Here is a 57,003-nt window from a genome sequence, read left to right on the forward strand (position 1 = left end):
CGTCGAAGGCCCACGGTTCCCCGACGGGCTCCGACCGCAGCCTCCACGACGGCACGGTCTTGACCAGGGAGATGATCCGAGATCGTTCCTCCTCGGTGATCCGCCGCTTGCGGCCCTGCCCGCCCAGATCGTCGAGTCCCTGCAAGCCGGATCGTTGGGAGCGGCGCAGCCGGCATCGATCGGACCGTTCTCTGACAGCAGTCCAGCTCCACTCGATCATCCGGGCCCGCATCGCCACGTCCCAAGGCGCCTTCCGCGCCCGCCCCAGCTGGCAAACGACGGCCCGCTCGTCGTCGTCACACTCCGGCCGTGCCCAGAGCCCAACGCCCAGGACCCGCCCTCGAGCACCCGCAACTACCCCGCCACCAGGACGTATGCCCAGCCAAAGAGGAATCCGGCATTGATACCGCAACGGTGTCTACCGTGGCTGCTGGCCAGGTCGGTCGTTGGTGTGGTTATGGGTGGGGACCTTGTTGACGTGCGGGTGTGGGCGAGTGAACTGAATGCGGGGCATGGGCGGTTCGTGCACCGGTTCGGCCGGTCGGAGCCTCGGGAGTCGGCACTGGCCTATGTGCGGGGCCCGATCGCTGCGTTGCTGCGGAAGAACGGCTGGACTCTGGCGGAGAAGGCCGGCCATGCCGGGCCGGACCGTATCCAGCGGACGCTGAACCTGATCGAGCCGCAGCGCGTGAGCGGGATCGAACCGACGCGAATCCACTCCCATGAGGTCGCGACAGGACACCCGTAGCACCTTCATGAAGCGGGGCTACGACTCGGGCGTCAGCAGCTTGCCGATCTGGTCCTGAAGGCGGAGGCCGTCGGTCTGTTGAGAGAACTCGCGGCGGGGTCGCGGCGGCGGGTCCGCTTACCCATGGGCGGCGACCACTCGGTGGATGCCGTGGAGATCGTTGCCCCACTGTCCGAGCATGGTCAGAGGCGTGCGGATGGCGGACAGAACCTCGCCGGACAAGTCCAGACGGAGGGACTTGCGGTTGAGCAGCAGGATCTGACAGATGGCGGAGGTCAGCCGGTCGGCTCCACGGCGGTAGCCCAGACGCGGTGGGCCCAGGCCGTACTTCCAGGGCTTGCCCGCAGAAGGGCGGTCGGCGGAAATAGGGTCGCTCGGTAACAGTGTTCCTTCAGCGGCACTAACGCTTGCGTCGATGCCTTACGGACCGCTTCTTTGAGTGTCAGTACCAGGGCAGACAGACATCTGTCCTTGACGACCCGACGACCGTGCGGAATGCGGTTACTCAGCCGATGGACCCCTGATTGCGCGCCGCCGTGGAAGAGTGTGATGCGAGTGCAAGCGGCGGGGTCTGACCGATTCTTCGCGCTGGCCACCGATGACGTGACGGTTGAGGAAGCGCAACGCATGAGGGCTCCGAGCCGTTGATCGAGATGTCTGACGTCTCGACCACCCTGCTCGGGGGTGTCGTCGGTCACCAGCCTGCGCTCGCCCGCCGGGTAGGCGACGGACTGGCCGACTGCTCACGGGGGCGAGCGTGCGAGAGGTCGCCGATCGGTGTGGGGCCTACCCCGAGCCGGTTCGATTGACGGGGGAGTCTCTGAGCAGTCGGTGATCTTGCGCTGCCCAGGACCAGTCCTCAGTCCCGTATACAAAAGCGCAGGTCAGTCAGCCCGTATGGGCTGCCAAGGGCGGGACTGACGGGACTCAATGTTGCAGTTATCACTTGCCTATGTCGTCTCCGCTGTCGCACGCGCGGAAAGAATCCTGCCGTCCACGCAGTAGGCAACTTGGGTTCTTGGTCCCGTCAGTCCCGTGGTTCACTGATTCACCTCCCTGACCTGGGCATACAACCTGTGGGACCGAAGAGACCGAAGTCCGGGCGGTAGTTCTGAAGGGTGGAGCAGCGCTCCAGCGGCACCGGCAGGATTCAGAAGTATTTCCACCAGGGTGGGGTGAGCAAGGCTGACGGATGCCGCGTGCAGAGGAGCTCGGGCGGATCCGCCCCACTGACCTTTCGAACCGGTTGGCGCGGGTCCGAGGCTCCGGCTGGGCGGGCACGGCTCCTCCGGCACTGAGCAATCCGGGTTGTTGCCCCGAAAGCAGGTACTCCCCTCGTGCCGCCTCTTGAGCAGCGCCAGCGCCAGCGCGAACTTCCGCTGGTCCTGGACTCCTGTCCGTGCCAGACCCACGACATCACAGCTGCCCGCCACGACCACTGACCCAAACGCCTGGTCGGCCCCACGGCATGCGGCCGGGTCGGGCGGCTGATATCCAGATCAGGTGGCCTTTCTCGTCGGTGAGAACGAGGAAGTGCAGGCCGTGATGGTGGTGTTTGCCGGAGTGGTTCCGCCGGTTGGCTTTTCCAGTGCGGCGCTGGGTGGGGATGAGTGCCGTCGATCAGGACCACCTCCCCGCGCTGCCTGGCGACCTTTTTCAGGGCGCGGTCCAGGCGCGGGGCCTGTGCTGCGAGCGGTTGATCAGCTCGTCGCGCCAACTGCGGACAGTGGTCTCCCCCACGTCCGGCTCGCGGTGCGGGATCGGCATCACGGCCCGTCCGCCCACTTGCCCGGGCATCGGCGCGGCCGAGGCGCGCTCGTCGGCGAGTTGCTCGCTCACCCGCTCAAGGACCCTTTCGGCGACAGCGAGTTCGTCCCGCTCGGCCCGAACCTCCGGCGTCATGGCCCGCTCGCGCATTCCCCGACCGCGTGGGCGCCCCCGCATCGGGCTGGACATGGTCCTTGCCGGCAAGGCCTGTTCCGCCCGGGATCCGCGGACATCTGCGCAGGCGCGGCATCCGGGCGGTGATACCGGTCCCGGCGGACCAGCGGGGCTATCGGCTGCGACGGGGCAATGGATGCCGCAGGCCCGCCGCTGGCCATCGACCGCGAGACCCACAAGCAGCGCAATACGGTCGAGTGGTACATCAACCGGCTGAAGCAGCGGCCCGGCATCGCCGACGGCACGGGCTGATCTTTGGACTGTCCTACGTCGTCCAGTGACTTCGTCAATGCTCCACGTCAAGCAGCAGGATGGTAGGCCTCCGCTTCAACCGCCGCCGCCCAGCCTCTTCCAGCTTGTTCTCCTGGTCAAAGCGGCAGGGTTATGCCGAGTTCCTGCATGGCTGTGGAGGGTGGGCCGCCTTCGGAGCGTTCGGTCTTGTAGCCCTTGACACGAGGTTCGAGGGTGAGCGGGTCCACGGCTTCAGCGGGTGCGCTCCGCGCATACAGACCGTCGGGCTTGGTGTCGCGGTCGTGAGGCAGCAGCCAGAAGACGCGGCGGCGGAAGGTACCGGAAGCTCGAGACGGTTTTGCCGTGGGTGCCAGCAGGGCGTAGGCGACCATGCGCCCGTCGCGGTGGTATGCCGGGCGTCCCTTGCGGGTGGGTAGCCGGTCCAGGCTCTGGCGGACGTAATCAAGGCCATCGACGTTCTCGAGCCAAACCAGCTCAGCTTCGTGGCTGATTTCGGCTTCTTCGATCAGGGAGCTCATGTGCTGGGGTCCCTCTCCTGGTCGGCGAGCAGTCCGATGCCGGGGTAGTGCTTGCGCTGGTTGGACAGGATCATCTGCTTGGGCGAGGCCAGGCCGACGACTTCGCGGGTGCGGGCGGCGAATGCCCGCGAGGACATGACGGGTGCCCCTTCATTCTGGCACCAGGTCCGGTAGACGGCGTAGAGCGCTGTCTGCTCGGCGCGAAGCTCGAGGCCAAGTGTGCAGCATTCTTCGTAGAAGCGGCCGGTGTGGTCTTCGGTCTCTGCATACGCGGTGGTCGCGATCCGGACGCGCTCGGGCCCTGTGAGGTCGCGGTCTCCGGCGAGGTAGCGGCGGGCGTCCTACATTGACGTGCACCTGCCTACCGACACTTGACACCTTGGGATGGCTTCGACGACTCAAGGACTAGTGAGCGGACCCGCGCTCCCCCAGGACTGCGTGTGCGGCACGCGCGAGTGCATCCGAGACGGCTGGCCCATCGAGGTAACCACCGACCATGGCGCCGTCGCGCAGGAGGACCAGCGTCGCAGCGGCCCCGCGCGGGTCAGGATGCCCGCAGGCGGCTGCCAGAGAGGTGAGGGCCTGGCGGAACCAGGTCCGGTGTTCGCCGATCGCCCGGCGGACGGTGTGGTCTGGGTCGGGGTATTCGGCGGCGGCGTTGATGAACGGACAGCCCCTGAAGCCTTCGTAGCAGGCATCGTCGGAGATCCCGGCGATGAGCAGGTCGAGCATCTGCTCGGGGGACCCGGCGATCGCGGTGCCGGCGGCGAACTGGGCACGGATGGCACCGTCGCGGCCGCGGAGGTAGGCCAGCACCAGATCGTCCTTGCTGGGGAAGTGACGGTAGAACGTTGCCTTGGTCACTCCCCCCTCGGCGATCAGCCGATCTACCCCGACAGCCTGGATGCCCTCGGCATAGAAGAGCCGCGAGGCGGTTTCAAGCAGCCGCTCCCGCGGCCGGGACGTTGAAGCGGCGATGCCGGGCACGGCGTTCATGCCTTCAAAAGTAACAGACAGGTCTGTCTTGACAGGCGCGTCGTTCAGGTGCTCATCTACTAAGAGACAGAACTGTCTGTCTCTTAGGGAGAGCAGTGGTGACCATGTCCACCAAACCCATCGTCCTGATCCACGGCCTGTGGCTCACCCCGCACAGCTGGCAGCCCTGGATCGACCGATACAGCGCCCAGGGCCACACCGTCCATGCCCCGGCATGGCCCGGCATCTCCGAACTGCACGAGCCAGTCGACCGTGACCGGGTTCCTGCTGGCTTGGGCGTTCGGGAGATCGCCGACCACTACGAGCGCTTCGTGCGCACGTTGGGCGAGGAGCCCATCATCATCGGCCACTCTTTCGGCGGCCTGGTCACACAGATTCTCCTCGATCGCGGTCTTGCGGCCGCAGGCGTTGCCGTGCACCCCGCTCCGGCCAGGGGTGTCCTGCGTCTTCCGCTGTCCACCCTGCGCGCCAGCTGGCCGGTCCTTGGCAATCCCGCCAACCTCCGCCGCACCGTCGAGCTGACCGACCGCCAATTCCACTATGCCTTCGCCAACACCGTCACCCCGGAGCAGGCCGTCGCCGAGCGCGCCCGCTGGGCTGTGCCCGGCGTGGGCAGGCCCCTGTTCCAAGCCGGATTCGCCAACTTCACCCCCGCCGACCGTGCGGCCACCGCCGTCCGATTCGACAACTGTGAGCGTGCACCACTCTTGCTGGTGGGTGGGACAGCCGACCACATCGTGCCGGCAGCGGTCGTCCGTGAGACCCACCGCCGCTATCGACGCTCCAAGGCGCTCACTGACTACAAGGAGTATGCAGGCCGCGACCACGGCACTGGCCTCCACGCAGGCTGGGAGACTGTTGCGGACGATGTCTTGGACTGGGCCCTGCAGATGCGACGCCCCGCCCACACTTCCTGAACCGCGCGTTGCGGCCCACCAGCGCCTGACCGACGACCACATGAACTGCCGCGACCTCCAGGGTCAGTCGATCAGCGAGAACACGGTGGCCTTGCCCGCCGTATTCAGTACAGGTCCCACTCCTCCTCGCCTCCGCGGGCGGGGGCCAAGGTGTGCCAGGCCTTCCTCGGGGCGGCCCTCGTCGAGACACAGCTTGGACGGCCTATGGAGGACCCAGTCGTCTGCGGCCTGAACGCGTACGAGGTGCGCCGCTATGTCAGCTGGTGTCGGCACATCACTCTGGGCATGACCGCCCAGGCCGTCCTGACCCCAATCGCAGGGCAACTCCAGGACAACTCCGGGACAACGGCGGTGCTGTCACGCTGCGTGCCTGCCGATGCCGGTCGCAGCACTTCCTTGTCTCCGTCGGAGCGCTGCGGGCCGGGCGAGCCGTCACTCGAAGGTAACTGACACCGCGGGTCAGTGCTCAGCTCAGGCGGTCTGGCACAGGCAGGCCCCAGCGTCCTGATGTCGTTTCCTTTGAATTCATTTCTTGATCAGCCGGTCACCGTCCGCTTCTGTGCGTTTCCGCCACAGCATACGGGTGATTCGCATAGGAAGCTTCGATTGCCGAGGTTGACGCATGCCTGCAGTCTTGGCTGTCGTAGTTCGTGATACGCATAGCTGCTACGCCAGCCAGCTCAGCACGTTCGGGGACAGGGATCAGGATTTCTGCGACTGACTGATCATACCGTTCAGCAGGTCCGCTCGACGGAAGCGATATCTGCGGGTGCACGGTGCCTGGTGCTTCCTCCTGTCGTTGATAGACAGGGAGAGAGGGGTAGTGGGTCCCTGCGTCTTGGGGGAGAAGTTTTGTTGCGTAGTAGGACAAGCCTTGCACTATTGCGCCCGCGCCACCTGCGACTGGGCCGAGTATGCCGACACCGGAGGCGCCGTATATGGCTGCTCCGGCAATATTAGCCATCCCGCCGCCAGCCTTGTAATAGTTGGGCTTTGGGTGCACATGGTCCGGATCCCAGTATATTCGAAGATAGCGGTGCGCTTCGTCGACAACTTGCTTAAGGCCCACCATTCCGCCTAACGCGACCCCGGTTCCATAGACTTTGAGGTTCTTTGTGATGGTGCCAGCACCCTGAAGAACGTAAGGAAGACCTTCTAGGCTCGCTTCAAAAATCCTTTGGCCGTAGGAGTTATTGCCCATACCAATCTCCGTTCCGTGCGGTAAGTCGATATCTGCGTCAAGTTTCCCATGGGGATATGAAGAGTGCGCTGATCAAGGGTGATTCCTTAACGAACCTCATACGCCCAAGAGGCAGTTTTGATGCTTTTAATACTATTGGATCATGTTTGGGGCTGCTGTGGCTGGAGTGGCGGCCTCTCACATGCCGCGGTCTGGACCGTACCAAGGTCGGGTGCGGTCGTCAGCGGACATCGGAAGGCGTCGAAGCCGACGAGGACGGTGATCTCGGTGGCGATCTCGTCGGTGAGTTCCAGCGAGCGCGGGGTGTGCGGCATGGTAAGGGCCGTGTCGGCGATCACAACCGCGTCGCGGGCGTCGGTCTTCGCCTCGCCCGGGTACAGGTCGGCGATCCGCCGCATCGACAGCCGGGCAGACTGGCAGTCAGACAGGCGACCTTGCAGCCGGCCTCCCGGGCCACCGCCAGCGGCAAGGCGCCGATCGAGCGCACCTGGACCAGTCCAACTCCCCGCATGCGCCGAGTTTGATTGATCCGGAGGTGGTGTCACCGGTCCCGGAGGCATCGACGGACCGCTGATGAGGGGCTTGAGCACCGGGGTGAGTCGTTTTCATCCTGAATGGCTGCAGTTCGGTGACTGTGCCCACCCGCCCACCGGTCGGACAGCGACACAGCCGGGCTCCATAGGACCTGGTGCCTGTCCTCGCCCCAGGAGTGGTCCGCATAATTTTTCTGCCCCGGACAGAACCGTCCGAGCCTCCAAGCCGTAGTACGAGGTGGATGCCGAGTGATCCATTGGGGACTGCGCGTACGCCGCACCCATGAATTCTCCATCTCAGTCAGCCTCTCTCCAGAAAGAGATTACATAGTTGAAGCGCAGTAACCGCTTTGGTATGGCCGTCGCAAGCACCGTTGCTGCTGTCGGGATCATCGGGTTCGGCACAGGATCCGTCTCAGCGGTAATGCACACGGACCCTTACCTCGTGGAACACTAGATGTCACCTACGTGGTGTGCTGCGATGGCGGTTTATTGTCACGCATGCCGTTTGATCTGGCCCATGTGAACTGCGGCTCTGTAGTTATTGCCGCAACAATGGAAGCGGCCGTTCTCCATGCTTCGAAGTGGCGAGTATCGAAGGGTGAGGGAGTGGCCGCTGCGCGCTCGCGCAGGGGTCTTCTTGGTGGAAAACCCATCCCCCAGAAGCTTCACCACACTGTCGGCACAATTGCCCCATCGCCCAGCCGGGCCCTTCAAGTAAACCTTTCCGCGAACGCTGCCGTAGTGTTATTTATGGGAGTTCCCCCTCCAGCTCTGCTCGTTATCGAATTCACAAAAACCTGAACAAGGATGACATGTAAATGGGCACGACTGTCACGCTCGGAAATGGCGCCACAGCGAATGAAGACAACGTAAAGGCAATCATGTCGGCCTTCAGGCAGGTTCACCCACCCTCCCTGATGTACCTCGCAGAAGCCGCCCAGGGAAACATAAATGTCACTAATATCCCCCTAGTGGATAGGCAGAATCTCCAGAGGGTCAACCTGCTGGGCGCTGACGGGCGAATGCACCAAATAGTTCGCGACGTCGCAGAATCGGCGTTGACATTCGACGACAACGCCAATTTAAGGCTTCGTGACCCACGAGCTCCGCAGTTGACAATCGCGGCGGTTGCCGGCGCAGCTACCGCTCACCCGGTGCCCTCGAATCCGGGCCGAGCTGGAGAATCATCCACTACTACCGCACAGCTGGATCATTCGACATCCCAGGGTCACCGCCGATCCAGGCCATGATCTCGCTCACTGAGCTCTGTCAGTGTGGCCACTGATCGGGTGGGTGGCTGGTGTTCCGCAGCGCATGAAGCTCCTGTGCCGTTGAGGGAGGTGTTTCGACGTCTCAACTCATCAGCGCAGGAGCCTTGTTGGTTTCCTGGGTCCTGCTCGACGGAACGCCTGCCGCGTGCGACGGCGACGGCGACAGCCGGGCCGGCTTCGCCCACCAGCACCGCCGCCACGGCGTGACCGTGCAGGTCACCGCCGATCCCGCGGGCAGCCTGCCGTGGACCTCGCCCGCCTTGCCCGGCCGCACCCGCGACCCGACCACAGCCCGCGCCCACCGCATCATCCGGATCTGTGAACGCCAGAGCATGCCCGCCCCGCCGACCGCGTCCCCATCGGCGCCGGCTCCCGGGTCAGCACACCCACCAGACGCTCAGACGCCTTCCGTACCAGGACCTCACCGCGACCCAGCCGACGATCAACCGGGGGCCCTGCCAGCGCCACGAGCACCCTCGAACGAAGCGTCGCGCGACGGAAGCCCTGCGACGGCTTCCGCAGCGCCCACCGCAGCCCCACCACATGAACGTCACCGCCCCCGCCGCCCTCACCCCGGAGAGACAACGCTCGAAGAGAGCCACTGAACTCCGGCCAGCGCGTGCCGCTGTCCAGACGTCACCGTGTTCGTCGCCGTGTGCGTCCTCGTGCTGCTCGGCATCATCAGTGTCGCCGCAGAGGAGCAGCTCGGCCAGGGGCCGTCTGCCTCCGGTCCGGCCTCAGCGGCGCCGCACCCGAGCACCGACGCCTCGCCGCCCGTCACCCCGTCGGCCTCGGCTTCGCCGTTTCGTGCTGTCACCCCTCCCCCACCGACACAGCGCCCGGGACGCCCGCCTCGGCATCGGAGGACAGGCCGCTGATGATGCTGCGTTCGGTGTTGGGCGCCGGTGCGCTGCTCGCTGCCGCCATCACAGGTGCGCTCGCCCTGCGCCGGACGCTGCAGCTGCGCCGCCGCCAGCCGGGCGAGACGATCGCCGTCGCCCCGAGAACCTCTCCCGCGGAGGCAAAGTCGGCTGCGGCCGCCGAGCCGGCCAGTACCACTTGCCTGGACACGCGATCCGGTACCTCGTGGACAACGGCGCCAAGTGGTAACCGATGCTGGCCGGCTTCCCCCCGTAGGACCGAATGGCTGCGCAACGCTGTGGCCCGCGATGCTCGGGCCTGTGGTCAGGCCTGGGGACCTCATGGTTGGGACTCACCTCATGACCGGTCACCGAACCGCCAACCGCGCTCCCTCGCACTCCCCGGCCTCGCTCGATCGCGAACCGGGCACTGCCCGACTGCGCCGATGCCCTGGCGCAGGAGAGGGAGCAGTGGATTTGAACTCGCACACAGCTGCATCCGTAGCACTGACGAGCTTCCGGATGAACCTGCCAGTCCCGTAACCGCAGGTTTCCACAGGAGCGGCAGGCCCAGGGCGGCTCCCTTTTAACCTCATCACCACAAGCAAAGGAGCGACAATGATAGATTATCCGCAATTCATAATGGAGTTCGAATTCGAAAGGGATTCCCAAAATAGACCCCTCATACCAGGCCGAACCCGCGATAGCGGTCTCTCGCAGATCCTGCTCGCCGCACGGGTCGACGATCAAGGTCGCGCCAGGAGAACACTTGACGAAGAGCGGGCGAATGCCCTTGCTCAGCGAAGTTTTTCCGTAGTGAGATATGGGACGCAATATGCTCTGGCGCGCGAAACGAGGACGGAAGGTGAGTTCAGACGGGATGGGCAGGATATCGCGGTCGCGGCCATCGTGCGCGATTACGAGTTCGAAACAGATCGTCACGGGCGCCCCATACTGCCAGCCCAAAGCGTAATTATCAACAATATAAAATTTGGAGAGATCCTACACAGGACGCGCGCCATCGGGGGATCCCGACCTGCTGGTGAGCTGGGTCCTGCGACGGCTCAGGCCTTGAAGAGCAAGAGATTTGATGTCTGGGACAACGTCGGTGGCGCGAGGGCGTTGTCGCCGCACACGCCTACGAACGCAACGCAGGTCACCCATGCCGTAGGTCCGGCGAGCTCCTCCTTGTCCGGATCCCGGCCCTCTGCTTCGGCTGGGACCGCGCCTTCCGGCCCTTCCTCCTCGCAATCCGCCCCCATAGTCCCGGCGCAGAAGTCCCGCCCGGCGCCGACGCCGGGCGCCGGCCCATCCGGGCACGCTCCCGCGTCCCGGTCCGCCCCGACTGCCCCTGCCATCGCAACTGGGCGATCGGCTATGCCCAATCGCGCCGAACTTACCGCCGAAGCCCTTCGGTTGCTAAAGGGGTACATTCAGCAATACAAGATAGAGCCGATTGCGGCTTCGGTCTTTTCCAAGAACAATGGAAAATCCTCTAATTATCTTCGCGATCAAAAGACGGAAAATACAGGGGCATGGAATGAGCTGACCCCGCGCGAGCAGCTTGAGTTCCACGTCATGTCGTCCTTGAACGGAGGGCATCTCATGAGTGCGGAACGGGTTGCTGCTGAGGTCAAGCGGTTGGAGCAGCGGGTTGAGGGGGTCGAAGCTGGAGTTCATGAGATCTCTCGCATGATGTATGGCCCCGTGGCGTCTATACCAGACCTTCGTCCCCAGTTGATGTCTCCGCGGGTTCCGTATGGTTCGATCGAGCAGCACAGGGCTGCGGAACGGGCTGCTGCGGCGGCACTAGCCGCTGCAGAGCCTGTGCCTGGTCAGCCTGTGCCCGGTCAGCCTGTGCCCGGTCAGCCCGTGCCCGGTCAGCCCGTAGCGGCTCCTAGGCGGCGATAGCTGAGATTGTCCGACCGCCCGCATTAGCGACGGCGAGGCAGTGGAAGCCTGGTGGCGTCAGTCCGAGGTGGTGGCGTCAGCCACGGTGTGTTCGCAGATCCAGAGCGACGGACGGTCGTCTGATGCTGGCCGTGAACGTCTCAGCCGTCGCTGAGGCAGGACAGTAGCTGGGGCCCGGGTTCAGGGGGATCCATATGGACGGCTGACCAGAGGCCGCTACGCTCGTTGGCCACGAACGGCTCAGCCGGAACAGCGCATAGCAGGGTGAGCAGCTACATTCCCGGTGAAAGGGACGGGTGATTCCGGTGCAATTGATCAAGGGCGGTGTTCATCGGCTCCAGCTGACAGCCCCTGAAGCCCCTGGCGATCTACGGCAGGCGGCTCTGTTCCTGGGTGCGCTGGATGACCTCTACGAAAAATGCGTCGTGCTCACCCTCCTTGCCCAGGTGTCGGGTGAGGAAGATGTTGATGCGAGGAGCAAGCTCATAGCGCAGTCCCGGACGGCGGCGACGGCCGAACGTCCGCGTATCGAGCGGTTCCACAGTGGATCGCTGGCAGTGATCTTGGTGGCGGGGTCAGCCGCTCGTGCAGCTCTCGGGCTGTTCAGCGTCGCACTCACCAATGTAGAGAAGCTCTGGACGCTCCCCGGAAGAATCAGAGTGGCCAACGCTAAGGCGGAGATGGAGATTGCTCAGGCGGGTGCTGCGAAGGTTGAGGCCGACAAGGCACGTGTCGAGGCAGAAACGGCCATCGAAAAGATCAAGGATGGTCATACCGGGGCAGCCGTGGACTTTGCGCTGGTAGGGCGAAGGCTGGCGTTGGCTGACCTCGCCGCGCAGCTGGCGGAGCTCGTCCTGCCAGAGATCGACGAGGCCTTGGAGAGGCTTCGAGGCGTATCTGGTGGTCGGCTGGATGTAGAAGCCGTCCCAGACGACTTCGCACGGGACTGGCCGACGGAACCAAGCAGCCGCCCCGCCGCCGACGGAGACGACATTTCGTCGACCGTCCGCTGGTGAAGGCTATGAGCCTTCGTGCAGTCCCGGGATGCTTGTCTCGGGAACCACGTCGGCAGCGCTCCGGCTGAATGAGCGGGGCCGCACCACGCACAGAGCGCCCAGCCGGTACCCGGCGAAGGTCCCGACCACGACGGTCGCCCAGCCGTACCAGCCCAGGGCGGCGCCCAGCGGGGCGGGGTATGAGCACTCAGTAACGTCTCCACCGCACGGAGCCCAGGGGCTCGCCGGTGCCGGGCCAGGGTGGCCCCACAAAGAGGTCAACTGCGTCGCTGCTGCCCTATGCCACCGACGCGGCCACGCCGGGCTGCGGCGCGTAGCACCGGGCGTACGCAGGGCTGGTCAGGGTCAGGCCTGGCGCCAGGAACGCAGCCTCTCGGCGATGCTGTACGAATCCAGGCGCAGTTCCCGGATGTCGTAAATCAGCTCCCGCCAGAGCTCGAACTTCGTGTCCACGCGTTCCCCGCAAGCCTCGAGATAGGCGATGGCGACGCCGTATCCATACACCTCATTGCGGGCCGGAAGCGGCCGCAGCAGCACGCACTCCTCCAGCATGACGGCAGCCCGCCAGAACGCGTCGGGATCGTGCTGATCATGCCGGGGCGGGTCGACCCGGTGGCGCTGAGCCATGCCGACAAGCACAGAAAAGTCGTTGACGGTCAGGTCGTCCCGGAGGATTTCTTCCTGGCGCTCGAGGAACCACCGGTAGTCGACGTACACGACGGGAGGCACAGGTCAGGCCGCCCGGCGGCCGCTGTGTGCGACGGACGGAAGCCCGCCGAACTCGGCATCGAAGGCATCCATGACGCCGGGCTCGCTGATCGCGCGGCGGAAAGCAGCGGTCGCCGTCTGCAAGGCCCGCTCTTGTTCCTTCTCCCCCGCCAGCTTGGCGAGGTAGGCCTTCACAGACAGGCCCTCGGCAGCGGCGAGGCCCTGCAGGGTGTCCCTGGTGTTCGTATCGACCTTCACAGTGGTTTCAGCCATACCCGAAGTATTCCGCACGGTATACGCGCCGCGCTACCCACACACTTGCGAGTGCCACGCGCCGCTTGCCCGTCAGTGGACCATGCGGCCGTGACCATCCTCTCGGCTTTCACGAGCAGGCCCTGCCCTGCGAGGGCTGCACGCTCACACAGCCGGCCGACCGCTTCTGCCCGCAGCCCTCGCAGGGCAGGGCCTGGCGCTCGGGTTCGTTGGGATCCGAACGAACGGCTGATCATCAGCTGCTAGCACGCGCGCTTCGATGTACTGCTCGCCCCCCGCCCCTGACATCTCCGGGCAAAGCCATGACGGTCCCGCACGCCTCGTCTCATGGGGATCAACGGGTGTAGGAGCCCAGGAGTACACCGGCGAACGCCCCGGCGAGAAGCAGCGGGCCGAACGGGATCCTGGTCTTCCGGCTGCCCCGGCCCGTGACGATGAGGACGATGCCGTACAGAGCGCCCAGCAGGTACCCGGCGAACGTCCCGACCACGACGATCGCCCAGCCGTACCAGCCCAGGACAGCGCCCAGGACGAGGGCGAGCTTGACGTCGCCGAACCCGAAGCCCTTGCTGAGCAGGAAGAGCACTAAGTAGCAGGCGCCCACGATGAGGGAGCCGAGCAGCGCGGACGTCCAGCTGCCGCCGGCACTGGGCAGCATCGCGGCAACGCCGAGCAGGGCGAGCGCGGCCGCAGCGAGTGGCAGGGTGAGCACGTCCGGCAGTCGGTGCGCCGTGAAGTCGACGGCGGCGAGCAGCACGCCGGCCGGGGCGAGCAGCAGCCAGACCACCAGTTCGGGGCGGGCACCAGTGGTGGTGGCAAGAAGAACGCACACCGCGGTCGTGGCGAAGGCGACGGCGAGGGCGCTCGGCCCGAAAGTGTCCCCCGCGGCGCAGCGGGCACGCCCCAGCCAGCCGCGCCCCGTCCCGGTGAGGGGATGGCCAGCCGGGCATGCCGACCGCCAGGGTTCCTCGGGCGTCACGGAGAATCTGTACGCGGGTCGGGGTATGAGCACGCCCGCGCCACCGCCCCACAGGGCGGTAGCCGTGATGATCAGTAACGTCTCCACCGGACGGAGCCTAGGGGCCCGCCGGTGCCGAGCCAGGACCGCGCTACCCAGAAGTCAACTGCGTCGCTGCCTGCCTCGCGCCACGGACGCGGCCAGCCGGGCTGCGGCGCGAGGCACCGGGCGCACGCAGCGTCAGTCAGGGTCAGGCCTGGCGCCAGGAACGCAGCCTCTCGGCGATGCCGCACGAGTCCAACCGCAGCTCCCGGATGTCGTAGATCAGCTCCCGCCAGGGCTCGAACTTCGTGTCCACGCGTTCCCCGCAGGCCTCTAGGTAGGCGATGGCGACGCCGTATCCGTACACCTCATTGCGGGCCGGGAGCGGGCGCAGCAGGCACGCACTCCTCCAGCATGAGGCAGCCCGCCAGAAGGGCGTCGGGACCGTCAAACGGGCTTTCTTCCTCTCCGCGTTCGCCGCCCTGGGCGACCCCGCGTCCCGGATCTACTACGACAAGAAGATTGCCCAGGGCAAGCACCACACCCAGGCCCTGCTCTGCCTCGCCAGACGCAGGGCCGGGGTCCTGTTCGCCATGCTCAGAGACGGCACCTTCTACGAACCTCGGACAACTGGAACGAGGTGAGGCAACCAGCCTGCCTGCGAACCGAGATCGCGCAGGCCATGACGGCAGTCCCTACATGTCGTGAACCTCCACGGAGAAACCCTCCGCAAGGACGGAGTTCAGGTGCTCCGCATGGGCACCCAGCCATTGGCGCGCGTCAGAGAACTTCGCCGTCAGTTCGACGAGCACGTAGTCCTCGGCGCCATCAGTCGACCCATCACAGACACAGCAACGGAGACGCTGACTCACCGCACCCGTCCACTCCGGTCCGTCCCCGCTCGCTGCCACCGTCTCATCATCTACCTGCACAAGCACATCGTTCCAGACGCCCTCGATCGGCACTTCCTAGACGGTCGAGCAGTCCAGGAGTCGCCCGTCGGTGGTGCCAATGAGCAGTCGGCTGGGTTCGGTAACGGTCAGCGCAGTCGCCACGACGGGTACTCCGGCAACAGTCAGGTGCTGACGCCAGCGGACTTTGCCGTCATGGAGATCGAGTCCGACGATCTCGCCGTCGTCGTACGTTACATAGACGGTCTCCACGTCGTGGTCGAGGTCCGTGGCCTGCGGTCTGTCCGAAAGACCCAAGTAGGCTCCTTACTGGCCACCATGCGCCGTACGACGAACGAGCCGCCGGGCTGCAACCCGTGGCCGTGGTAGACAGTGCCGGCATAAGTCAAATCACAGTCGGCGGTCTCCACGCCGGGGCCGGCGAAGTGTGTCTCACCTGGTTTTCAGGAGAGTAGGGACACAAATGATCGACCTCCGCCCGCCTCGGCTCACGCGGACGTTCGGCAACCGGTATGGACCTCAGGTCCGCTGCCGCAAGCCAGGCCTCACCTGGTCCAGGCTGTTGCCCGTCCTGCGTTGAAATGGTTTCCCGAAAGTAGATCCGGCTGCCACGCCGGATGCGCAACCTGCTCCGCTCCCCGTTCCGCCCAGCGGGTGCGAGGGCAGGCAGGCCGTCAGCACATCGCACCAGGGAGACCGCGTCGGCGGGAGTGTGTTGATCTAGCTGCGCCCCGTCCTGGAGCGCGAGCCGGACCACGGCCTGAGCACGCTTCTCCCACGGAGGCCGCACCAGACCAACCCAGGCTGATCGCTCATCTGCGGCGATGACAATGTCACGGCCGCCGCCATCGTTGTCCCGGACAGCCCACTGCCGTTGCCCCGAGGGCAGCCAGGACTCCAGCTGGACCCCGTCGAGCGTCGCCACGATCCTGCCGTCGGGCAACTCTTCAACCGCGCGGACGTTGCGTCGCGGGTCCCAGTTCGTACTCAGACCGGAAACCGTCTGGCGGGCGTCCTCTCGACGATCGGTTCGCGGGGCCGCTACCCGTGGTCCGGCCAAGTCATATCCGGTGATCGACCGGGATGGTACGACCGTCCAGTCGAGCCGATGCACCACCGCGACGTGCCCTTCGTGCCACGCGTCTTTGTCCTGCCAGTCGTCAGGCGGCGCTATTAGCACGCCTAGTTCCTGTTCGCTGCGCCATTCCAAGCCCAGGACTTGGCAGCCGAGTTCGTGCTCGATGAGCGACGTGGCGCTGCCCGTCTCCAGGTCCAGAAGGAGCGATTCCCCTTCGAAGAAGTAGCCGCCGTCGTAGTTGCCCGTGCCGACTGCAAGGAGGGGGAGCCTGGGGTGGAAAGCCATGGCGTGTACGGGATAGCGCGTACGGAGAAGCGCTCGGCAGGTCAGATCATCGATGCCGTAGACACCAACAGGCGCAGTGCTGCCGAAGTCGTGCCCGCCCGCCACTGCCACGTGCGTGCCTGCTACTGCTAGCAGACCGCGGCCCGCGTCATCGACGGCGAGGACAGGATCACCGACCTCGGTGAAGGGACGGTCACCGAGGATTCGGTCGATGCGGAACGAGATGGTCATGGCGGTGATCTTCTCAGCGGCCAGAATCTGCGTGAAGCCACGAACCTCGAGAAGCCGAACAGACTGGATCACCCAGCACCCCACGGAGGCCCGCCTCAGCTCAGTAGGTTCGCCTCCGACATCCAGCCCAAGCGCCCACGCGACGACGACCACGCCTGACCCTCCCCCCTCTTTGGAGAGCTCTGCCATGCCCGGACTCCGATCCGACCTGCCGGCCTCCGACCGGATCACCTTCCCCTACACCCCCTCCCCCACTGCCTGCCAGCGCCGCCCCGCCCTCTTCTCCCACGAGACGACCAGCACACCGGCAGCACAGACCGACATCGAGCAGGCCAAGCAGCTGTGCTCCGGCTTCCCGATCGCGGCAGGCGCCCAAATGGGCACTGGCCCACCCCACTCAGGCACGCCTCGGTGTGTGGGCAGGCACCACCGCCCGCGAACGCACCCAGCTGCGCCAGCGCCTGGCCGACCGGCTCGGCACCGACTGGGTGACCGTCGTCGCCGACCGCGAAGACCGGCGCCGCGAGCAGCGCCAGGCCGCCCGCTACGCCCCGCTCACCGTCCGCGAAGCCCGCATCGTCCGCCTGCACCGCGACGTCAACGGACCCCTGCCACGGCGGCCGCGGAAGCTCACGCCGGACGACCAGCGGCGCAACATGCACCGGCCAGGAAGGCGGGATGACCATGAACCACAGCGGCATAGCGGTCACTCTGGACGGCTTCCTGTACGAGGAGGCCGTGCGCGGCGATCGGTGTGAGGCCACTGCCCGCTTCCGCCTTGTCGTCTCCCACACCGACGAAGTGGTGGACGAAATGGTCGTTGTTTGCACGGCCACCACCCCCGCGCTCGTGGCTGCCGTGCTGCACGAGCTGGCCCCCGGCGACCAGCTGCGCATCACCGGCTACCTCTGCCTGCCCTGCACACCGGATGAGCCGTTCTGGCTGGACGTCACCACGCTCGAAGTCCTATGGGCGGCGCCGCTCAACCGGCTTCCCTGCCGCATGCGGCAGGTCACCTGGCTGTGGGCGCTCGGCACCCCCACAGCCCACACTGCGCAGCAGATGCGTATCAGCCCCAGTACAGTCCGGGTCCACCTCTACCAGGCGCGTCAACGCCTCGCCGCCGATCCCATCCTGACTCAAATCGCTGGTCTCACGGAATCCTGACCACGCCTCCCCTGCAGCTCTCCGGCCCGGCCGCCGAGTTCGAAGTCGGACACGGGCCACGCCCTGGTTACCCACTCCCCCGAGGCGTACCCGTTGTAGTTCAGTTCCGCGCAGTTCGCCGCCCGGCGGTACCCGGAGTCCTGGAGCCCCGACTTGTAGCCGCAGCGCGATCCGCCGCGCAGTGGGACGGCTGGAAGTTCGTCGGAGCTGGAGCCCCAGGCCGAGCTGTTCCGGGACGGATGCGGCAATTGAGGGCGCCGTGAACGGACCTGAAGAGCCTGTATGGGCTTCTGACGGCCTATCGCCAGGTCCGGGGTCCGATCGTATTCCCTCCTCGGAGATCGGCCACTGGAGGCCCCATTCTGGGAGTCGCTTATGTGCTGATTGTTACGCTAGCCTCGTTTGTGATCAGTGGCGGCCAGGTGATCTAGGCTCATCTCGCCGGCGCAGCTCGGGGTATCTATTCGGCGCTTGCAGCGGCGAGATGGCCCTGTCCAACGAAGATCAGGGTCACGCCCGTTCTCCGCGACTCGGTCGAACCCTGACGGCTGCCGATGAGAGTCACCTAATCGGCGATCCTGCCGTTCCCGCAAAACAATCGGCCGCGGTCGCAGTGCTGACCCGCATGGTCGGTGGCGACGGCCAGGAGGCTGGACAAGAATCACCGCGCTGTGGCGGCAGGTTCAGCCCGCCGAACTCCTCGGGCGGCCTGTCAAAGAGATCGACGCCTATGACCTCGAGGTCCCCCACGAGATCACCTGGCGAAGCGTCAGGGGGCGGCCCAGCTACGTCGAACGTGACCACGACCTCGAGCTGCGGCGCCATAGCCGAGGCAGCCCGCGGCACCAGCCACCGGGTGATGCCGGTCGGCTCCTCATCCCTGGGCAAGACTCAAGCCTGCTAGGGAGCCGCGCATGCCTGCCAGACGACTGGCGGCTGTGGCACACCATCGATCCCGGGCGCCCCCAGGCGGTATCGCCGAACTCGACAGAGTCGGACCCAGGACCGCCGTCTGGCGCAACGAAGCCCACCACTACCTGCTGCACCCCGATCATGGTGAGCAGATAGCCGCCGCGCTGCGCACTCTCCTGGCAGGCACAACCCGCGCGCCCATTCTGGTCCTGGGCACCATTTGGCCAAGACCCGGCTACTTCGACGAGTTTGCTGACCACTCCCCCGTCGGCCAGGCCCGAACACGGCACGCTCCCCAGCCCCTGCCCGCCGCCCCAAGAACCCTGACCCGCACGGGCAGGCTCGCTACCTGCTGGCCGGACGTCCTCTAGGCCCGCGGCATTTACGCCTCGCGAAGTCGATCTGAGCAGCAAGTCGGACGACCCTCGCTTGGTCGCAGCTGCGTGCTCCGCCAAGGACTGCATGGTCACTCAGTACCTGGCGGCTGGCTTCGACCGAGTGCTGTGACCGGAAAGGTTCGCCGGATCGGGAGCGGACAAGCAGTTTGTTGGGCTGGGTGGCCTGTGCACCGGGCGTGGGAAGATCGCGCCTTGACTATCACCCTGCACGACTTCGACGGCGAGCACTCGCTAACACTCGCTGCTGGTGACCTGGCCGCCGATGCTGCAGTCGTTGCCGCCGGACACGAGCCGAATGGGTACTTCTGGGAAGGTCTTGTGCAGTTCGCCTGGCCGGATCTTGCTGAGCGCCTCGACTTCGACAGTGAGGGTGGCATGTTCTGTGCGCTCGGGAGCTCGGGTGACCTCGCGCAGCTCAAGACTGCCCTTGAGCCCGTGTTCTTGAGCCCCAGCGCCGTTCGCGAGATTGTTGCCCGTGCCGAGACGGCAGGCTTCGAGTTCGACGACTAATGCTGTCACCAGCAGGTCTGCCGGGGTTCAGGCCGCAAGCCGAAGTGGCCTGCCGCCCCAGCGGATGTGCTTCTGGCTGCGGATGCGGGAGCGTTCGCGTCGTTGGGCGGCGAGGACATCGGGGTGACGGGCGTTCTTGTTGCGCCACCGCAGATAGGCGTGCAATGCCCGGTTCTGGACGCTGTGATTGGGGTGGTTCGAGTTGGCGAGGGTGAACTGCTGTAGGGGCCCGAAGTGGGCCTCGATTGGGTTGGCCCAGGACGCGTAGGTCGGGGCGAAGCAGAGATCGATCCCTTTTTCCGGGCGGCCCAGCGGCGGATCCGCCAGTTCAGGTGCGCGGACAGGTTGTCGGGGATCACGTAGATCGGGGCGCCGTCCGGACGGGCCGCGCGGATCGACCGTAGGGCCGCCCAAGTGTGGTCCATGCCCTTGCGTCGGCGGACGACTCCCCAGAGTTGGTCATCGCCGACCGAGTAGCAGCCATGGAAGTAGGTGATGCCATGAGGGCGGCGGTATGTCGTCGGCCCATCACAGTGGCTTGTGCGCACGCCGGCACGCGCCACGCCACAGGCTAAGAGGCACACCGCTGAGATCATGGCCGTGGAAGGGCACCTAGATGAGCGCCGGAATGGTTCCGAGCCGCGACGCGGGCAGGTAACGAAGGCAGCCTGCTGGCAGCAGCCAGCGCGCTGGCCGACGGCGGTCGATTGAGGCAAGGCACTCCCCTGGTTCGACCAGGCTGCCGCTGTCGACGATGAGTACGCGCTCGCCGAGGCGGCCGAGGCCTTGCTGGACGCTGGCCGTGTAGTGGACGCCTCGTTCCTGAGGGAGCAGGCCGAGCGCGAAGGGCATGACTTGGCCAGCGAAGCCATCGCACGGGAGTTGGCAATCGCTGGCCGCCGCGACGGCACCCTTGCATGGCTGGCACTTCCGCTGGGCCGCCCATCAACATGCAGGGCAGCCACGGCGGACAAGTCTCTTGATGGAGCTCGGCCGGAGGAGTGATTACGGCGTAATCACTCGGGCGGCGAGGAAGCGGCAGTTCGTGCGCAAGTTGCCATACACGGTGTCCCGGCGGCGCTCCCTTCCCATCGGTCGTGGGAGTCGCCAGCGGTAGATCTCTTCGGACCCGGTCGGACAGCTGCCGTTGCTGCCTCGGCGCTGTCCTGTCTCAACGAAGTTGGTCGTCCTCGGGTGCTGACCTTCGTGGGCTGGATTGTGTGAGACGCGTGAGCCGGATTCGTTGAGACAACATGGCGGGTTTCGGGGTTGGTGGCGCCCTATCTCGATGTCCCGATGGTGTGGTTGATCGCGGAAGCGACGTCGTCAGCGACATGGGTGGGCCAGTAGGAGTCCTGGGTCCAGGCATGTCCGTTCGTCACCCATACGCTCCGAAGACCGAGCAGGTGGGCGCCCGCGATGTCAGCGTGCGGTGAATCGCCGATGACCCACGCGCCCCGCAGGGGGAGGCTGACGGTGGCGGCGGCCGCCTGGAAGATCTCCGGTTCCGGCTTCTTGTGGCCGACGCTTTCGGAGATGACCCAGCCCTGAACGAGCTGGTCGAGTCCGGTGTTACGGATCTTCGCTTCCTGCTGGACGGTGCGCCCATTGGTGACGATGACGCAACTCCAGCCGTGCGCCGGTGCCTTGCCCAGCGCCTCGCGGGTGGACTGCGCCAGGACGACTCGATCGGCGGCGCCAGTGTCGAGAAGGGCACGGATGGTCGTGGTCGGCACCACGCCCCGTACCGGTAGGTCAGAGCTGCCGCGACTTCCTGACGCGTCGTATAGCCGCCAGCATCGATAGCCATCACCCACGTGAGGTCCGAGGCAGGCAGGCCGTCTTGGGCGAGGAAGTCGACGACTGCGGCGCGGAAGGCCGCATCGCGGTCGACAAGGGTGTTGTCGAGGTCCATCAGCAGCAACGGCATGACCGGCACTAGATCACGGAAGCCGCTGCGAGGCAGGTCAGTTTCGGGCTGGCATCGGCACCAGGCCGACGAGCCGGATGCTGCGGATCGTTGACGCTCACCGCGCGACCAGCGAAGCGTGTGCACCGGAGCGACATCCTCGAACCGGCCCGTCACACAGTCCCACAGCGAACGCCGGCAGCTCCCGTGCACCGCGTCCACGTACGACAATTCGATGCACGGCCCGCCTGATCCACCCCAGCTGGTACCGCCACGCAGCACCCCGAGCCCACACCGCCGCGCGTCCAGGTTCGCTGAGACAGAAGCCCGAACGACTCGGTTCGCTGAGAAGGCGACTCGATGGAGTGAGACGTGACAGACGTCGGCAGTTGGTCCGCTGCTCTCTGGAATCGGGCCGAGGCTTGATTACGGCGTAATCACCAGTGCCCGGGGGAAGCGGCGGTCTGAGTGCTTACGCCGTAATCACTCGCGGGCTGGCAAGCGGGAGGGTCCGCGTTCTCAGGGCCCAACTATCGAGCGGACGGGTCCCCAGAGGACTGGGTTGGACATCGTGAACACTGCGGCCACCTCGTGATCCAAGTCCGGTCCGCTGCACTACGTCGGGCGGCGGAGGAAGGCATCGCGAGGAACCAGCAATAGCCCGAAGGCGGGCGCCAAATCCTTTCAGCAGGGGACCGGGTAGCAGCTCACCATGAACCCCCGACCACGCTTCACGTCCGCCGCGACCCGGTTCTGCGGTTGTCGGCGAGTGGCTGAGGCTTGGAGCCAAGGTTCGGGAGCGCTCGGCCCGAGGCTCGTGGGACGGCATTGAGCGCCGTACCGGGCGCTGCTGGCAGCCTCGCTCTGATTACGCCGTAATCACTCAGGCGGGCTAGCACCCTCTCCCCGATGTGGTGTTGGGCGGCCAGCGGGATCCGCCACACGTCATACGGTGTCAGCGAAAGGGGACGCCAGGACGACGGACGTCGTGGTGGCACAAGCTCGTGGAATAGCAGGGTCTGGGGACCTGCGAGGCAAGTGCTGCGTCGACGCTTCCAGGAAGGGAGCCGTGGCCAGCCCGGGGCATTGGCCGCACGCTGACATTGTGGCCGCTGCGCGCGAGTGGCGCTGGGCGGTGCTGCAGTTGGAGCGGGAGGCACGTGGTGTCGCTGGCGACGGCTTCGACTGGGTAGCTGCTGTACGGCGCGCGGACGAAGGCCGGGACCGCTTCTACGTCGCTGCCAGGGTCGGCCTGACCGTGGGCAGCGGCGACGTAGCCCAGGCGCGATGGCTCATCGCCCGTCAGTTGAACGCGTGATTGGCGAAGTTGCGGTTTGCCCGCACTCGTCTGCGGACGGCCAAGTTGGCTGGTGACGCGCGCAATGGCCAACTGGCGTGCTCCGTCACAAGAGAGGACAAAGGCCGGCCAGATGTTGTTTCACAGAGTGTGAATCCCGTGGGGTGAGGCACACTCTGATGCATGGCTCGCACAGCTCGTAGGTCGAAGGACCCGACAAAACCGCTGCTCAGACCCCCTGTGAGGGTTGGTCATCTCGATACGGCAGCGGTCGTCGGGCAGTTGCGCCAGTTGCATGAGGAGGCCGAGGACGAGGACATCGGTCGCATGCCGGCCGACGACGAACTGTTCGGTGCCCTTCTCTACCTTGAGGCTCACGCCGGCGCCCTGAAGAGCGTGGCCGCACGGCGTGCATCCGCACTCGACCGCACCCGGCTGTGGGAGTACCTGCGCCAGCAGGCGGATGTCCACCAGTCCCGAGCCGTTGACGATGCGCGGGCCGCAGGGGCGGAGTGGGCGGAACTTGCGTCCGCGCTTGCGGTCAACGCGCCGAGCGCTGCCTACAACAAGGCGCTGAGACTGCGTGCTGCTGCCCTGACCAATCCCGCAGACCCGGACCTGCCGGTACGCCGTACTCCTGAGGCGGTTCTGCTTGCCGAGCGACAGGCTGCGGCTCAAGCCGCGGCGGAACGCCGTGCGGAAGAGGAAGCCTCACGCCGGCATGCCTTGATGGCTCCTGTCGCGCATAGGCTCCTTGAGCACCGGGTCGTTCTGGATGACGACGATGACGTGACGTTCTGGCTGGACCAGATCGAGGCGGTACTCCCCCACTGCGAGACGCCCACCCAGTTCGTCAGCCTCGGTATCTACGTGGAGGCCGTGGTGCGTGAGCTGAGTAAGGCAGACCGCACGGCCCGGACGGCTGAGAAGGGTGAGGGTGCGCTTGCGGCGGTGGCAGCTGCCGCAGCACTGGTAGCCGGCGGCTGACGTCTCACTGTGTCGAGGCAGCTGAAAGTGATTACGTCGTAATCACTTTCAGCTGTAGGACCTACCCTTCCGCTCCCCCAATGCGCGGCTACCGGCGCGGGTGAGGCCCGTGGCGATCGGGGTAGCAAGGACCCATTCCGCTGCGATGAGTGAGGACGCTGGCCCGGGCCAGCCGCTGGACAACGGAGGCAGGCTCGGGGGGAGTGCTGTCTCAGGTCGACGTCTGCCCCGTGGGGAAGGCGTCCCAGAGCGCCTGCTCTTGAGCGGAGAGCCCGGTGCCAGTCAGGTGTGTGCGCCCCCGGTTTGTCGCCTCATCGGTCTGCTCTGTTCGGAGATGCGTGGCCGAGTGCGCAGGGTTCCGCGCGTCGTTTAAGCGGCGCTCAGACCTGGCACCGTCACCGAAGATTGGAGGGTGCTGCTGATTCCGAGCGCAGTTCCTGCCGCGGCCCTGGGCGCTGCGGCACGAGGGGCCAGGAGTGAGCCAGGGGTGCGAGGCCCGCCGACCTCGATGAGGAGGAGCCGGCGGCGAGTGGGCGAGGAGCCGCCAGGTGATTACGCCGTAATCACCCCGAGGGCAGCAGTGCGTCAAGTTGACGCACGTGGACGCGGTGTGTGATCTGCTTGTGTCCACAGCCGGAACATGGTTCTAGCCCTGCCGCCTGGCCGCGGAAATCCCATGGCTCTCGGCTGTCGAATCAGCCAAGGTGCAAGGAGTGAGCGCTGAAGAGAGTCCCGTAGAACACGGGAACCGGTGGATGCTGAACCTTCGCGGCATGAGCGTTACCAAGATCAGCGTGGACTTCCGGCTCGTGCTGGCCCTCGACTCGGACTGGGAAGTCGCACTGGAAGCATCCGTCAACCTCTCGCTCGGGACCGCCCACGCCAACCCGTCCGTGATCCTGAAACCGGAATCGCAGGACGTTGCAGCGGCCCTGACTCTGTTCGGAGCGAAGGTCCTGTCGGCGGTCGCGTTCAAGTCCGGCACCCCGCGTCTCGCTTTCGACACCGGCCACCACCTGACCTGTTCATCCGATATGCGCTTCGATGCGTGGCAGGTCACGGGCCCAACAGGGTGGCGCCATTGCTGCCTGGAGGCGACCTCGCCGTCTGGTCCGGCTCAGGAACGAGCGAGGCCTAGCCGCGGCACGCGATGCGGCAAGCACAAGACTTGCGGTCTGTTTCAACGAACCGAGTCCACGCGTCTCGCCCAATCCCGCCCACGAAGGTCAGCCGCATGCAGACGACCAATTTCGATGAGACAGGACACCGAGAGGGCCAGCGGCGAGCCAGGGGTGCGAGGCCCGTCGGCCTGATTGAGGAGCCCGCGGCCAGTGGGTGAGGAGCCGCGAAGTGATTACGCCGTAATCACCTGCGGGCGGGGGAGTGGTGACGGGGGAGTGATTGCGCCGCAATCACCTCGAGCGTAGTTCGTGCCGCGGCACTGGGCGCTGCGGCACGTTGGGGCCAGCGGCTGTCCACGGACAGTGGGACATCCAGGTGAGCGGACAGTTCAGGTCCTTGCTGGCGGACAGTTGATCTCCCTGTCCGGTATGACTATTCGATCCCTGATCGGCGGGTCGTGCGGCCTCTGGAAGGCCACGCTCGTGGAGTCTGTGTCAGCGCCGATGCCAGTGGTGGCTGGGATGCTGGCGGCATGATCCCTTGGAACCTGCTCGATCTCGGCAAGGCCCTGCGCGCCGGTTGGGCTGCCGACACCTGTTCGCCCGACGATCAAGCCGACTGGCAGCCAGGTAACCCGGCCTGGGGGCACTGTGACATCACGGCCTTGATCGTCCACGACGTCTTCGGCGGTGATCTCATGGTCGGCGAGGTGCACCTTGACGGGACCCAGCACGGCTTCCACTGGTGGAACCGGCTGGCCAGCGGGGTGGAACTCGACCTGACGCGCGAGCAGTTCCAGCGGGGCCAGACCGTCACCGCTGCCCGTGTCGTCGAGCGCCCGCCGGGCCCTCTGCCCCGTCGCTGGGAGGAGTACCTCCTGCTGCGTGAGCGCGTCATCAAGCACCTCGGTCATCTTCCGGAGCCCGTCTGAGGAGGCCGGGATCAGCCGGGCTGGTTCAGCGGGACGACGCCCTGTCCGCTGGTGGCCTGGATCAGCCGCAGTGAGGAGCCCTCGGTCAGGACGATGTGAGCGTGGTGCAGGAGCCGGTCGACGGCGGCGGTGGCCAGCGTCTTCGGCATGATCGAATCGAATCCTGACGGGTGGAGGTTCGAGGTCACGACCACGGACCGGCGTTCGTACATCGATCACACGGTAGAACGCCTCGGCGGCGGCCTGCCCGGACGGCAGCATGCCGATTGTCGTCGACGACGATGAGGTCGCATCGGGTGATCTTCGCGACGCCCCTGGAGACGGTGTTGTCCACGGTCGCCCGCCCCAGGTGGGCGGTGAGCGATTTCAAGGTAAACCAGGCGACCTTCATGCCCTGGTCGATCGCCTTGTTCGCCAGTGCCTCCGCCAGGTGGTTCTTGCCCGTGCCGCTGGGCCCGGCGACAGCCAAGTTCTCCGCCCTGGTGACCCATTCCAGCGTCATGAGCGCATGCTGGGTCGGGACGGGGATGGAGGATTCGGTCTCCTTCCAGGACTCGAAGGTCTTGCCGAAGGCAGCTGGGCGAGGCTGCGGTGGTTGCGGCGAGTCGCTTCGTCCCGGCCCCTATTTTCTGTCCCCAGGAGAATCCGCACGACCTCGGCCGGGTCCCAGCGTTGTGATCTCGCGGTCGCGAGACCCTCGGGAGCGGCTTTGCGCAGGTAGGGAAATCGCATCCGCGTGAGCACGGCTTCCAGCTCAGGTGGGATCGGCGGGGCGGCCGGCGGTGGAGGAACCGGTGCCGGGGCCCGCGCGGGAACGACTTCGGTCACTTCATCCGTGCAGGGCTGAGAGCCACAGCGGTACGCCCGCACCGAGTCACACACGTTGGCGAGCCAGGACACCTGAGACCGCCAGCGAATTGGACCAGTTCACTTGAGACGGGGGCCAGTTCCTCGGAGACGGGACACCGGAGGCTGAGCCTGCTCCGGCCCGGAGACCTGCCGTCTGTCTCAACGAACCCTGTCGTTGTGTCTCACCCAATCCAGTCCACGCAGGTTAGCGATGCGCAGACGACCAACTTCGTTGAGACAGAACACGTGGGGGCCAGCGGCGAGCCATGGGTGCGAGGCCCGCTGGCCTGGTTGAGGAGTCTGCGGCGTGAGGGCGAGGAGCCGCCAGGTGATTACGCCGTAATCACCTGCGGGCACAGCCGTCCGTGCATCAACTTGGTCTAGGTAACGTGTCGCTGAGGTAGATGATCTACGACGTTAGTATGGTGTCACCATGAGTACCCCAGCCACCTCCAGCGACCGCGAGAAGGTCGTCTCCAAACTGCCGGCACGACTCCGGCAGAAGCTCAAGATCAGAGCCGCGCAGCTCGGCGTCGAAATCCAAAGCGCCGTCGAACAGGGCATCAAAGACTGGTGCACCCTGGCCTCGACGCCCACGACCGTCGACACCGCAGGCGCGGACTCCTTCTCCACCTGGATTCCGGCCGCCCAATGGAAAGAGTTCCGCGAGAGCGCCGGAGACCGGGGCGTCTCCCTCATCCAGGGCCTGGCTCAGGCCGTCCAACTCTGGCTCGACACCAACCCCGCCCCCGGCGTCCGACGTCCCGCCATCACCCGCCGCATCGTGGTCTGCAACCAGAAAGGCGGCGTCGGCAAGACCGCCATCACGGCCGGACTCGGCGAAGCACTTGCCGAAGACGCCGACTCCCTGCATCCCGTGCGGGTAGCCAAGGCCCTCACCAAGGCTCTGCGTGCCAGCGAGATGGAAGGCGGCGAGGCCGCTCTCGAAGACGGAGCCCTCGACATCGAGAATCTGCCCGGGCCCGGACAGCGCGTCCTGCTCGTCGACTTCGACCCGCAGTGCCACCTCACCAACCAACTTGGCGCAAGCCCGCTGCCGCTCAACGGCGACAGCCTCACCAATCACATGGCTGGCGACCCCAAGGGCGACCTGCGCGACCTGATCGTCGCCGTCGACGACGAAAGCTTCGACGGCCGCCTCCACCTGCTGCCCGCGTGCAACGACGCCTTCCTCCTCGACGTGCGCCTGTCCGCCGTCCGCGCCCGCGAAGCCGCTCTCGAGCGGGCCCTCGCTCCGCTCGAGAGCGATTACGACGTAATCATCGTCGACTGCCCGCCAAGCCTCGGCCTCAGCATGGACGCCGCCGCCTACTACGGCCGCCGCCGTGACGCCGAGAATCCCGGACAGTCCGGAGCGCTCATCGTCGTTCAGGCCGAGGACAGTTCCGCCGACGCCTACGAGCTGCTCACCACCCAGATCGAAGACCTGCGCAACGACCTCCAGATCGACATCGACTACCTCGGCATCGTCGTCAACCTCTACGACTCCCGCCGTGGCTACATCGCGACGTCATCTCTCCAAGGATGGGTCGACATAAAGGATCCGAGGGTGGTCGGCCTCATCGGAGACCTCAAGGAACAGAAGGAGGCAGTCCGCGTGAAGAAGCCCCTGCTCTCTTACGCGCCCAAGTCGCAGCAGGCCGTCGGCATGCGCGCACTCGCCAGGGAGGTGCTGTGAGCAAGGCCGACCAGCTGGGCAGCGGCAGGTTCGGCGGAACCGTGCGCAACGTCAGCGCACGCCGCCAAGCCGTCGCCGCCGCCACAGGGGTCCCCACCGACGGAGTCGCCCCGCCAACCGAACTCCCCGTCCACCGCATCAGCCCGAACCCCGACAACCCCCGATCCAGCCTCGGTGACCTCACCGACCTGGCCGGCAGCCTCAAGACCCACGGCCAGAAGCAGGCCATCACGGTCATGAACCGGGACGCCTACATCAAGGCCAACCCGGACCGCGCAGCCGACCTCGAGCACGACATCACGCACGTGGTCATCGACGGCAGCAGCCGGCTTGCGGCCGCCCGCGAAGCGGGGCTTGCCACCCTCAAGGTCATGGTCAGTGACGAGCAAGGCGGCACCTCCGAAGAGCTCTTGGAGTCTGCCCTCGTCGCCAACATCCATCGCCAAGACCTCGAAGAACTCGACGAAGCGCGCGCTCTCCAGAGGCTCCTGGCCATCCACGGCAGTCAGCGCGCTCTCGCCAAACGCCTGCACCGCTCGCAGGGTTGGGTGTCTCAGCGCGTTGCCCTTCTCAACCTCACCCCCGAACTGCAGTCCAGGATCGGGCAGGAGCCTATCGACCTGCTGCGCGCCGTCGGCAACAAGCCCGCCGAGCAGCAGGAGGCTGCCCTGGCAGAGTTGAAGGCAGAACGGTCGCGCAAACAGCTCCGGGCAGCCGTCTCCCAGCCGGTACAGCGGGAGGCAGTTGAAGCGGCAGAGACAAACGAGAAGACCGAAGGCACGCCTGAGGGTGGCGCAGGCGATTACGGCGTAATCATTGACCGTGCAGGTGACAATTCCCCGGCAGCACCGGCAGCACCGGCAGCACCGGCAGCACCGGCAGCACCGGAAACATCCGCAGCACCGGCCGAAGCGGTCGCAGTGGAGCAGAGGGACGACGAGCCCGAATCGGAGCCGGAGCCGGAGCTGGAGCTGGAGCCCGAGCCGGACCAAGGTGTACCGGAACCGCGCAGCGCTCGAGCGGAACCGGCCACGAAGGCAGTAGAGAAGGAGGGCAGCCAGCCCCGCGCGTTGCCCTACGACGATCCGTGGTTCATCGCCATGCACCTCGAGCGGAAGATGGAGAAGCCTGCGTTCTTCGAATTGCTGCGCCATCTTGCCAAGGTCGGCCAGGAGCGCGACCCCGCGAAGTTCGCTGAGGTCATGGGGCAGTTGACCGTTGAGCGGACGAGCTGAGCCGCCGCAGGCGCCTCCTCTGAATTGGTGGTGGGAGGCGCCAAAGGTGTCGCAGTGTCGCCGGGCACATGAAAGCCTGATCGTTGTTCAGGAAGTCCGATGCGGCAGGGGAGTAGTGCGTGGCTGACGGCGGCATACTTCAGCTGACCCGGACGCACCGCGTTCTCATCGGCGTGGTCGTGGCCGGCGCCGTGGTCATCGCCGGCATCGGCTTCGCCGGTTCGTACGCGGCCGTCCGGGAACTGGCCCTCGAGAAGGGCTTCGGGAACTTCTCGTACGTGTTCCCGATCGGCATCGACGCGGGTATCTGCGTCCTGCTGGCCCTGGATCTGCTGCTGACCTGGATCCGCATCCCCTTCCCGCTGCTGCGGCAGACGGCGTGGCTGCTGACGGCGGCGACGATCGCCTTCAACGGCGCGGCGGCCTGGCCGGACCCGCTGGGCACGGGGATGCACGCGGTGATCCCGATCCTGTTCGTGGTGTCCGTCGAGGCCGCCCGGCACGCGATCGGCCGGATCGCGGACATCACGGCCGACAAGCACATGGAGGGCGTGCGGCTCACGCGCTGGCTGCTCTCCCCGCTGCCCACCTTCCTGCTCTGGCGGCGGATGAAGCTGTGGGAGCTGCGCTCCTACGAACAGGTGATCAAGCTGGAGCAGGAACGTCTCGTCTATCAGGCGAGGCTGCGTTCCCGCTTCGGTCGCGCCTGGCGCCGCAAGGCCCCGGTGGAGTCGCTGATGCCGCTGCGGCTGGCCCGTTACGGCGTTCCGCTGACGGAGACCGCCCCGGCGGGTCTGGCGGCAGCAGGCATCGAAGGCCTGCCCATCATCGTCACCGTCGAGCGGGCTCCGGCTCCCACCTCCGGCCAGCCCGAAGGCCCCGAGCTTGAGGCCACGCCAGTTCATGAGTCTGAGGCGACCGAACCGGCGAGTCTTGAGCGGCTCCCGGCGCCGGCTCCAGCCGCCGTGCCAGCGCGGGCAGTTGATCGGGAGAGGCTAGCCGAGGCTGACGCCGAGCGGTTCGCTGAGGCCTATCAGGCGTTTCTCACCCGGTTCCAGACCGAGCCGAGCGTTTCGCAGTGGGCCCTCTGGCTCCGGGATGCCTACGGCATCACCACGGGTGCAGGTGGTCCACTCTCCGAGGCGCAGCTGCTGCCTCTCCTGCAAGTCTTGCAGAATCGCTATGCGGCGCCTGTCCCGGAGCCCGCTGCCTCCGAGGGTCCGCCGCCGGCGGATCACTCAGCGGATCAGTGGTACGACTACTTCTTCAGCGCCTGGCGTGCCCACGCGCAGGAGCATGGCGCGTACCCCGACGCCGATGCCCTCGCAGCGTTCGTCTACGACCGGGACGCCATCACCGGTGACGGCGGCCGTCCCATCAGCGGCGGCGATCTGGCTGACTTCGTCACGAGCTTTCAGGAGCGCCAGGTCCGCAGCAGCGGGCCAGCAGGCGAAGAGCGAGTTGCCGGTCCTGGCGCGCAGGCGGCTCAGGCTTCTTCCGTCCAGGAGGAGCCCCCACTGACTTCTGCCGCTGCGGGCGGCGCCCAGGCGGCGAAAGAGAAGCACGGTTCCCGGGTGAGCACCGTCATCGATGATGTGGTGCCAGGACCGGAAGCTGTAACGGGGGAGCGCATCGTGCTTACTACGGTCGACCGCTACTACGTGGCGTGGATGGAGTACCAGACCGAGCACGGCAGCGAGCCGACAGACGAGCAACTGTCCGACTACCTTGCCGCGAAGGGCCTGCGTGGCCGCAGTGGAAGGCCGGTGAGCCCGTCAACGCTGCGCCGCTACTTCCTGCCGTCCCGCGTCTACAACGTCTGGGCTCAGCACCGGATGCGCAATGAGGAGCCCGCCGCAGACGTCGTTGTAGAGCAGTGCGCAGCCCGCGGAATCACGGCCCAGTACGGCAAGCCCGTCACCGCCGACTACATCGTGGACAACGCCGAAGATTTCGAACGACGCTGGCAGGCGCTCGCCCACCACGACCCCGACACGCAGAAGTAGGCGCGCGACCGTACGCTCGCTACACACAAGGGCCCCATCCCGCCACCACCAGTCTGCGCAGCGGAAGAACCCCTCGTGATGCTGACATTGCGCAGGCTTGCGATCATTGCGCACCCTTGAGCATCGAGCCTCAACCCACGGCTCTCCCCGACTCTGAGGAGCGCCCGCGCTCGCATCGCCTCGGACGCCGCTCTCACAGAGCTGAACCTCCCCCGGGACCATGCGCGTTCGGCGATCGGGGAGCTCACAAGGCTTCCTGAGCTGTCAACTAGGTGTTGCGGGGCAGAAGGTTGCTGACGCTGCCGGTGAGGTTTCAGGTCGTGGGGTCCCAGAGTCCTTCGGCCTTGCCGCGGGCGAGGTGGTCGGCGTAGACGCTGACCTTCCAGGTGATGACGGACCGGCACTCCTCCAGTGCCTGGATCTGTGCGTCGACGCGCCGCCGGTGGGCTTCGAGAAGCTGCAGGCGTTCCGCCTCGTTTCCCGGACCGTGCCGCACCAGCTCGGCGAACTGCTTGAGGTCGGCCAGCGGCATCCCGGATGCCCGTAGCTTGACGCAGATCAGCAGCCAGTCGACGTCGAGCGCGCCGTACCGTCGCCGGCCTCCGGAGGTTCGCTGGACCGGTCCGACGAGCAGTCCCTCGCGCTCGTAGAGGCGCAGCGTGTGGACGCTGAGCCCGGTCTGCTCGGCCACGTCGCCGATGCTCAGTGGTGTTGCAGGAGTCTCGGTGCTAGCCATGCGTCGCAGTCTAGGACTTGATCTAGACCTCGCTCTAGATCGTAGCTTCGACGGCATGACCAGCATTGATCAGCAGCCGCTCGGCTCGCCCTTCTCTCCCACCAGCACTGCCCAGGACGTCACCGCGGGCCTCGACCTGTCCGGCACGAACGCCGTGGTGACCGGGGGCTACTCCGGGCTCGGCTTGGAAACCACTTGTACCCTCGCGGCCGCCGGAGCCCGCGTCATCGTTCCGGCGCGCCGGCCTGACATCGCGCGGGCCGCACTCGCGAATGTGAAGGGCTGCGAGGTCATCCCCATGGACCTGACCGACCTCGCCAGCGTGCGGGCCGCCGCCGCACACATCCGCGACTCCCTGGCCAGGCTCGACCTGCTCATGGCCGTCGCCGGAGTCATGGCCACTCCCGAACGGCGCGTGGGACCAGGCTGGGAGGGCCAGCTCACCGCCAACCACTTCGGGCACTTCGCCCTCGCCTGCGAGCTCTACCCGCTCCTGGCCGCCGCCGACGGCGCACGCGTCGTGGTCAACAGCTCAGCCGGCCACACCCTGACCGACATCCGCTGGCGCGACCCGCACTTCCGCACCGGCTACGACAAGTGGCTGGCCTACGGCCAGGCCAAGACCGCCAACGCCCTCTTCGCCGTACACCTCGACACGCTCGGGCGCGGCGACGGCGTCCGGGCCTTCTCACTTCATCCAGGCAAGATCATCACCGGGCTGCAGCGGGAAATGGCACTCCAAGAACAGATCGACCGGGGGTGGGTGGACGAGCACGGCAACGTGATCGCCACCGACTTCAAGACCCCCTCCCAGGGCGCCGCCACCGGCCTGTGGGCCGCCACTTCCCTTCTCCTCGCCGACTGCGGCGGCCTCTACCTGGAGGACTGCGACATCGCCGGCATCTCCGCCCCCGAAGCGTCCATGGACGACGGCGGCGTCCGCGCCTACGCCATCGACCCCGATGCGGCCGCACGGCTGTGGGACCTGTCCATCGCCGCGACCGGCACCGCACCGATCACCCGATGACGTCGCCGCACCGCAACGCACCACTGACCTGTGGGCAGGCCTACGAACCCAGATGACCGGATCGGTCCTAACGGGCATAGGTCGCCTAGCCACCACAGACTCGCAAATTTCCTGAACTTAACAATCAGCGCAAAAGCGACCCTCAGAATGGGGCCTTGAGTGGCCGATCTCCGAGGGGCCGGTGCGATCGGACCTCAGGCCTCACGAAAGGCCGCCAGCGAGCCGCACAGGCCCTTCGGGTCACCCGGGGTGGCTCTCACTACCTCCGGAAGTGCTCAAATGGGCTCACCACTGACCGTGAGTCAGTGTCGAGAAGTCAAGGTCGCTTGGCACAGGCCCCCAACAGCAGCGGCTCGGAGACTGGCGACGTGGAAACTCGCAGCCGTCGCAGTGATGACATTCGGGAAGCCATCCCTCTGTATCCATCCTCACTGATCGCGTGCGCTCCCTCGTACTTCGCACGCTCGAGGTACGCCCGCGCGGCCCCGAAGCGCGGCCCACAGATGCGAGGGCCGGGAACACATGACGCGCGTTCGCTGAGCGCTGGCGACCGAGTCGCATCGCCGGTGCGTGAGGCCGACGCGCATTCTTTGTACGGCCCTCCAGCAGAACTCTGTTGCTGGTGGACGCCGGAATCCATGAGACAGGTCACCGATGCCACGGCAGTCGACGACACGGTCGGGAACGGCCCACTGGCCAAAGACGGTTCCGCGAAGTGGCTCGGCAGCGTGGTACCAGGGGCCTTCGCCGGCCCCTGGACCCCGCTGCCCCGCCACATTCCGGCGCGAATCCGTTTCGTCGTGGTGCCCGCTGTGCGCGCCGGAAAGCGGCGGGGACGCGTGAGTGGAGCTGTGCTGGTCGGGCACCTGCTCATGCAGGGGGGAGGACCAGCTTTGCTCGGTGGTGGTTCGCAGGCGTGAGTCAGGAGTGCGTCGCGACGTTATCGAGTTCGGTCGCGACGTGATGCCGTCAGGGGCTCGAACGAAGCTTGTGGGGAAACAGTCCACGCCCGTTGTGCTGGCGCGAGGGCGGCGGGCCTTAGGTCAAAGGAAGAGAGGCCGCACACCAAACGGCAGTTGACCTGCATAAATGCCTTCACCTCCCAAGATCGAGGGAACTGGCAGGCAGTTCGGTCGACAGTGGAGCGAGATCACCTGAGCGGAGTGCCCAGATCTCCCAGTCGTGACACACGGTCCGAGGGTCGTGCCAGCACGACCCAGGAACCCGGCATGACGATTGAGGGATCTGCCACCGCGACTCAAGGGTCCGGGTACCACGATCCTGCAGCAGCACCAGATTGACGTGACGTACATGAGTCGCCCACTTCCACCACTTGAGTGGACGACGCGAGCCATGGACTGATTGTTAACGGGCGCGGACGACAGGCGTGGTTGATTGACTCCCTGCTCATGTACGTTAAGTTCATCTGGTCGGCCTACCAGCCGTCCTTCATGAACCAAACCGTCAACGCCCATGCGCGGAGGGCCCCTTGGGAGCAGTACGCAGACTGGTTGACGCCGACACAGGTGAGCCGGTCCCCTATGCGCCGTACGCCTTCTCTGGCAGGCACACGCAGGTCGACAAAGCCCGCGTCGCAGCAATCACCGAGTCGAAGGCGTTCACGCCCAGCCAGAAGTTCCTCGTCCTGTGGTGGATCGGTGTCTCACCTGAGGGCATGGAGCCACTGAGAGCCACGGGAGCGGACATCGCCAAGCAGGTGGGCATGTCCACGGACGCTGTCGGGAAGATCAACAGGAAGCTGGCCAAGCACCGCATCCTCATCGTCCGGGGACGCATCGGCAACTACAACTTCTACCGAATCAGCCCCTACATTGCTTTCCATGGCACGGGGGTTGAGCAACGTGAAGCCGTAAAGACGTGCAACCCGCCCGACATCCCCGGATTCGACGACAAGACCCTTGCACGGTGGGAGGCCCAGTGACCAAGGATGACAAGCAGACAAACCTGGAGCTGCTCGAGGCCACCGCCGGGATGACGGCCAACCAGCGTCTGGTCGTCATGCTTTACGCCCTGCACCCGACCGACCGGTCCGGTGCGGTCCTCGAAACCGCCGCCAAGCTGGCCAAGCTCGTCGGCATGGCCGCACCCGTCTTCTCGCGGACCCGTAAGCAGGTCATCGAAGCCGGCTGGCTTGAGGAAACCGAGCGCATCGGACACATCAAGTACTACCGGATCGACCCCAAGCGACTCGGCGAGAACGTCGTCGTTCCCCTCCGCCGCGCAACCTGAGACGTCCAGCCGACCGCCCCTCATTGACGTGGCGTACATGAGGGGCGGCTGGCTGGACGCCCATCATGACTTTCGGGTAACCGACTGTGTTCCACCGGCCCCCGGCAGACGCGGCCGAGTCACGACGAAAGAGGCCTCGCCGCTGCCTCGTTCACCTTTGGCTCTGCGAGCACGAGTGGCCACCGCCGGAGGATGCGGACACAGTGCGGATCCGCACCCATGACCTGTGCTCCCAGGTCCAAGAGGCCCTGTTGTGCACAGGTGTTTCCTGACCGCGCAGCTGATCTCGTCCACCCCTATCCGCGCGTCGGCCAGGGCGCGACGTAGGCGACACGGGTGACCGGGGCGGCCATGGGCCCGGAAGGCGCTGAGGCGGATCTCGACGGTTCGGCGGGCTTGCTGTCTCCAGAGTGGCCCTCAAGCCGTTGGAGTGCGAAACGGCGCGGTGGCAGCACCTGGCTTACGAATGGAGTGTTTCCGCGGACGCGGCGTCGGATGGTGCTGCCGGGCCGTACCAGTGCTGTAGCGCCTGGTGGAGCCCGTCGGCGTGGTGGTGACCGGCAGTACGCAGCCAGGCAGTGTGCCCGTCCGGCCGCAGGAGGATGGCATGGAGTTCGGGATGGTCGGGGCATGCCGCGGTGACGAGGTCCACTCGGTTTGCCCATCCTGCGGCCGACTCGCGGATGGCACTTCCTCCGGTCAGGTCGAGCAGCAGGCCGCGTCCCGATGCGAGCAGCTCGGCCAGGCGTGTACGGCCGTCGCCCGTGGTCAGAGCGAGATCGGGCGCCAGGCGGCCCAGCCAGGGGTGGTCGGTGTCGGGACGCATCGGGTATCGGGTGTCCAGCCCGGTGATGGTCTCGGCGAAGGCGCGGTTTCCTGCAGGGTGGCCAGCAACGCGGGCCAGCAGGTCGGTTAGCGGCTTAAGCTGATCGTTGGCGTCGCCGAGCAGCACCTGGGCCTGTGTGTTGGCCAGCACGTGTGCGCCGGCGGTGTGGCGTTCGGCGTGGTAAGTGTCGAGCAGGTGTGCCGGTGCAGTGCCGCGGACGGTGGCGGCTAGTTTCCAGCCGAGGTTGAAGGCGTCGTCCAGGGCGACATTGACGCCGATCGCCCCGGCCGGCGGGTGGATGTGCGCGGCGTCCCCGGCCAGGATGACCCTGCCCTGGGTGTATTCGGCTGCCTGCCGGGCGGCGTTGCCGAAGCGGGTCAGCCAGCGTGCAGCTCGCAGCTCGACGTGGCGGCCGAGTGCGTCGTCTACAGCGGTTTGGAGCAGGCCTAGGGTGACTGGGGCGTTCTTGTCTGCGGGGGGCTGCCGGTCGGAGGTGATGATCCTGACGTAGCCAGGGCGGGGTATGACGAATACAGTCCCGCCGGGGCCGGTGGTTGTGCCGAACGGCAACGTCTCGGGAGCGGCGAGTTCCACGTCGCCGAGCAAGGAGAACTGGGTCGCCTCGGTGCCGGGGAAGGCGAAGCCGGCCTGTTTACGGACGGTGCTGCGGCCGCCGTCGCAACCGACGAGGTACGCGGCCCGGACGCGATACTCGCCATCGCTGGTGGTGACAGTGGCTGTGACGGACTCGGAATCCTGTTCCAAGGCGCGCAGTTCGTGTCCGCGCCGGATGTCAGCTCCCCGGCCGAGAGCGTGCTCCTCAAGGAGTTCTTCGACTCTGGTTTGCGGGATGCCCAGCGAGTACGGATGGTCGGTATGCGTGCCCGCGAGGGTGAGTGTCACCGGCAGGCCGGAGAACGCGGCGTGGGGCACTTGCCAGCCCTCGTCGACAAGCCTCGCAGAGAGATCGCGCCGTGCCAGCAGGTCCAGGGCGCGGGCGTTGAGGTTGAAGCCCCGGCAGAAGTCCGGCCGCTGCGCGTGGCGTTCGACAATGACGGTGTCGACGCCGGCGAGCCGCAGCTCGCTGGCGAGTAACAACCCGGCCGGACCGGCTCCCACGATCAGCACGTCGGTCATCGGGTGCTTCCTTTCCGGTCTGGGGGAGTGGACCAGGTCCATCCCTGTTCGGTTCGTTCGACCTCGGGCCAGACCAGGCTGCCGTCGCGGATCTCGGCGATGGTCCGCTGCGTCCAGGCCAGCTCGCCCTCCCACGCGTGCAACGCGCACTCGGCTTCGATCATGAACAACCGGGGGACTGCACCAGAGCCGACCGTGTCGGCCAGCACCCTTTTCGTCTCATCGATCCGCTGGGCCAGGTGTCCTGCCCGTTCGGCCAGTGCCTCTGCTGCCCTGTCCGGACCGAGTGCGCCGAGGTAGGACACCGCGGCCATGAACTTCGGGTATTCCGCGACGGGCATGCGGAGGAGTTCGTCGATCCAGCGGATGAACTCGTTTTGGCCCAACTCGGTTGTCGTGTACACCGTTCGCTCCGGTCGCCTGCCATCGCGCGCAGTCTCCACCGGCTCGATCCAGCCTTGCCGAACCAACGCCTCGACTGTGTCGTACAGAGACCCAGAGTTGACCTTGAAGCTGCTGTCCTTGTGCCGCTCCCGCAGGGTGGACGCCATCCCATACGGGTGCGTCGGCTCTTCTTGCAACAGGCCCAGCACTGCCAGCGCCAGTGTGTTGGAGATCTTTCGCTTCGCCATCTGTATCACCGACCTCTAATAGTCGGGAGCGACTATACGGAATCGGCTACTGAAGGCAAGTCAGTGGGTTCGCGCGCGGGTCGGCGGCGACACCACCTCCCGCAAGGACAGGCACGGCGGCCGGCCAATCACCGACGACTTGGCCACCGTCACCGTCCAGTTGGGAGACCCGCCATCCCCACTGACGGAGCCCGTCGCCGACCTGATACGGGCCTGCATCCAGTCCCGCCAGCACCTGCCCCTACGCCAGCAGCAGAAGTTCACAGTGGCTCTGTGCGGGCCGACAGCCCGGACAGCCGATGAACCCAGTCAGCTCCCAAGTCCATCTGCGTGAGATCGGAGTCCCACCACAGCGCGGCAGGACCTCCGCAATCCGACAGCTCACCCTCCAAGCCCCGGCCCCGTCATCGCGAAGGCACTCGGCTATCACGACAAGGCCACCACCCGCCTGGTCACCGAGGCGGCGGAACCTGGAGCCGATACGCCCCCGGCGGCCACTGAGGAGTGTGTCGTCCCTGATGGGGCCGCGCGTCTGTCAGGTTTGTCCGATAGGGTCCGCATCGCAGCCAGCCCCGGAAGGACTCTCACATGACAACGTTTGACGAGCTCGCGGCCTGGGTCGGCACCGCCGAGTTCCTCGACCGCTGGCTCTGGTAGTTGCGCGCGGCCGCCACGATTCCCAAGCGATCCCTCACCGTGCTCAGTGCGCCGAGCTGCTCGCGAATACGCGACACCGCGACATGCGAGCCCACCAGTCCCGAGGCCGTACCAGTTTGGCCGCAGCGACTAAAGCGACTCAATGTCGGAGTTCTCCTGGTAGCGGGCACCTGCGGCGCTCCGGTCTAGTTCCGTTGCTTTTCACTGTGTGGGAAGGCGCCTGTTCTTGCCCGTCATGACCAGTGCGGCGAGTGTGCGCGCATGACCGGCTGGCTGCGCATGAACCTGGCTCCACTTATCAGCTCCCCTTGGAATCGATCATCTAGGCTGGCGCGGTGACTGATGGGCAGGAGCGGGTGCAGCCGTCGGGAGTGTGGGCCACGGCGGTGGGGGTGGCCAGGGTGCGGGCGCTGGAGACCGAGCGGGAGAACGCGCTGTTCCGCGACCCACTGGCACAGGCCTTCGCCACCGCCGGCGGTCTGTGGCCCGCCTCGCCGCCGCCGCCCGATGAGGAGGCCGCGCGCCGCCGCCGGCTGGCCGTGTCGTTCTCCATCGTCATCAGGACGAAGTTCCTCGACGACCTGTTGCAGCAGGCCTCCGCGTCCGGGGTCCGGCAGGTCGTGCTGCTCGGCGCCGGCATGGACAGCCGGGCCTTCCGGATGGACTGGCCCGAGGGCACCCGGCTGTTCGAGGTCGACACCGCCGCCCCACTGGACTTCAAGGCTTCGGTGCTGCGCCAGGAGCGGGCCGTCGCACGCTGCGAGCGGATCACCGTCGCGGTGGATCTGCGTGAGGACTGGCCAGGCGCGCTGGCCGCCGCAGGACACGACCCGGCGGTGCCGACCGTGTGGATCGCCGAAGGACTGCTGATCTATCTGCCCGAGGACGCGGTGGAACTGCTGCTGGCCCGGATCAGTGCGCAGTCGGCGGCGGGCAGTTGGATGGGGCTGACGTTGGGCTCGCGCCGCGTGATCGAGCGCTTCGGCGCGGACGCCGTCCCAGGATCGGCGGCGTCCATGTGGGTCTCGGAGATGCCCGACGACCCGGTGGGCTGGCTGGCCGGGCACGGCTGGGAGGCCGGCAGCCACACCCTGCGCGAGCGCGCTGCCACCTACGGCCGCCCGATCAGTACTCCGCCGCAGCACGAGGAGCGACCCGGCGGACTGATCTCGGCGGTCCGCCGCTAGAGCGCCTCCTCCCGTTTCCCCACCGAGGACGTAAGCACCTGACTGGTGTCAGTTCTCATCGACATTTTCCGGCCCTGTGATCACCAAGTGCTGCCCGGACTCGGTGATAAACGGTGTCGCACGTCAGTTACGAAGCCAGGAGGTCAAGAGAGTCTTCGGTTCACCTGAAGCGGCGGCGGCCTGTGCTCGGAACGTGGCTGCGCACGGCTTTTCCTGTGCGAAGTCCCGCCTGGTCGCACCTGTTTGGCCGCGGGGGAGAGGCATCCGGAGAGCAGCCTGATGCGAGGGGTGGAGATTCTCGTGCTGGCCCGTACTGGCAGCCTGCTGGCGAGCGCTCGGTGGGTAGTTGCTACGAGCCCGCAAAAGGGAGCCCAGTGCGCGAGAGGCAGGGGTTGGGCTTCTTTGGACCCTGTGTTCAGTCCCTATGTAAACATGCAGGTCACAAGCCTGTAGCGCTGCGATCAGGGACTGAAGGGACTCTGGCCTGGAATTATGAGTGCGTTCGGTATGTACGTACGCGCGGGCGCATGCACCAGCTACAGGTATGAAGGCTGGACCATAATTAGAGCTCTCAGTCCCTTCAGTCCCTCAGAGGTGGGGTAACCATGGTCTGACCTGGGGCAATGTTCAGGGACTGAGTTGAGGGACGGAAGGGCGTGACCCATGTTCAGTCCCCCCTGTCGGCTCCGGTCCACACGTGGAGGGTTGTGTCCGGTACTCCCCACCTCGGTCTGGACCGCGCGCGCGAGGTGCGGGTCACGGTCCCTCCAGACACTCACATTCCGGGCATTCCCACCACGGGTGTCCTGGATTTCCCTGCATGCAGAGTCTGAAGGGACCGTAGGGACCCGGAAGCTGATAGACCGCCACGCGGGGGAGCTGCTCACTTCCACCGGCTCCGGGTCCTAGACTCTCTTCGGAAACACAGTCCCTACAGTCCCTCCGGTCCCTGCTCCAGCAAACGGGACTTGCCCCAGGAGGCCGTCAGGGACTGAGAGAAGCAGACCTCGGCAAAAGGAAACAGACACGTGCCCGGCCCTGGTGTGAAGCGAGCGCCCGCAGCGACTGCGCGGCCGGCGACTCCCCGTGCCGTAGCCCGCTGGTGCGCCGCCCAAGGATGGCCGGTCCATCCGCTCGCCGCGGGCCGCAAGACCCCCGCTGCGAACTGCCAGGCCTGCAGGGATCACCACCACGCACCGGCCGACTGCCCCTGCCTCCCCGCCGGCCGGCCGTGCCACGGTTTTCACGCAGCGACCACCGACCTTGAGCGCATCAGCAGCTGGTGGTCCGGCGATTCGCCGTGGGGAGTTGGTGTCGCCTGCGGAAAAGCCAACCTCGTCGTGATCGACATCGACGCACACGCCGCGCCGGTCCCTGACCGAAACCGGCTGCTCCCCGGCATCCCCATTCACGACTCTGTCGACCTTCAGGGCCTGGCGTCCGGTTTCGACACGCTCGCGCTCCTCGCGGCGCTGCGTCGGCAGCCAAGCCCAGCTGAAGACGACAGCACCCTGCGCGTGCGAACCCCGTCCGGCGGTCTCCACGTCTGGTACCTCAATCCCCATCCAGCCATACGTTTTCGCTGTTCGACCGGATCCAGCGCCAAGACCGCCCTGGCCTGGCAGGTCGACGTACGGGCCGATGGCGGCTACATCGTCGCCCCCACCACCCGCACCACCCAGGGGACCTACCGGCCCGAGGGCACCTCCCGCCTGCCCGCCCCGCTGCCCGAATGGCTCGGCGAAGAACTCGTGAGGACCGGCCACATGATCCAGCGCCCCGCGGTCCGTTCCCGGCCCGTGGTTCCTCGCAGACGCAGCCACGGCACCAAGTCCGGTGGGCAGCGCGTGCTCGACCCTTTGCTCATGAATGTCGCCGAGTGCGCGGCAACACCTGAAGGCGCGGCCTTCACCGAAAAGCTGAACAAGGCCGCCTACACGGCCGGAGGACTCGCAGCGGCCGGACATCTCGACGAACACACCGCGCGTACCCTGCTGCTCGAAGCAGCTGCGGCTGCCCGTCCTTGGCAGAGCACCCGCAACGAACGCATCATCGACGACGCCCTCGCCGCCGGTTCCGCACGTCCGCTCCACCTCGAAGGACGCTCATGAGCAGCGCCGAACCACCGCGCTTCGACGCCAGCGCCGCCGCTCAGCAGATGCTGGACCTCGAACACGTATCCCATCCGTCGGCAGCGCTCCCCGCCCAGGCACACACCTCCCCGGTGGCCGCGCCCTCATGGGCGCAGCCGGCCTGCTTGCCCGGCACGCTCACCGACCGAGGCAACGCCAAGCTCTTTGTGAAGCTTTTCCGCGATCAGTTCCGCCACGTCGAAGGCCTGGGCTGGTTCTCATGGGACGGTTACCGCTGGAAGCGCACCGGGGGTGAAAAGGCGGCCCTGTGGGCCGCGGGGGAGATGGCCGAGGACATGCCGGACACCGATCCGCGCGGCTTGTTCAGTGACCGTGAACTCCACTTGCACAAGAAGCGGACCCTGTCCACGACCGGTATGAAGGCCCTCCTCACCCAGGCGAAGGCCTCCCCGGACCTTTCCGTCGACCCCGACACCCTCGACGGCGACCCGTATGCGCTGTGCACTCCCGCCGGCGTCGTCGACCTGAACACCGGGCAGCTGCGCAAGCCCGACCCCACGCGTGACTTCCACTCCCGCGCCACCAGCGTCGCCCCGCAGGCGATTCAGACCCCGCGCTGGCACCGCTTCTTGCACGACACCTTCGGCGACGACGCCGAAGGCCAGGAAATGATCGACTTCCTGCACCTGCTGCTGGGCTACTCCATCACCGGCGATGTCGGGGCCCAGGTCCTGCCGTTCCTGCACGGTCACGGCAAAAACGGCAAGAGCGTCCTGCTCGACACCATGATCCAGATTCTGGGCGACTACGCGGACGCTGCACCGCCCGGATTTCTCATGGACCGCGGGGCGTTCTCCGAGCACTCCACTGAACTCACCGAACTCCACGGCCGCCGGCTGATCGTCTGCAGCGAGCTCAAGCCCAACGACAAATTCGACGAAGCCCGCGTCCGGCTTCTGACCGGCGGAGACAAGATCAAAGCCCGCCGCATGCGGCAGGACTATTTCTCCTTCACCCCCACCCACCACCTCTGGCTGCTCGGCAACCACCGCCCCGAAGTCACCACCGGCGGCTTCGCCTTCTGGCGCCGCATCCGCCTGCTTCCTTTCGAGCGCACCGTCCCCGACCACCGCAAGATCGACAACCTGGCCTTCGAACTCGTCCGCGACGAAGGCCCCGGCATCCTGCAGTGGCTCATCGAAGGCGCCCGGCGCTATCTCGCCACCCGCGACAACCTCGAGGGCCCCGACCGCGTCCGCATCGCCACCACCGCCTATGCCAACACCGAAGACCACATTGGCCGCTTCCTCACCGAATGCTGCACCCGCGAACTCGACGCCCAACCCGACCTGCGCGTCGAACAAGGCCTCCTCTACACCGCCTACGCCTCCTGGTGCAGCGTCGGCGAAGGCATCCGCCCCGCCGGCGCCCGAGCCTTCGCCACTCGTGTCCGGCAGGAAGTCGGCCTCGCCTCACCCGCCGACATGATCAAATCCAACGGCCGCAAGTACTACCCCGGCCTCGCACTGCTGGACACACCGAGATGAACCGACTCCCACGCCGCGACAGCACCCAGACGCCCCTGCATACGCCTGCCTGTCAGGCCTACCATGAACCTGCGGGGCTGGTCTCGCCAGCGAAGAGCACACCACACCACGAGACGGACCGCCGTCCGGCCCGGCACACAGAGGAGGGGCAGCAGCCATGAGCTCGCTACTGACCGAAAGCGATCTCACCCACGAAGCACACGTGGTGTGGCTCGAAGACCCCGACAACCTCGACTATGTCCGTCAAGCCCTCGACAAGACCCCACGCCGGCGCAACAAACCCCGCTACGCCCGCGACGGCCGCATGGTCGGCTACGCCGAACTCGACGACTACGCCGAAGCCGATCCCGACAGCGGCCTCTACCGCCGCCGCGTCTTCTTCCTCCTCCCGCACGACCGCGACACCGAGCCCGAAGGCCTCTACCAAGAGGGCGCCCCCGGCGAAGCCGTCGATCCCCGCACCATCGACGTCAGGAAGGTCGGGGAGAAGACACGCCGTTCACAACAAGGCCCCGCCGCCATAACGGGCACCCGCACCTGACGAGCCTTCTCGGCAATGCCGGGTGCTCATGCCCGCCCCTCACCGACGACGGTAAGAAGATCGGGTTGTTCACCGTCCACCTGCTCCCGCGCAGGGTCCTCCTGCTGCATGCCTGCCTGCTGGCGCCCAGTCTGAAGAACCCCTGCTCTGGGCCGTAGTCTCGGACTGGATCCTGTGGAGCGTCCTGGCCGCGACCGTCCTCCCGGACCACCTCAACCGGGAGCAGCGACCAGGAGGGGCCCGGGGGCGGTCCTGCCCCGGCCCCTCGCGGTGCCTCCTGCGGATGGATTTGTCAGACGCGACAAGGTTCGACGAGTCCCCGTGGGAGGAGCCGGGACCCGGACGGAGCGCCTCGAAATGGTGGCAGCGCGCACGCCGGGCCGGGGTGTTCATTGCGCCGGCAGGGGACGTCAGTTGACGGTCAGGACGGCCGTGTTGTTCGTGAGGTCCGGATCGAAGTCGTTCTCGTACCCGCCGAACTCGCCGAACGAGGGGTGGATGCTCACGGCGCCGGTCGCACCGGGCACCACGGTGTCGACGCGCATGGAGAATGCGAACCGTGCGCTGGGTGTCCTCGAGCACCCAGTACGGCAGGCAGCAGTCGTAGCGCGGCGCGCCGGTCTGTCTCGGGTAGCAGCCGGTCGGCACGCTGGTGACCTTGGCGCCCGCAGGCATGATCAGCCGGACCACGGCGACCGGATCGCCGGAGCCGAGGTGCTCGATGATGCGGTCCGCTGCCGACTTCGAGATCCTGAACAGCGGGGCCAGCTGGCGCATGAACCCAAGCTTCCCAAGCTGATAGCCCGCGCTCCGTCGTCACGGGGCCGGCCGTCGCGGGTTGCTCCGGTCGACGGCGCAAGCCAGTAGCGTGGCTGAGGCCGGTGGGGGTGCAGCGAGGCATACGCGTGCGCAGTCGGTCGGCGCACCCGCCATCGTGGCTGACTGTCGTCGGCTGAGGCTCGTGCCACGCTCGTGCCAGATGCAGCGGTCAGCCGCGGTCAACGAGGGCGTCTGGCGATCGAGTTGCTGGGCATCTCACCAGTCATCGAAGCCCCAGGTCACCGGCACGACACCCCAGCCTCTCTCCTAAAGTGGTACTCCTGAAAACACCAGCGCTTTCTGAAGATGCGGTCGCTAGGCTCGGGCTCGTGAGCGCAGAAGCCCAAGTCATGGCGAATCACCGTGTCCACGTCGTACCTGTGGTTTTGGCTCTGGCCAATCCACCGTGGCAGCGCGACGTATGGCTCGACCCTTCGGAGTTCGAGAACATCGACCACGTCTTCCACACACTCTTCGATGACTTCTGTGACGCCGATGAGCCCGAGCGGTTTCTCGGCATCAGCTTGAGAACGGAGGAAGAGGTAACCCTCATGCGGGCCCTCGGCGTCGCGCTCAACGCTGCCGCCGCGGAGGCACCCCACGACACCGACGCTGAGTACCTTCAGGCATCAACCTGGCCCCAAGTCGTGGCCATCGCCGGACGCCTCGCTCAGGTCATGGTCTCGAACGACCTGCGCTTGCTGAGCTGTGGGCAGCAAGCGTGAGTGTCTAACTGCGTGACAACGCCGACGAACACCGGCGGACGACCACGAACGCCAGCGGACCATCAGCACATGTGAGAGCCGCACCACCCGAAGGCACCGCCCCCACCCAAGTTGCTTCGGGACGAAGAGGTCGTGGGTTCAAATCCCGCCACCCCGACAGCTAAACAGCAGATCAGAGGGCCCTTACCGAATCGGTAAGGGCCCTCTGGCGGCTGCGTGTCTAACTGCGTGACTATCGATTCCTGAGTGCTCGACTGCGTGACTACGACAGCTACGGCCGTCGCGGATCGGTGCCGAAGATACCGTCCATCGCGACCGCGCCGGTCTGGATGACGGGCCGGATCTGCTTCCGGAAGACCCCGACGCCAGGGGATCACCCCGAGGCGCACAGTGCTCAGACTCTCGACAGCCAGCAGCCGGTCGAACTGGGCGGGCAAGCATCAGCGAGGGATTCCCCGGCCAGGTCCGCAACACAGCTTCCGTCAGCACGAACACCGACTCCCGCCCCGGCTCGTACAAGAGGCTCTGCCGCTCAACGGTGGGTTGACAGGAATCATTGGGAATCAGTCACACCGTGGACCTCAACAAGATCATGTTACGAGCTCTAGGGTTGTTACTTATGCTCGCGGGGCATGCTGAGCGGAGGGTACTGGTTGCACTGGTTCGAGTGATCGCGGGTGGTGGACGTCAGAGTCCCGTCCATGATCGGACGCTGTGTCTTTGCAAACGGCTTGTGGGGTTGGCGCGCTAGTGATTAAGAGGCAGTCGATTTAATCTCTAGCGGGCGCAATGCCAGGGGGCATACATGACGAATATCAACGCATTCTCTAATCCTGAAAGCCATCTGATCGGGCTTTATAAGGATCAGGGCTCCGGTGCGTTTCTGTTTGCTATACCCAAGCCCGGCAAAAAGGGAGTCGATACTGCCACCAGCGCGGCCTTCGCCAGTTTCTACAGCATCCTCGACGCCAAAGAAAAGCTGCCAAAAGCATCAGCTTCGCTTAAGTATATCGGCTTCGTGGCGAGCAAGCACATAGCAGGAGCGGCCGTCGATATCCTCGTAGGGCAGCTACTCGATACCGCTCTCGCTGACACTCTTCGCACGCTTGGCGATGTGAGCCTCAGGGCTGCGACAGCGGAGCTTGAAGACGCCAACAACGAACCCACCAGGAAAGGTAAGGAACGTCATCGCATGCTCGCACAGGGACACCTTGGTGTGGTGTTTCAGGCGGCCCAACGCGAGCTTACGGCCCTAGAGAAGAAGCTACTTCCTTACACAGATCGAAGGGCTGAGGCGCACCGCAAGGCAACTCTTGTGGCAGCCGCGATTGCACTTATAAACCGCGACGCCGGCATGCAGGCAGCGGCTAAGTGGGCCGAGAAGGCGAAAACTCATTTTGAGCGATACGACAAGCTGAAAGGTGACACGGATAGGGAGGTCCTAGCCCGGATGGACCGGCAGGAGAGCAAGCTTCAGTCCAGTCGGGCACCCATCGTGCGACACCCAATCTACGTTGCCCCGATGGCTGGGGCCCCCTGGGTCTTGCGAAAGACCGCCCTCCGGGACCTCGAAAAGGCAAGACGCCCGATCCTCGTGCGGGTGACCAGGCTTGACGAAGAGCGATCGCATTTTGAGGTGCTCTATGGCGCCCTCCGGTCCTAACTCATTGCCACCGGCGTCGCTGTGCCGTCGGGTGCAGCGACGACCTGTACGTTCATGCCGTGCTTCCTGTGTTTCTGTCAGTAGTACGGTTCGTCTGCGGCGACCCGGTCGGTGGGGATCAGAGTGCCGTCCAGGATCACGAAGTCGTCCTCGCCCCGGCCTGTCAGGGCCTCACGCAGGCCGGGCGCCCAGGCGGCGAGGACGTCGACCGTCTCGTCCACGTACCGCCAAGCCGTCGCTTCGGAGACGCCGAACACTGCGCTGAGCAGGGCGAGCGTCTCGTTCTTCGCAGGTGGGCAAGGGCAAGCTGTGCCTGACGGGAACAGTCAACTTGCGCCAGCGCGTGCGGCGTTCACGCCTTCGGGCGTAGATGAGCCATGAGACGTGCTCGACCAACTCGTGCGGGACGTCGATCGTGGAAGCGCCTGACGATCCGCCGCGCGTTCCGGATCTTCCAGTTCGTCCCTCGGCGCCGCCCCTTTTTGCGGGCGCCAGCGGCATGCTGGTGGGCACTCCAGGTCCCGTCCGCCTCCCACCGGACGAACCGCTCAAAGACCGTCTGCCACGGCCCGAAGCGTTCCGGCAGGTCACGCCACGGAGCACCCGTCCGCAACCGCCACAACACCCCGTTGATCACCTGCCGGTGATCCCGCCACGGACGACCCCGCCCGTCAACACCCGGCAACAGCGGCGCCATCCGCTCCCACGCCGCATCCGTCAGCTCACCACGACCCACCACAAGATCAACTATCAGACAGGACCTAGGTGCTCGCGATCATGGACTCCCGGCGGCGGAGCCCAGATCGGGCCCTGCCCGGCGTGATCGGTGATCAGGTCGGCGGTTTCGTGCAGCGGGCAGGAGGCCAAGGCTTCGGCGTAGTCGCGTGCTGTCCGGTTCACGCAGATTTGCCGTGGCTTTGAACGAGTCTGTTGGCCCCACGGGAACGACTGGTCCGGGGCCGTGCACCGGGCGGTGGGTGTCGGATTTGAACCCACGGTGATACAGCTGCCACGACGGTTTTCAAGACTGTCACCGTGAGCGGGCCGCATCGCGGGCTCCAATGATGAGGGTTTGTACGTCCATGACCACATCACGGAGGCGTCCCTGCTGCACGCCTTCGCGTGCCATCCACTCATCAAGGCGGGGATGGAGGTATCTGACCGCCCACGGCCCGGGGCGCCTCAGCACTGAGCGGCTGACCGAGATCTCTTCCTGGATCTCCCGACGCAGCTCGTCTGTCCAACCCTGCTCGCGATCAACACTTCCCAGCGGAGCCTTCAGGGCGACCACGGCCTTGCCGAGGGGCTCTCGCAGATCCATGGGCTCTCCAATCTATGCATCCCGAACCAGGGCCGACGGTCGATCAGAGTCTTCGCCATGCCGGTTTGACGGCCTCTGGCGAGAGGATAGGCACGGGCTTCCAAGATCATGGAGTTCTCTACGCCCCGTGACCTGCCTGGAAGACCGTGCCTGCCGACGCATCATCGCTGATCCCACCTGCCCTTGACCAGCTCCGCGAGCGGCCCCAGGTTGCGCCAGGGGAGGTGCCGGGCCTGCTGGAACGGCTGGCCGATGTGCCAGATCCCCGCGACCCGCGCGGCTGTGCGGCACGCCTTGGCCGTTGTGCTCGCGCCGGCCGCGTGTGCGGTGTTGGCCGGGGCAACCTCACTGCTCGCGGTCGGCGAGTGGATCGTGGACGCACCACCGCAGGTGCTGGAACGGCTCGGCGTGCAGCCTGATCCGGTACTGCCGCGGCGGCTGGTGCCGGCGGAGGCGACGGTCCGCCGACTGCTGGCGCGCATCGACGGCGACGCGCTGGACCGGACCGCGGGCAGCTGGCTCGCCGACCGCCGCCCCGAGAGCTCCGGATTGCGCGGGCTGTCCGTGGACGGGTCGAGCCTTCGCGGCGCGGCAAAGGCCAGCGGGCGCAGGGTCCACCTGCTCGCCGCCCTGGAGCACACGTCCGGCTTGGTCGTGGCCCAGCTCGACGTGAGCGAGGAGACCGGCGAGACCACCTGCTTCCAGCCGCTGTTGGACACTGTCGCCGACCTGGCCGGAACCGTGGTCACCAGCGACCCGCTCCACACCCAGCGCGAGCATGCTGGCTACCTCCTGGGCCGCCGGGTCCACTACATCGCGATCGTCAAGGGCAACCAGAAGAAGCTGCGCAGGCAGCTCAAGTCCGCGCCCCGGAAGGACATTCTGCTCCAGAGCCGCACCCGGGACAGGGGCCACGGCCGCTTGGAGATCCGCCGGATCAAGGTTGCCGCTGTCAGTAACCTGCTCTTCCCCGGCGCCCGCCAAGCGGCCAGATCAAGCGCCGCCGCACCGACCGCAAGACTGGCAAGGTCACCATCGCCACCGTCTATGCAGTCACCAGCCTGACCGCCGAGCAGGCCATCCCGCCCCAGCTCGCGAAGCTGATCCGGGACCACTGGAAGATCGAGGCCCTGCACCACGTCCGCGACACCACCTTCACCGAGGACGCCTCGCAGCTGCGGACCGGGAACGCTCCCCGGGCCATGGCGACCTGGCGCAACCTCGCCATCGGCGCCCTCAGGCTGAGCGGTGTCAGGGTTCCGCGTGCTCTTTGCCGGTTGTAGTAGGTGCGGGAGGCCGGGTCGGCGTCATGCAGGCGAAGGCGGAGAGGAACATCGCGCGTTTGAGCTGCCGGTGAGCAGGTCGTCGAGGTCTGCCGCCCGAAACGAGCGGCCAACCGCGGCGGCCGCAAGACCGACATGCTCGACGCCATCCGGGCCGCCAGGGAGGCCCTGGCCACCGAGCATCTGATCCAGCCCCGCCTCCGTGGCGAACGCGAGGCACTGCGGGTGCTGCTTGCCACCCGTCACGGCGCGGTCCTCGCCTCCACCGCCGCGATCAACCAGCTCAAGGCTCTGATCGTCTCCGCGCCGGACGAGCTCCGCGCCGAACTGCGCAAGCTCAAGCGCCCCGCCCAGATCACCCACTGCGTTCACCTCCGCGACCGCCCGGCCCAGGACATCGAGCACCGGATGACGGCGCGGGCCATGCGTTGCACGGCGCAGCGCGTCCAGGCGTTGCAGGCCGAGGCCAAGGAACTCGAGAACGAGATCCTTGCCTTGGTCCGCCAACAGGCCCCCGAACTTCTCGACTTGTTCGGAGTTGGACCGATCACCGCCGCGCAGATCTTGGTCAGCTGGTCTCACCAGGGACGATTCCGCTCGGAAGCCGCCTTCGCCTCCTTCGCCGGCGTCTCACCGATCCCTGCCTCGTCCGGGCTGACCAACCGACACCGACTCAACCGCAGCGGCGACCGGCAGCTCAACCGGGCCATGCACACCATCACCCTCATCCGGGTGCGACTCGATCCCGCCACGAAGACGTACGTCGCACGCAAGATCGCCGAAGGGAAGACGGCCCGTGACGCGCAGCGATGCCTCAAGAGGGTGGTCTGCCGCCAGATCTTCAAGATCCTCGAACGTGCTGAGGGAAGCCAACTCATCGAGGCCGAACAACTCGCTCAAGCGGCTTGACACGACATAGCAGCCTCGGGGGGACGGGCTTTGCGGAGGCTGCCGATTTGATCTCGCTCGTGTGGATGGCGAGCGAGGTAGGTCTCGACGGTGGTGCGGATGTGGTCGTGCGACAGTGGCATGGATGTACCTCAGGGGGGCGCGGAGCGGGAGGTGTCGAGGCGGGGGGGGCGTTCGTGTCAGTTCAGCCGCATCCCCTCTGCAGGGACTTCCTCGATCGCGGCTGCGGAAGCGACAGGCAAGCCCCAGCGCTCCCGCGCGGTCTCGGCAGCGAGTCCCGCTTGCCGCGCTCCGGGCGGGCCCCATCCCAGCAGGGCGGCTGCCTGGGCCGGGGTGGCAAGCAGCCGTGCGAAGGGGTGGTCTGTGGCGGGGTCGACGGCCGTCGACCCTACGTCGGTCACCCGCGCGGCGAGGCGGAGCCGGGCGTTGGGCCCCACTCCGCTGTAAGCCTCTCCGGTCTCGTCGAGCACCCAGCCCAGTCGCACCGGATCGGTCAGTGTGAGCTGGGCTTCCTCGGCGGCTTCCCGGTGGAGGGTGTCCTCGGGCGTCCTGTCCGTCTCCTTTACGGTGCCGCCGGGCAGCATCGGCAGGGCACCCCGGGGACCAGGATCGGCAACGAGGACGACCCTGCCGTCGGGAACGAAGCACCACCCCCACGCTTGCTGCACGGGGAGCCGCTCGGGCACGGGGCCGCGGTTGAGGGGGCTGTCCCACAGGGGGCGGTAGCGGACGTGGACGTCATGGTGGTCTAGCGCCGGGACGTCGAGAATGTGCCGGCCGTCGGCGAGGTGCGCGGTGGCGGTGTTCCCCAGCCGGGCACGGTAGGCGGCGAGCATGATCTGCCCGTCCACGGAGCGCAGCCGCTGCACCGCGTCTCGGGTCTCGAAGAAGGCGAACTCAGACAGTTCCTCGCGCGGCAGGCAGATCGCCTCGACCTGGTCGGCGGTGAGGGTTCCCCCGTCGAAGACGTACCGGATCTCTCCGGGGCAGGGCATGCCGGGCCGGAGGTCGGCGTGGTGTGACGAGAGGGAGTGGACGGCGAGCACGCCCGTCAGGGGCAGGTTCGGCAGACCCAGTTCCTCGGTGATCTCGCGCCGGCAGGTGTCCAAGGGATGCTCGCCGGGTTCAACGACGCCTCCGGGCAGCAGCCACCTGTCGTCCTCGTGGTAGGTGGGGTGGACCAACAGAACGCGGCCGACCTGGTCGGTGATGATTGCGGCGGCGCCGAGCCACACCGCGTGACGGGTTGCGGCGTACTGCGCTGCTGACAGGGCGGACTGTGAGGCAACTTGTGCTGACGGGGGGAGGGAGGAGGACATGGCTCTGCCTTTCGGTGGGGCGGGTCATGCCTTGTCTACGACGCTGGGCGAAGCAGGCTTCGGGACGTTCGGGGTCGGGGCGTACTGGGCGGCCTGTGTGTCGAACATGGCGGCATATCGGCCACGTGCGGCGATGAGGTCGTCGTGCGTGCCGTGCTCGGCGAGGCGCCCGTGATTGAGGACGTAGATGTGGTCGGCATGCCGGACGCCGGACATGCGGTGGGTGACCAGAACGACGGCCCGGTGCGGGGCGGCGAGGCGGCGGATGCGGTCGAAGGCAGCGATCTCGGCTTCGGGGTCGAGCGCGGAGGTCGGCTCGTCGACAATGAGGACGCTGTCCGCCTGCGATGTTGAGCTGCGCCAGTGGGTGCGGGCTAGGCCCACCTTCTGCCATTCGCCGCCGGAGAGTTCGATGGCTCCGCGGAACATGCGGCCGAGCATGCTGTCCAGGCCGTTGGGGAGTTTGGCGGTGACGGATCCGGCTCCGGCGTAGTCGACGGACGTTTGCAGGTCATGCATCGAGGCGTCGTGGCCGGGGCGGCCGATGCGGATGTTCATCGCGGCGGTCACGGGCCAGCGCTGGAAGTCCTGGGTGAGAAGCGAGACGCGGTCGAAGACTTGAGAGCGCTCCAGCTCGCAGACGTCGAACTCGCCCCACTTCACCGACCCGGCGTGAGGGAGGAGTAGACCGGAGAGGATCTTCATCAAGGTGCTTTTGCCGGAGCCGTTCTCGCCCACCACGGCGATGACCGACCCCATGGGGAAGGTCAGCGTCACGTCGTCTAGGGCCGGTGTATCTCGGTCGGGATACCGGTAGGTGACGTGTTCCAGGGAGACCTGCTTGACCTGGGTGGGGACGGGACTGCCGGTCTGGGGGATGGCGCGTTGCGCAGCTTCGACCAGGAACTGCCCGTGGTCCCGGACGTAGAGGGACTCTTCGTGCAGTTGGTTGATGTTCATGACCAGGGCACCCAGGCTCGCTGACCCGGTCCGTACCGCGATCACGGCAGTGCCTGCGACGGCAAGGCTCATGTGCCCGGCCATGATCAGCCAGATCATGGTGCCGTAGGTGCCGGCCATTGCCAGTCCGGACAGTGCGGAGGCGACCCATTCGGTGACGGCCTTGCTGGAGGCCAGACGTTCCTGTTCCGATTCGGCGCTGGCGGCCATGCGCCGGTACCGGTCGAGGAGGAAGGGACCCACGGCGTGGATGCGAACTTCTAGTGAGGCGGTGCGTTCGGTGAGGAGGTTGCCGATGAGGCGGCTGGCCCGCAGGTGCTCGATCCAGCTCATCATCGACACGTAGCGTTCCTGGGCCACCCGCATGGCGCCCCACCCGCGGGGTGCGGCGATGACCAGCAGCATGGGCAGCAGCGCTGGATGCAGGACGGTGAGCACACCGGCCGTGGCGATCAGCGAGATACTGCTGTTCAGCGCGGAGACACAGGCGCCGATCATGCGGCGCGCGGAGGCGGGCCCGTACTGGGCGATGTCGATCAGACGACGGAAGTCCGGGTCGTCGATGGCTTCGAGTTCGACGGCGGTGGCCGCGGCCAGGTACTGGGTGGTGGCGATCCGCTCGACCTTTGGCTCCAGGCGGCCAGCCCGAGAGGTCGACCAGCCGGCCAGGGCGGAGTTGACGACGGCGACGCCGGCGGCGGCGAGCAGTCCCGGCAGCAAGGCGTGCAGCCGCTCGACAGCGTCTCCGCCCCCTAACAGCGCGTGCATGACCGCGTTGACGGCAAGCAGGCCGACCGCGGCGGCGATGCCCTGGCCGAGTTCGCTGATCGCCACTGCCACGAGGGCGCGGCGATCCGCGCTCCAGGCCATCCGCAGGGCAGCACCGACGAGTCTGGGCATCTGGCGCAGCGCTGATCGCATGGTCAAGTCCAGGCCCGCGTGCTCGTGTTGGGACCAGCCCATGTCGTAGCGCAACGGCCCGCCGAAGAGCTCGCGTTCTGCCTCGGACACCTGGGGCTCCGCCATGCGGACCTTGCCGAAGAATCGCTTCACTCGCTGCCTCCCTGCGTCGGCCAGTTCAGAGCCCGGTAGGACGGGCCGTGGGTGATCATGTGGAAGATGGCGTTGGTGTACGGGTGGCAGTCCGGCGGGGGCATCTCCATCGACACCCAGAACAAGCCCTCGTGCTTGTCCGGCTCGGCGTTGTGCGGCTCGCCCGCCCAGGACTGGGCGACGAAGACGGCGGTGACCCGGTCCGGGCCGTCGCCGGATTCGTGGTGGTGAATGAGGCCGCAGAACTCCTGTTGCTCGGCGCTGATGCGAACCCCCGTCTCTTCTTCCGCTTCGCGCCGCGCGGCGTGGTCGAGCGGTTCGCCGGCTTCCAGATGGCCACCAACGATGGTGAGTTGTCCCGGTGCGAGGGCGGCCTCCGGTTTGCGACGTACGCACAGGGCTGCGCCGTTCGAGCGGAGCAGGACTTGGGCCACGTCAGCGATCAGCAGGTGACGCGCGTCACTCACAGACGGCTCTCCTGTAGCAGGCGTTCGACGGTGCGCCGGCCGCGCGCGGTCACAAGCGGATCGCCGTGCCGGGGGCCGTAGGCGAGGGCGCTGGCGGCGTCAGCTGCTGCGAACGCTGTCAGCGCGTATTCCTCTGCCTCGGATAGAGGCCGGCCGTACCCCTCGAACAGGGCGGTCCGCAGTTCGGGATGGTCCGGCCACAGCGAGGTGGCGAGTTTGACGAAGTCGGTGACATGGGGGCCCGGTTCACTGCGTTCGAAGTCGATCAGGGTGCAGCGCTGGCCGTTCCAGAGCAGGTTGCGCTCCCAGAAGTCCCCGTGCCGCCACCCGGCCGGTAGCGGTCCGCAGCCGGGCAGCGCGTCCACCAGGTGCCGCAGCAGGTCGGCTTCCGTAGTGGACAGGTGGTCGCCGGCCTTGGCGAGGTGTTTGTCCAGGCCGGCCACTGTGTTCTCGACGACTGTGTCGGCTTCCGGCTGGACGAGGGGGCCGGTCATGGCGTCGTGGAAGCGGCGCAGGAGCTGCCCGGCTTGCCGGTGAGCCGTGCGGCGGCGCGCGGGTGACTCATCCTCCTTCAACGGCTCGCCGTCCACGGCGGTCAGGATGAGGGCGAGCAGCTCCGCGGAACGGTCGCGCAGCACCGGGGCATTGCCGTGACCGAGGTGAGGAACGGCCACCCGGTAGGCACGGGTCTCGCGCGTATACAGGACCGGTTTGGGCGCCACTTTCACGTAGTGGTAGCCGGTGGGTCCAGTCACCCTCCATACCTGGGAGTTGTCGCGGTCGTGCGAGGAGTCCCGCACATCGTCCAGGGGGCCCAGCACGCTCTCCACCCAGGCGTGGAGCGGGGAGGGAAGACGAGCGGAGTCCGTCATGCGAGGTACCTCGTATCCGGTCGTGATCCGTCGGCGAGCAGGGCGGCGCGGTCGGAGGCAAGGTGAAGGCTGGCGCCCGAGGAGGCAGTGGTGTTTTCGAACGCAGGATGAACGAGCGCAGGGCGGCGTACGGGATGCATGGGGGCTCCTCGGAGCGAGATGCGGACAGGTGATCGGGTAACGGCGAGTCTGCTGTCGCCGTAACGGGTGGAGGCGGGCGAAATCTAGAACCTGATTTCGAATAGCGGGCCCTCTCCTTCTGTGGCCGTGTGGGGCGGGCTGTGATGCTGTGTTCGATCACTCATGTGGGTTGCGGTACCTCCTGTGGGGGATTGCCGGGGGTCGCCTGGTCGGTCATGGCGTGGCGAGGTCTGGGCGGAGGGCGATTGTGTCGCGAAGGAGGCTGCGCTTGGAGTAGAAGGTGGGCTCGGCCGCCCAGCCGTGACCGGCGAGGTATTCGCAGAGCCAGCTGTCGATCCGCTGCTTGGTTGCCTCCAGATGGCCTGCGATAACGGTGAGTTGTTCTGGTGCCAGGTCCGTGTCGGGTCTGCGGTGCATGCACAGGGCAGTGCCGTTCGCAGGGGCAGGATCTGCGCCGCGTCCGCGCTCAGCGGGTGAGGAGTTCTCTTCAACGCCGTCCCTCCTGCATCAGTTGCTTGACGGTGGCCCGGTCGCGCATGCCCACAGGCCGGTCACGCAGGCGGAGCGTTGCCTGACCTGTCGTGTAGACGAAGTCACCGTGTCAGGCGTTATGCCCTGGCCTTGGGCCGTTTGCTCGGCTGGGTGAGGCAGGTGTCCGGTTCGCGCGGATCACCTCGTCACTGAGCCGTAGGGCTCGCAGCAGTTGGGCGCGATGCGGGGCGGGCAGGGCACCGCTGTCGAACGCGCAGGCGCGGACGAGTTTGCGGGCTGCCTGGGTCTCCTTGGCGGGCACCAGTTGAGTGAAGCGGGAGTTCGCCAGGCACTCGCGCGCGGCGTAGCCGTCGGCCGCGACGGTGCCTCTGCCGTGCAGTTCCTCGGCGATGTGATGTGCCGCAAGACTGTTGGGCTGGTCGTGGAGATCGAGGATGGTCAGGCCGAGCCGAGTGTCGAACACGGTCGTGCCGGGATCGGGCTGGCGTTGGACGTAGTTGTCCACCAGTTCGGAGAGCAGGGGCCCGACCGGGTGATGAGTGAGCTGATGGCACATCACCGCCAGGTAGGACGTGACGGCGTTTTCCCAGGGCTCGCCGGGTGTCGTCTGCGCCACGAGGCTGGCTGCGTCAGCCGGGTCGTGGCCGAGGGCCGCGACGACGGCGACCTGG

The 57,003-nt window shown here is 66.5% G+C and carries 47 protein-coding genes and 12 pseudogenes (2 of these 59 running past the window's edge); 25 read left to right on the forward strand and 34 right to left on the reverse strand.

All coding sequences use genetic code 11. The features are described 5' to 3' along the window. Window positions 1–145, reverse strand: the 5' portion of a protein-coding gene (locus tag QF030_RS01900; protein ID WP_307160869.1) for a helix-turn-helix domain-containing protein. The gene continues 50 nt to the left of window position 1, outside the view; the window shows 145 of its 195 coding nt (coding positions 1–145); its start codon is at window positions 143–145; its stop codon lies off the left edge, out of view. A gap of 312 nt (window positions 146–457) precedes the next feature. Here QF030_RS01900 and QF030_RS01905 point away from each other — a divergent pair. Beyond that, window positions 458–679 (forward strand): annotated as a pseudogene (locus tag QF030_RS01905) (IS701 family transposase); the annotation flags it as partial. 1,485 nt (window positions 680–2,164) lie between these two features. Here the strand turns inward: QF030_RS01905 and QF030_RS01910 are convergent. The 5 genes and pseudogenes from QF030_RS01910 to QF030_RS01935 form a co-directional block, all read right to left on the reverse strand. After that, entirely contained in the window at window positions 2,165–2,356 is a 192-nt protein-coding gene (locus QF030_RS01910) for a transposase family protein (RefSeq protein WP_307160953.1), read from the reverse strand. Between the two features lie 48 nt (window positions 2,357–2,404). Beyond that, entirely contained in the window at window positions 2,405–2,650 is a 246-nt protein-coding gene (locus QF030_RS01915; protein WP_307160870.1) for a hypothetical protein, read from the reverse strand. A 407-nt stretch (window positions 2,651–3,057) separates the two neighbouring features. Continuing rightward, window positions 3,058–3,459, reverse strand: a complete 402-nt coding sequence (locus QF030_RS01925) for a DUF6009 family protein (RefSeq protein WP_307160871.1) — start codon at window positions 3,457–3,459, stop codon at window positions 3,058–3,060. Continuing rightward, window positions 3,456–3,797, reverse strand: a pseudogene (locus QF030_RS01930) (primase-like DNA-binding domain-containing protein); the annotation flags it as partial. The pseudogene QF030_RS01930 and the gene QF030_RS01925, both read right to left, overlap by 4 nt. A 67-nt stretch (window positions 3,798–3,864) precedes the next feature. Continuing rightward, a complete protein-coding gene (locus tag QF030_RS01935; protein ID WP_307160872.1) occupies window positions 3,865–4,455 on the reverse strand; it encodes a TetR/AcrR family transcriptional regulator in 591 nt (196 codons plus the stop codon). Between the two features lie 104 nt (window positions 4,456–4,559). On the opposite strand from QF030_RS01935, the gene QF030_RS01940 reads away from it, so the two are divergent. After that, a complete protein-coding gene (locus tag QF030_RS01940) occupies window positions 4,560–5,372 on the forward strand; it encodes an alpha/beta hydrolase (RefSeq protein WP_307160954.1) in 813 nt (270 codons plus the stop codon). A 544-nt stretch (window positions 5,373–5,916) separates the two neighbouring features. Here the strand turns inward: QF030_RS01940 and QF030_RS01945 are convergent. The 3 genes and pseudogenes from QF030_RS01945 to QF030_RS01960 all read right to left on the reverse strand — a co-directional run bounded on the left by QF030_RS01945 (window position 5,917) and on the right by QF030_RS01960 (window position 9,451). Beyond that, window positions 5,917–6,573 (reverse strand): hypothetical protein, encoded by a 657-nt coding sequence (locus tag QF030_RS01945; RefSeq protein ID WP_307160873.1) that lies wholly within the window; start codon window positions 6,571–6,573, stop codon window positions 5,917–5,919. Window positions 6,574–6,812: 239 nt separating this feature from the next. After that, window positions 6,813–7,063, reverse strand: a pseudogene (locus QF030_RS01950) (IS110 family transposase); the annotation flags it as partial. Window positions 7,064–9,193: 2,130 nt separating this feature from the next. Next, entirely contained in the window at window positions 9,194–9,451 is a 258-nt protein-coding gene (locus QF030_RS01960; protein WP_307160874.1) for a hypothetical protein, read from the reverse strand. Window positions 9,452–11,456: 2,005 nt separating this feature from the next. Between QF030_RS01960 and QF030_RS01965 the strand changes: the two genes are divergently transcribed. Further along, the gene (locus tag QF030_RS01965) at window positions 11,457–12,167 is read left to right on the forward strand and encodes a hypothetical protein (protein WP_307160875.1); all 711 of its coding nucleotides are present in this window, start codon (window positions 11,457–11,459) and stop codon (window positions 12,165–12,167) included. Between the two features lie 345 nt (window positions 12,168–12,512). Here QF030_RS01965 and QF030_RS01970 read toward each other — a convergent pair whose 3' ends face one another. The 3 genes from QF030_RS01970 to QF030_RS01980 form a co-directional block, all read right to left on the reverse strand. Continuing rightward, window positions 12,513–12,896: a toxin Doc gene (locus QF030_RS01970; RefSeq protein ID WP_307160876.1), complete on the reverse strand. Its 384-nt coding sequence runs from the start codon at window positions 12,894–12,896 to the stop codon at window positions 12,513–12,515. Window positions 12,897–12,899: 3 nt separating this feature from the next. Beyond that, window positions 12,900–13,148 (reverse strand): antitoxin MazE7, encoded by a 249-nt coding sequence (locus QF030_RS01975; protein WP_307160877.1) that lies wholly within the window; start codon window positions 13,146–13,148, stop codon window positions 12,900–12,902. A 334-nt stretch (window positions 13,149–13,482) separates the two neighbouring features. Continuing rightward, window positions 13,483–14,214 carry a prepilin peptidase gene (locus QF030_RS01980; RefSeq protein ID WP_307160878.1) on the reverse strand — a complete coding sequence of 244 codons (732 nt, stop codon included), beginning with the start codon at window positions 14,212–14,214 and terminating at the stop codon, window positions 13,483–13,485. A 377-nt stretch (window positions 14,215–14,591) separates the two neighbouring features. Between QF030_RS01980 and QF030_RS01985 the strand changes: the two are divergent. Then, window positions 14,592–14,792: pseudogene (locus QF030_RS01985) on the forward strand (IS110 family transposase); the annotation flags it as partial. Window positions 14,793–14,843: 51 nt separating this feature from the next. Here QF030_RS01985 and QF030_RS01990 read toward each other — a convergent pair. From QF030_RS01990 to QF030_RS02000, 3 genes are all read right to left on the reverse strand, one after another. Then, a complete protein-coding gene (locus QF030_RS01990; RefSeq protein WP_307160879.1) occupies window positions 14,844–15,113 on the reverse strand; it encodes a hypothetical protein in 270 nt (89 codons plus the stop codon). A 3-nt stretch (window positions 15,114–15,116) separates the two neighbouring features. After that, window positions 15,117–15,356 (reverse strand): hypothetical protein, encoded by a 240-nt coding sequence (locus QF030_RS01995; protein WP_307160880.1) that lies wholly within the window; start codon window positions 15,354–15,356, stop codon window positions 15,117–15,119. 88 nt (window positions 15,357–15,444) lie between these two features. Beyond that, window positions 15,445–16,725, reverse strand: coding sequence for a hypothetical protein (locus tag QF030_RS02000; protein ID WP_307160881.1), 1,281 nt, complete (start codon window positions 16,723–16,725; stop codon window positions 15,445–15,447). A gap of 606 nt (window positions 16,726–17,331) precedes the next feature. Between QF030_RS02000 and QF030_RS02005 the strand changes: the two genes are divergently transcribed. Both QF030_RS02005 and QF030_RS02010 read left to right on the forward strand, forming a co-directional pair. Continuing rightward, window positions 17,332–17,820: a hypothetical protein gene (locus QF030_RS02005; protein WP_307160882.1), complete on the forward strand. Its 489-nt coding sequence runs from the start codon at window positions 17,332–17,334 to the stop codon at window positions 17,818–17,820. A gap of 1,502 nt (window positions 17,821–19,322) precedes the next feature. Further along, window positions 19,323–19,640, forward strand: a complete 318-nt coding sequence (locus QF030_RS02010) for an Imm51 family immunity protein (RefSeq protein ID WP_307160883.1) — start codon at window positions 19,323–19,325, stop codon at window positions 19,638–19,640. A gap of 27 nt (window positions 19,641–19,667) precedes the next feature. Here the strand turns inward: QF030_RS02010 and QF030_RS02015 are convergent. The 3 genes and pseudogenes from QF030_RS02015 to QF030_RS02025 all read right to left on the reverse strand — a co-directional run. Further along, window positions 19,668–20,164 (reverse strand): annotated as a pseudogene (locus tag QF030_RS02015) (transposase); the annotation flags it as partial. Window positions 20,165–20,252: 88 nt separating this feature from the next. Then, the gene (locus QF030_RS02020) at window positions 20,253–20,492 is read right to left on the reverse strand and encodes a hypothetical protein (protein ID WP_307160884.1); all 240 of its coding nucleotides are present in this window, start codon (window positions 20,490–20,492) and stop codon (window positions 20,253–20,255) included. Window positions 20,493–20,920: 428 nt separating this feature from the next. Further along, window positions 20,921–21,379: an HAD family hydrolase gene (locus QF030_RS02025; RefSeq protein WP_307160885.1), complete on the reverse strand. Its 459-nt coding sequence runs from the start codon at window positions 21,377–21,379 to the stop codon at window positions 20,921–20,923. 1,275 nt (window positions 21,380–22,654) lie between these two features. Between QF030_RS02025 and QF030_RS02030 the strand changes: the two genes are divergently transcribed. From QF030_RS02030 to QF030_RS02040, 4 genes are all read left to right on the forward strand, one after another. After that, window positions 22,655–22,867: a hypothetical protein gene (locus QF030_RS02030; RefSeq protein WP_307160886.1), complete on the forward strand. Its 213-nt coding sequence runs from the start codon at window positions 22,655–22,657 to the stop codon at window positions 22,865–22,867. A 162-nt stretch (window positions 22,868–23,029) separates the two neighbouring features. Further along, the gene (locus QF030_RS02035) at window positions 23,030–23,833 is read left to right on the forward strand and encodes a hypothetical protein (RefSeq protein WP_307160887.1); all 804 of its coding nucleotides are present in this window, start codon (window positions 23,030–23,032) and stop codon (window positions 23,831–23,833) included. A 755-nt stretch (window positions 23,834–24,588) separates the two neighbouring features. Further along, complete coding sequence (locus QF030_RS40450; protein ID WP_373428719.1) at window positions 24,589–25,146, forward strand: DUF6188 family protein; 558 nt, start codon at window positions 24,589–24,591, stop codon at window positions 25,144–25,146. A gap of 341 nt (window positions 25,147–25,487) precedes the next feature. Beyond that, window positions 25,488–25,886, forward strand: coding sequence for a YunG family protein (locus tag QF030_RS02040; RefSeq protein WP_307160888.1), 399 nt, complete (start codon window positions 25,488–25,490; stop codon window positions 25,884–25,886). A gap of 11 nt (window positions 25,887–25,897) precedes the next feature. On the opposite strand, the gene QF030_RS02045 is transcribed toward QF030_RS02040, so the two are convergent. Both QF030_RS02045 and QF030_RS02050 read right to left on the reverse strand, forming a co-directional pair. Then, window positions 25,898–26,098, reverse strand: a complete 201-nt coding sequence (locus tag QF030_RS02045; protein WP_307160889.1) for an ATP-binding protein — start codon at window positions 26,096–26,098, stop codon at window positions 25,898–25,900. Further along, window positions 26,071–26,388, reverse strand: coding sequence for an ATP-binding protein (locus QF030_RS02050; RefSeq protein ID WP_307160890.1), 318 nt, complete (start codon window positions 26,386–26,388; stop codon window positions 26,071–26,073). Before QF030_RS02050 ends, QF030_RS02045 begins: the two co-directional genes overlap by 28 nt. A 780-nt stretch (window positions 26,389–27,168) precedes the next feature. Between QF030_RS02050 and QF030_RS02055 the strand changes: the two genes are divergently transcribed. The 3 genes and pseudogenes from QF030_RS02055 to QF030_RS40455 all read left to right on the forward strand — a co-directional run. Then, window positions 27,169–28,434 carry a ParA family protein gene (locus QF030_RS02055; protein WP_307160891.1) on the forward strand — a complete coding sequence of 422 codons (1,266 nt, stop codon included), beginning with the start codon at window positions 27,169–27,171 and terminating at the stop codon, window positions 28,432–28,434. After that, on the forward strand, window positions 28,431–29,669 hold the full coding sequence (locus tag QF030_RS02060) for a ParB/RepB/Spo0J family partition protein (protein ID WP_307160892.1): 1,239 nt from the start codon (window positions 28,431–28,433) through the stop codon (window positions 29,667–29,669). The genes QF030_RS02055 and QF030_RS02060 overlap by 4 nt, the downstream gene beginning before the upstream one ends. Window positions 29,670–29,842: 173 nt before the next feature. Then, window positions 29,843–30,484, forward strand: a pseudogene (locus QF030_RS40455) (DUF2637 domain-containing protein); the annotation flags it as partial. 1,504 nt (window positions 30,485–31,988) lie between these two features. Here QF030_RS40455 and QF030_RS02070 read toward each other — a convergent pair. Beyond that, complete coding sequence (locus tag QF030_RS02070) at window positions 31,989–32,411, reverse strand: MerR family transcriptional regulator (RefSeq protein ID WP_307160894.1); 423 nt, start codon at window positions 32,409–32,411, stop codon at window positions 31,989–31,991. 55 nt (window positions 32,412–32,466) lie between these two features. Between QF030_RS02070 and QF030_RS02075 the strand changes: the two genes are divergently transcribed. The 3 genes from QF030_RS02075 to QF030_RS02085 all read left to right on the forward strand — a co-directional run bounded on the left by QF030_RS02075 (window position 32,467) and on the right by QF030_RS02085 (window position 35,688). Continuing rightward, the gene (locus tag QF030_RS02075; RefSeq protein ID WP_307160895.1) at window positions 32,467–33,438 is read left to right on the forward strand and encodes an SDR family NAD(P)-dependent oxidoreductase; all 972 of its coding nucleotides are present in this window, start codon (window positions 32,467–32,469) and stop codon (window positions 33,436–33,438) included. Between the two features lie 1,489 nt (window positions 33,439–34,927). Further along, window positions 34,928–35,380, forward strand: a complete 453-nt coding sequence (locus QF030_RS02080) for a MarR family transcriptional regulator (protein WP_307160896.1) — start codon at window positions 34,928–34,930, stop codon at window positions 35,378–35,380. Continuing rightward, window positions 35,377–35,688, forward strand: a complete 312-nt coding sequence (locus tag QF030_RS02085) for a replication initiation protein, RepL2 (protein ID WP_307160897.1) — start codon at window positions 35,377–35,379, stop codon at window positions 35,686–35,688. The genes QF030_RS02080 and QF030_RS02085 overlap by 4 nt, the downstream gene beginning before the upstream one ends. Window positions 35,689–36,148: 460 nt before the next feature. Here the strand turns inward: QF030_RS02085 and QF030_RS02090 are convergent, their stop codons facing one another. Further along, window positions 36,149–37,651, reverse strand: a complete 1,503-nt coding sequence (locus tag QF030_RS02090) for an FAD-dependent monooxygenase (RefSeq protein WP_307160898.1) — start codon at window positions 37,649–37,651, stop codon at window positions 36,149–36,151. Next, window positions 37,648–38,283, reverse strand: a complete 636-nt coding sequence (locus tag QF030_RS02095; protein ID WP_307160899.1) for a PadR family transcriptional regulator — start codon at window positions 38,281–38,283, stop codon at window positions 37,648–37,650. Before QF030_RS02095 ends, QF030_RS02090 begins: the two co-directional genes overlap by 4 nt. Window positions 38,284–39,311: 1,028 nt before the next feature. Here QF030_RS02095 and QF030_RS02100 point away from each other — a divergent pair. The 4 genes from QF030_RS02100 to QF030_RS02115 all read left to right on the forward strand — a co-directional run bounded on the left by QF030_RS02100 (window position 39,312) and on the right by QF030_RS02115 (window position 44,308). Then, window positions 39,312–40,127, forward strand: coding sequence for a class I SAM-dependent methyltransferase (locus tag QF030_RS02100; protein ID WP_307160955.1), 816 nt, complete (start codon window positions 39,312–39,314; stop codon window positions 40,125–40,127). Between the two features lie 1,043 nt (window positions 40,128–41,170). After that, window positions 41,171–42,238 (forward strand): bifunctional DNA primase/polymerase, encoded by a 1,068-nt coding sequence (locus QF030_RS02105; RefSeq protein ID WP_307160956.1) that lies wholly within the window; start codon window positions 41,171–41,173, stop codon window positions 42,236–42,238. Further along, window positions 42,235–43,767, forward strand: a complete 1,533-nt coding sequence (locus tag QF030_RS02110) for a DNA primase family protein (RefSeq protein ID WP_307160957.1) — start codon at window positions 42,235–42,237, stop codon at window positions 43,765–43,767. The genes QF030_RS02105 and QF030_RS02110 overlap by 4 nt, the downstream gene beginning before the upstream one ends. Window positions 43,768–43,924: 157 nt before the next feature. Continuing rightward, entirely contained in the window at window positions 43,925–44,308 is a 384-nt protein-coding gene (locus tag QF030_RS02115; RefSeq protein WP_307160900.1) for a DUF6009 family protein, read from the forward strand. 410 nt (window positions 44,309–44,718) lie between these two features. Here QF030_RS02115 and QF030_RS02120 read toward each other — a convergent pair whose 3' ends face one another. Beyond that, on the reverse strand, window positions 44,719–44,853 hold the full coding sequence (locus tag QF030_RS02120) for a hypothetical protein (protein ID WP_307160901.1): 135 nt from the start codon (window positions 44,851–44,853) through the stop codon (window positions 44,719–44,721). A gap of 603 nt (window positions 44,854–45,456) precedes the next feature. On the opposite strand from QF030_RS02120, the gene QF030_RS02125 reads away from it, so the two are divergent. Beyond that, window positions 45,457–45,852 carry an SCO4402 family protein gene (locus QF030_RS02125; protein WP_307160902.1) on the forward strand — a complete coding sequence of 132 codons (396 nt, stop codon included), beginning with the start codon at window positions 45,457–45,459 and terminating at the stop codon, window positions 45,850–45,852. A 271-nt stretch (window positions 45,853–46,123) separates the two neighbouring features. Here the strand turns inward: QF030_RS02125 and QF030_RS02130 are convergent. Both QF030_RS02130 and QF030_RS02135 read right to left on the reverse strand, forming a co-directional pair. Beyond that, a pseudogene (locus tag QF030_RS02130) lies at window positions 46,124–46,210 on the reverse strand (site-specific integrase); the annotation flags it as partial. Further along, window positions 46,203–46,389 (reverse strand): annotated as a pseudogene (locus QF030_RS02135) (Scr1 family TA system antitoxin-like transcriptional regulator); the annotation flags it as partial. The pseudogenes QF030_RS02130 and QF030_RS02135, both read right to left, overlap by 8 nt. Window positions 46,390–46,657: 268 nt before the next feature. On the opposite strand from QF030_RS02135, the gene QF030_RS02140 reads away from it, so the two are divergent. After that, window positions 46,658–47,515, forward strand: a complete 858-nt coding sequence (locus tag QF030_RS02140; RefSeq protein ID WP_307160903.1) for a hypothetical protein — start codon at window positions 46,658–46,660, stop codon at window positions 47,513–47,515. Window positions 47,516–47,595: 80 nt separating this feature from the next. On the opposite strand, the pseudogene QF030_RS02145 reads toward QF030_RS02140, so the two are convergent. From QF030_RS02145 to QF030_RS02155, 3 genes and pseudogenes are all read right to left on the reverse strand, one after another. Beyond that, window positions 47,596–47,929: pseudogene (locus tag QF030_RS02145) on the reverse strand (helix-turn-helix domain-containing protein); the annotation flags it as partial. Further along, window positions 47,926–48,254: pseudogene (locus QF030_RS40460) on the reverse strand (transposase); the annotation flags it as partial. The pseudogenes QF030_RS02145 and QF030_RS40460, both read right to left, overlap by 4 nt. Before the next feature lie 291 nt (window positions 48,255–48,545). Next, window positions 48,546–48,836, reverse strand: coding sequence for a hypothetical protein (locus tag QF030_RS02155; RefSeq protein ID WP_307160904.1), 291 nt, complete (start codon window positions 48,834–48,836; stop codon window positions 48,546–48,548). Between the two features lie 252 nt (window positions 48,837–49,088). Here QF030_RS02155 and QF030_RS02160 point away from each other — a divergent pair, with 252 nt between their 5' ends. From QF030_RS02160 to QF030_RS02165, 3 genes and pseudogenes are all read left to right on the forward strand, one after another. Further along, window positions 49,089–49,901, forward strand: coding sequence for an ISAs1 family transposase (locus QF030_RS02160; protein WP_307160905.1), 813 nt, complete (start codon window positions 49,089–49,091; stop codon window positions 49,899–49,901). Beyond that, window positions 49,871–50,005 (forward strand): annotated as a pseudogene (locus tag QF030_RS40465) (ISAs1 family transposase); the annotation flags it as partial. The gene QF030_RS02160 and the pseudogene QF030_RS40465, both read left to right, overlap by 31 nt. Window positions 50,006–50,254: 249 nt before the next feature. After that, entirely contained in the window at window positions 50,255–51,028 is a 774-nt protein-coding gene (locus tag QF030_RS02165) for a transposase (protein WP_307160906.1), read from the forward strand. Window positions 51,029–51,207: 179 nt separating this feature from the next. On the opposite strand, the gene QF030_RS02170 is transcribed toward QF030_RS02165, so the two are convergent. From QF030_RS02170 to QF030_RS02190, 5 genes and pseudogenes are all read right to left on the reverse strand, one after another. Next, a complete protein-coding gene (locus QF030_RS02170) occupies window positions 51,208–52,347 on the reverse strand; it encodes an NUDIX hydrolase (protein ID WP_307160907.1) in 1,140 nt (379 codons plus the stop codon). Between the two features lie 24 nt (window positions 52,348–52,371). Continuing rightward, a complete protein-coding gene (locus QF030_RS02175; protein ID WP_307160908.1) occupies window positions 52,372–54,360 on the reverse strand; it encodes an ABC transporter ATP-binding protein in 1,989 nt (662 codons plus the stop codon). Beyond that, the gene (locus QF030_RS02180) at window positions 54,357–54,827 is read right to left on the reverse strand and encodes an NUDIX domain-containing protein (protein WP_307160909.1); all 471 of its coding nucleotides are present in this window, start codon (window positions 54,825–54,827) and stop codon (window positions 54,357–54,359) included. Before QF030_RS02180 ends, QF030_RS02175 begins: the two co-directional genes overlap by 4 nt. Beyond that, entirely contained in the window at window positions 54,824–55,699 is an 876-nt protein-coding gene (locus QF030_RS02185) for a phosphotransferase enzyme family protein (protein WP_307160910.1), read from the reverse strand. Before QF030_RS02185 ends, QF030_RS02180 begins: the two co-directional genes overlap by 4 nt. 742 nt (window positions 55,700–56,441) lie before the next feature. After that, a pseudogene (locus QF030_RS02190) lies at window positions 56,442–57,003 on the reverse strand (hypothetical protein); it runs 544 nt beyond the window's last position.

Source organism: Streptomyces rishiriensis, from assembly GCF_030815485.1.
GTDB lineage: Bacteria > Actinomycetota > Actinomycetes > Streptomycetales > Streptomycetaceae > Streptomyces > Streptomyces rishiriensis_A.

What these genes read in the sequence shown, in the direction of transcription:
- QF030_RS02035 (WP_307160887.1), top strand. Translation starts at nt 23,030, where the DNA reads ATGGCTCGCACAGCTCGTAGGTCGAAGGACCCGACAAAACCGCTGCTC.
- QF030_RS02020 (WP_307160884.1), bottom strand. Translation starts at nt 20,492, where the DNA reads ATGCCCTTCGCGCTCGGCCTGCTCCCTCAGGAACGAGGCGTCCACTAC.
- QF030_RS02050 (WP_307160890.1), bottom strand. Translation starts at nt 26,388, where the DNA reads ATGACGCTGGAATGGGTCACCAGGGCGGAGAACTTGGCTGTCGCCGGG.
- QF030_RS02040 (WP_307160888.1), top strand. Translation starts at nt 25,488, where the DNA reads ATGATCCCTTGGAACCTGCTCGATCTCGGCAAGGCCCTGCGCGCCGGT.
- QF030_RS01945 (WP_307160873.1), bottom strand. Translation starts at nt 6,573, where the DNA reads ATGGGCAATAACTCCTACGGCCAAAGGATTTTTGAAGCGAGCCTAGAA.
- QF030_RS02185 (WP_307160910.1), bottom strand. Translation starts at nt 55,699, where the DNA reads ATGACGGACTCCGCTCGTCTTCCCTCCCCGCTCCACGCCTGGGTGGAG.
- QF030_RS01925 (WP_307160871.1), bottom strand. Translation starts at nt 3,459, where the DNA reads ATGAGCTCCCTGATCGAAGAAGCCGAAATCAGCCACGAAGCTGAGCTG.
- QF030_RS01915 (WP_307160870.1), bottom strand. Translation starts at nt 2,650, where the DNA reads ATGACGCCGGAGGTTCGGGCCGAGCGGGACGAACTCGCTGTCGCCGAA.
- QF030_RS02005 (WP_307160882.1), top strand. Translation starts at nt 17,332, where the DNA reads ATGACCATGAACCACAGCGGCATAGCGGTCACTCTGGACGGCTTCCTG.
- QF030_RS02070 (WP_307160894.1), bottom strand. Translation starts at nt 32,411, where the DNA reads ATGGCTAGCACCGAGACTCCTGCAACACCACTGAGCATCGGCGACGTG.
- QF030_RS02110 (WP_307160957.1), top strand. Translation starts at nt 42,235, where the DNA reads ATGAGCAGCGCCGAACCACCGCGCTTCGACGCCAGCGCCGCCGCTCAG.
- QF030_RS02095 (WP_307160899.1), bottom strand. Translation starts at nt 38,283, where the DNA reads ATGGCGAAGCGAAAGATCTCCAACACACTGGCGCTGGCAGTGCTGGGC.
- QF030_RS01975 (WP_307160877.1), bottom strand. Translation starts at nt 13,148, where the DNA reads ATGGCTGAAACCACTGTGAAGGTCGATACGAACACCAGGGACACCCTG.
- QF030_RS02140 (WP_307160903.1), top strand. Translation starts at nt 46,658, where the DNA reads ATGACGAATATCAACGCATTCTCTAATCCTGAAAGCCATCTGATCGGG.
- QF030_RS40450 (WP_373428719.1), top strand. Translation starts at nt 24,589, where the DNA reads ATGCTGAACCTTCGCGGCATGAGCGTTACCAAGATCAGCGTGGACTTC.
- QF030_RS01935 (WP_307160872.1), bottom strand. Translation starts at nt 4,455, where the DNA reads ATGAACGCCGTGCCCGGCATCGCCGCTTCAACGTCCCGGCCGCGGGAG.
- QF030_RS02115 (WP_307160900.1), top strand. Translation starts at nt 43,925, where the DNA reads ATGAGCTCGCTACTGACCGAAAGCGATCTCACCCACGAAGCACACGTG.
- QF030_RS02170 (WP_307160907.1), bottom strand. Translation starts at nt 52,347, where the DNA reads ATGTCCTCCTCCCTCCCCCCGTCAGCACAAGTTGCCTCACAGTCCGCC.
- QF030_RS02165 (WP_307160906.1), top strand. Translation starts at nt 50,255, where the DNA reads ATGCTCGACGCCATCCGGGCCGCCAGGGAGGCCCTGGCCACCGAGCAT.
- QF030_RS02155 (WP_307160904.1), bottom strand. Translation starts at nt 48,836, where the DNA reads ATGGATCTGCGAGAGCCCCTCGGCAAGGCCGTGGTCGCCCTGAAGGCT.
- QF030_RS02045 (WP_307160889.1), bottom strand. Translation starts at nt 26,098, where the DNA reads ATGTACGAACGCCGGTCCGTGGTCGTGACCTCGAACCTCCACCCGTCA.
- QF030_RS02075 (WP_307160895.1), top strand. Translation starts at nt 32,467, where the DNA reads ATGACCAGCATTGATCAGCAGCCGCTCGGCTCGCCCTTCTCTCCCACC.
- QF030_RS02055 (WP_307160891.1), top strand. Translation starts at nt 27,169, where the DNA reads ATGAGTACCCCAGCCACCTCCAGCGACCGCGAGAAGGTCGTCTCCAAA.
- QF030_RS02120 (WP_307160901.1), bottom strand. Translation starts at nt 44,853, where the DNA reads ATGCGCGTCGACACCGTGGTGCCCGGTGCGACCGGCGCCGTGAGCATC.
- QF030_RS01940 (WP_307160954.1), top strand. Translation starts at nt 4,560, where the DNA reads ATGTCCACCAAACCCATCGTCCTGATCCACGGCCTGTGGCTCACCCCG.
- QF030_RS02160 (WP_307160905.1), top strand. Translation starts at nt 49,089, where the DNA reads ATGTGCCAGATCCCCGCGACCCGCGCGGCTGTGCGGCACGCCTTGGCC.
- QF030_RS02090 (WP_307160898.1), bottom strand. Translation starts at nt 37,651, where the DNA reads ATGACCGACGTGCTGATCGTGGGAGCCGGTCCGGCCGGGTTGTTACTC.